Annotated in this window: 57 protein-coding genes, 1 tRNA gene and 1 other RNA gene (1 of these 59 running past the window's edge); 29 read left to right on the top strand and 30 right to left on the bottom strand. The window is 69.0% G+C overall.

Going from position 1 to position 54,251, the window contains the following annotated elements; all coding sequences use genetic code 11:
• Nucleotides 1-164, top strand: partial view of an AEC family transporter gene (locus tag P6F26_RS12905; RefSeq protein ID WP_278029108.1) — the 3' portion only. 769 nt of this gene lie to the left of the window's left edge; only the last 164 of its 933 coding nucleotides appear in the window; the start codon falls outside the window, past its left edge; it ends in the stop codon at nt 162-164.
• Nucleotides 165-168: 4 nt separating this feature from the next.
• Here the strand turns inward: P6F26_RS12905 and P6F26_RS12900 are convergent, their stop codons facing one another.
• The 8 genes from P6F26_RS12900 to P6F26_RS12865 form a co-directional block, all read right to left on the bottom strand.
• A complete protein-coding gene (locus P6F26_RS12900) occupies nt 169-1,257 on the bottom strand; it encodes a Hint domain-containing protein (protein ID WP_278029107.1) in 1,089 nt (362 codons plus the stop codon).
• A gap of 99 nt (nt 1,258-1,356) precedes the next feature.
• Nucleotides 1,357-2,373 (bottom strand): ABC transporter permease, encoded by a 1,017-nt coding sequence (locus P6F26_RS12895; protein WP_278029106.1) that lies wholly within the window; start codon nt 2,371-2,373, stop codon nt 1,357-1,359.
• Nucleotides 2,374-2,378: 5 nt separating this feature from the next.
• Nucleotides 2,379-4,064 carry an ABC transporter permease gene (locus P6F26_RS12890; RefSeq protein WP_278029105.1) on the bottom strand — a complete coding sequence of 562 codons (1,686 nt, stop codon included), beginning with the start codon at nt 4,062-4,064 and terminating at the stop codon, nt 2,379-2,381.
• 1 nt (nt 4,065) lies between these two features.
• Nucleotides 4,066-4,353 (bottom strand): DUF1330 domain-containing protein, encoded by a 288-nt coding sequence (locus P6F26_RS12885; protein ID WP_278029104.1) that lies wholly within the window; start codon nt 4,351-4,353, stop codon nt 4,066-4,068.
• A gap of 266 nt (nt 4,354-4,619) precedes the next feature.
• Nucleotides 4,620-5,732: an extracellular solute-binding protein gene (locus tag P6F26_RS12880; protein WP_278029103.1), complete on the bottom strand. Its 1,113-nt coding sequence runs from the start codon at nt 5,730-5,732 to the stop codon at nt 4,620-4,622.
• A 127-nt stretch (nt 5,733-5,859) separates the two neighbouring features.
• A complete protein-coding gene (locus P6F26_RS12875; protein ID WP_278029102.1) occupies nt 5,860-6,957 on the bottom strand; it encodes an ABC transporter ATP-binding protein in 1,098 nt (365 codons plus the stop codon).
• A gap of 484 nt (nt 6,958-7,441) precedes the next feature.
• Nucleotides 7,442-7,528, bottom strand: a tRNA-Leu gene (locus P6F26_RS12870).
• 169 nt (nt 7,529-7,697) lie between these two features.
• On the bottom strand, nt 7,698-9,002 hold the full coding sequence (locus P6F26_RS12865; RefSeq protein ID WP_278029101.1) for a peptidoglycan-binding domain-containing protein: 1,305 nt from the start codon (nt 9,000-9,002) through the stop codon (nt 7,698-7,700).
• 202 nt (nt 9,003-9,204) lie between these two features.
• Here P6F26_RS12865 and lipB point away from each other — a divergent pair, with 202 nt between their 5' ends.
• The 4 genes from lipB to P6F26_RS12845 all read left to right on the top strand — a co-directional run bounded on the left by lipB (nt 9,205) and on the right by P6F26_RS12845 (nt 13,682).
• Entirely contained in the window at nt 9,205-9,861 is a 657-nt protein-coding gene (gene lipB, locus P6F26_RS12860) for a lipoyl(octanoyl) transferase LipB (RefSeq protein WP_278029100.1), read from the top strand.
• Between the two features lie 218 nt (nt 9,862-10,079).
• Nucleotides 10,080-11,978: a cytochrome c oxidase subunit I gene (locus P6F26_RS12855; RefSeq protein ID WP_278029099.1), complete on the top strand. Its 1,899-nt coding sequence runs from the start codon at nt 10,080-10,082 to the stop codon at nt 11,976-11,978.
• 7 nt (nt 11,979-11,985) lie between these two features.
• Nucleotides 11,986-12,516: a DUF2244 domain-containing protein gene (locus tag P6F26_RS12850; protein WP_278029098.1), complete on the top strand. Its 531-nt coding sequence runs from the start codon at nt 11,986-11,988 to the stop codon at nt 12,514-12,516.
• 104 nt (nt 12,517-12,620) lie between these two features.
• Nucleotides 12,621-13,682: a DUF5671 domain-containing protein gene (locus P6F26_RS12845; protein WP_278029097.1), complete on the top strand. Its 1,062-nt coding sequence runs from the start codon at nt 12,621-12,623 to the stop codon at nt 13,680-13,682.
• Nucleotides 13,683-13,707: 25 nt separating this feature from the next.
• Here P6F26_RS12845 and P6F26_RS12840 read toward each other — a convergent pair whose 3' ends face one another.
• A complete protein-coding gene (locus P6F26_RS12840) occupies nt 13,708-14,166 on the bottom strand; it encodes a GatB/YqeY domain-containing protein (RefSeq protein ID WP_278029096.1) in 459 nt (152 codons plus the stop codon).
• A 194-nt stretch (nt 14,167-14,360) separates the two neighbouring features.
• On the opposite strand from P6F26_RS12840, the gene carA reads away from it, so the two are divergent.
• Nucleotides 14,361-15,521, top strand: a complete 1,161-nt coding sequence (gene carA, locus P6F26_RS12835; RefSeq protein WP_278029095.1) for a glutamine-hydrolyzing carbamoyl-phosphate synthase small subunit — start codon at nt 14,361-14,363, stop codon at nt 15,519-15,521.
• An 80-nt stretch (nt 15,522-15,601) separates the two neighbouring features.
• Entirely contained in the window at nt 15,602-17,626 is a 2,025-nt protein-coding gene (locus P6F26_RS12830; RefSeq protein ID WP_278029094.1) for a glycosyltransferase family 2 protein, read from the top strand.
• A gap of 3 nt (nt 17,627-17,629) precedes the next feature.
• On the opposite strand, the gene P6F26_RS12825 is transcribed toward P6F26_RS12830, so the two are convergent.
• Nucleotides 17,630-18,271, bottom strand: coding sequence for a GntR family transcriptional regulator (locus tag P6F26_RS12825; RefSeq protein ID WP_278029093.1), 642 nt, complete (start codon nt 18,269-18,271; stop codon nt 17,630-17,632).
• 123 nt (nt 18,272-18,394) lie between these two features.
• Here P6F26_RS12825 and P6F26_RS12820 point away from each other — a divergent pair, with 123 nt between their 5' ends.
• Nucleotides 18,395-19,042, top strand: coding sequence for a pyrimidine 5'-nucleotidase (locus P6F26_RS12820; protein ID WP_278029092.1), 648 nt, complete (start codon nt 18,395-18,397; stop codon nt 19,040-19,042).
• A gap of 61 nt (nt 19,043-19,103) precedes the next feature.
• Nucleotides 19,104-20,324, top strand: a complete 1,221-nt coding sequence (locus tag P6F26_RS12815; protein WP_278029091.1) for a UbiH/UbiF family hydroxylase — start codon at nt 19,104-19,106, stop codon at nt 20,322-20,324.
• A gap of 6 nt (nt 20,325-20,330) precedes the next feature.
• Here the strand turns inward: P6F26_RS12815 and P6F26_RS12810 are convergent, their stop codons facing one another.
• The 3 genes from P6F26_RS12810 to P6F26_RS12800 are packed head-to-tail and all read right to left on the bottom strand — an operon-like array spanning nt 20,331 to nt 22,084.
• Nucleotides 20,331-21,122 (bottom strand): hypothetical protein, encoded by a 792-nt coding sequence (locus P6F26_RS12810; RefSeq protein WP_278029090.1) that lies wholly within the window; start codon nt 21,120-21,122, stop codon nt 20,331-20,333.
• Nucleotides 21,123-21,170: 48 nt separating this feature from the next.
• Complete coding sequence (locus P6F26_RS12805) at nt 21,171-21,632, bottom strand: Lrp/AsnC family transcriptional regulator (RefSeq protein WP_278029089.1); 462 nt, start codon at nt 21,630-21,632, stop codon at nt 21,171-21,173.
• Nucleotides 21,629-22,084, bottom strand: coding sequence for an Lrp/AsnC family transcriptional regulator (locus P6F26_RS12800; RefSeq protein ID WP_278029088.1), 456 nt, complete (start codon nt 22,082-22,084; stop codon nt 21,629-21,631). Before P6F26_RS12800 ends, P6F26_RS12805 begins: the two co-directional genes overlap by 4 nt.
• Before the next feature lie 134 nt (nt 22,085-22,218).
• Between P6F26_RS12800 and ilvC the strand changes: the two genes are divergently transcribed.
• Nucleotides 22,219-23,241 carry a ketol-acid reductoisomerase gene (gene ilvC / locus P6F26_RS12795; RefSeq protein WP_278029087.1) on the top strand — a complete coding sequence of 341 codons (1,023 nt, stop codon included), beginning with the start codon at nt 22,219-22,221 and terminating at the stop codon, nt 23,239-23,241.
• Between the two features lie 69 nt (nt 23,242-23,310).
• On the opposite strand, the gene P6F26_RS12790 is transcribed toward ilvC, so the two are convergent.
• The 4 genes from P6F26_RS12790 to P6F26_RS12775 all read right to left on the bottom strand — a co-directional run bounded on the left by P6F26_RS12790 (nt 23,311) and on the right by P6F26_RS12775 (nt 25,916).
• Nucleotides 23,311-23,517 (bottom strand): hypothetical protein, encoded by a 207-nt coding sequence (locus P6F26_RS12790; RefSeq protein ID WP_278029086.1) that lies wholly within the window; start codon nt 23,515-23,517, stop codon nt 23,311-23,313.
• 100 nt (nt 23,518-23,617) lie between these two features.
• Nucleotides 23,618-24,082: a CAP domain-containing protein gene (locus tag P6F26_RS12785; RefSeq protein WP_278029085.1), complete on the bottom strand. Its 465-nt coding sequence runs from the start codon at nt 24,080-24,082 to the stop codon at nt 23,618-23,620.
• A gap of 519 nt (nt 24,083-24,601) precedes the next feature.
• Nucleotides 24,602-25,447 carry a histidinol-phosphatase gene (gene hisN, locus P6F26_RS12780; protein ID WP_278029084.1) on the bottom strand — a complete coding sequence of 282 codons (846 nt, stop codon included), beginning with the start codon at nt 25,445-25,447 and terminating at the stop codon, nt 24,602-24,604.
• 94 nt (nt 25,448-25,541) lie between these two features.
• A complete protein-coding gene (locus P6F26_RS12775) occupies nt 25,542-25,916 on the bottom strand; it encodes a helix-turn-helix domain-containing protein (RefSeq protein WP_278029083.1) in 375 nt (124 codons plus the stop codon).
• Between the two features lie 308 nt (nt 25,917-26,224).
• On the opposite strand from P6F26_RS12775, the gene P6F26_RS12770 reads away from it, so the two are divergent.
• The gene (locus P6F26_RS12770) at nt 26,225-27,187 is read left to right on the top strand and encodes an NADPH:quinone oxidoreductase family protein (RefSeq protein WP_278029082.1); all 963 of its coding nucleotides are present in this window, start codon (nt 26,225-26,227) and stop codon (nt 27,185-27,187) included.
• Between the two features lie 27 nt (nt 27,188-27,214).
• On the opposite strand, the gene P6F26_RS12765 is transcribed toward P6F26_RS12770, so the two are convergent.
• Entirely contained in the window at nt 27,215-28,069 is an 855-nt protein-coding gene (locus P6F26_RS12765) for a LysR family transcriptional regulator (protein ID WP_278029081.1), read from the bottom strand.
• Nucleotides 28,070-28,147: 78 nt separating this feature from the next.
• Between P6F26_RS12765 and P6F26_RS12760 the strand changes: the two genes are divergently transcribed.
• The 5 genes from P6F26_RS12760 (at nt 28,148) to P6F26_RS12740 (ending at nt 31,731) form a co-directional block, all read left to right on the top strand.
• Entirely contained in the window at nt 28,148-28,414 is a 267-nt protein-coding gene (locus tag P6F26_RS12760) for a DUF1127 domain-containing protein (RefSeq protein ID WP_278029080.1), read from the top strand.
• Nucleotides 28,415-28,615: 201 nt separating this feature from the next.
• A complete protein-coding gene (locus tag P6F26_RS12755) occupies nt 28,616-29,407 on the top strand; it encodes a Bax inhibitor-1/YccA family protein (RefSeq protein ID WP_278029079.1) in 792 nt (263 codons plus the stop codon).
• A 144-nt stretch (nt 29,408-29,551) separates the two neighbouring features.
• Complete coding sequence (gene chrA, locus P6F26_RS12750; protein WP_430736745.1) at nt 29,552-30,853, top strand: chromate efflux transporter; 1,302 nt, start codon at nt 29,552-29,554, stop codon at nt 30,851-30,853.
• 118 nt (nt 30,854-30,971) lie between these two features.
• Entirely contained in the window at nt 30,972-31,139 is a 168-nt protein-coding gene (rpmG, locus tag P6F26_RS12745) for a 50S ribosomal protein L33 (protein ID WP_008885060.1), read from the top strand.
• A gap of 85 nt (nt 31,140-31,224) precedes the next feature.
• Nucleotides 31,225-31,731 (top strand): GNAT family N-acetyltransferase, encoded by a 507-nt coding sequence (locus P6F26_RS12740; RefSeq protein ID WP_278029078.1) that lies wholly within the window; start codon nt 31,225-31,227, stop codon nt 31,729-31,731.
• A gap of 20 nt (nt 31,732-31,751) precedes the next feature.
• On the opposite strand, the gene P6F26_RS12735 is transcribed toward P6F26_RS12740, so the two are convergent.
• Both P6F26_RS12735 and P6F26_RS12730 read right to left on the bottom strand, forming a co-directional pair.
• Nucleotides 31,752-32,447 (bottom strand): metal-dependent hydrolase, encoded by a 696-nt coding sequence (locus P6F26_RS12735; RefSeq protein WP_278029077.1) that lies wholly within the window; start codon nt 32,445-32,447, stop codon nt 31,752-31,754.
• Between the two features lie 93 nt (nt 32,448-32,540).
• On the bottom strand, nt 32,541-32,798 hold the full coding sequence (locus tag P6F26_RS12730) for a hypothetical protein (protein WP_278029076.1): 258 nt from the start codon (nt 32,796-32,798) through the stop codon (nt 32,541-32,543).
• Nucleotides 32,799-32,871: 73 nt separating this feature from the next.
• Between P6F26_RS12730 and P6F26_RS12725 the strand changes: the two genes are divergently transcribed.
• From P6F26_RS12725 to rnpB, 6 genes are all read left to right on the top strand, one after another.
• The gene (locus tag P6F26_RS12725) at nt 32,872-33,552 is read left to right on the top strand and encodes a hypothetical protein (RefSeq protein ID WP_278029075.1); all 681 of its coding nucleotides are present in this window, start codon (nt 32,872-32,874) and stop codon (nt 33,550-33,552) included.
• A 50-nt stretch (nt 33,553-33,602) separates the two neighbouring features.
• Nucleotides 33,603-33,890 carry an Asp-tRNA(Asn)/Glu-tRNA(Gln) amidotransferase subunit GatC gene (gene gatC, locus P6F26_RS12720; protein ID WP_278029074.1) on the top strand — a complete coding sequence of 96 codons (288 nt, stop codon included), beginning with the start codon at nt 33,603-33,605 and terminating at the stop codon, nt 33,888-33,890.
• A gap of 60 nt (nt 33,891-33,950) precedes the next feature.
• The gene (gatA, locus tag P6F26_RS12715; RefSeq protein ID WP_278029073.1) at nt 33,951-35,435 is read left to right on the top strand and encodes an Asp-tRNA(Asn)/Glu-tRNA(Gln) amidotransferase subunit GatA; all 1,485 of its coding nucleotides are present in this window, start codon (nt 33,951-33,953) and stop codon (nt 35,433-35,435) included.
• A gap of 49 nt (nt 35,436-35,484) precedes the next feature.
• On the top strand, nt 35,485-36,129 hold the full coding sequence (locus P6F26_RS12710) for a hypothetical protein (protein WP_278029072.1): 645 nt from the start codon (nt 35,485-35,487) through the stop codon (nt 36,127-36,129).
• On the top strand, nt 36,126-36,782 hold the full coding sequence (locus tag P6F26_RS12705) for an N-acetylmuramoyl-L-alanine amidase (protein WP_278029071.1): 657 nt from the start codon (nt 36,126-36,128) through the stop codon (nt 36,780-36,782). The genes P6F26_RS12710 and P6F26_RS12705 overlap by 4 nt, the downstream gene beginning before the upstream one ends.
• Before the next feature lie 33 nt (nt 36,783-36,815).
• Nucleotides 36,816-37,188, top strand: an RNA gene (rnpB, locus tag P6F26_RS12700) — RNase P RNA component class A.
• A 355-nt stretch (nt 37,189-37,543) separates the two neighbouring features.
• Here rnpB and P6F26_RS12695 read toward each other — a convergent pair.
• On the bottom strand, nt 37,544-37,996 hold the full coding sequence (locus P6F26_RS12695) for a nucleoside deaminase (RefSeq protein ID WP_278029070.1): 453 nt from the start codon (nt 37,994-37,996) through the stop codon (nt 37,544-37,546).
• A 52-nt stretch (nt 37,997-38,048) separates the two neighbouring features.
• Between P6F26_RS12695 and P6F26_RS12690 the strand changes: the two genes are divergently transcribed.
• Nucleotides 38,049-38,906, top strand: coding sequence for a pseudouridine synthase (locus P6F26_RS12690; protein WP_278029069.1), 858 nt, complete (start codon nt 38,049-38,051; stop codon nt 38,904-38,906).
• Here the strand turns inward: P6F26_RS12690 and P6F26_RS12685 are convergent.
• The 3 genes from P6F26_RS12685 to ftsY are packed head-to-tail and all read right to left on the bottom strand — an operon-like array spanning nt 38,845 to nt 41,810.
• A complete protein-coding gene (locus P6F26_RS12685; protein WP_278029068.1) occupies nt 38,845-39,489 on the bottom strand; it encodes an inner membrane-spanning protein YciB in 645 nt (214 codons plus the stop codon). The two genes, P6F26_RS12690 and P6F26_RS12685, sit on opposite strands and share 62 nt — an antisense overlap.
• 11 nt (nt 39,490-39,500) lie before the next feature.
• The gene (locus P6F26_RS12680; protein WP_278029067.1) at nt 39,501-40,403 is read right to left on the bottom strand and encodes an EamA family transporter; all 903 of its coding nucleotides are present in this window, start codon (nt 40,401-40,403) and stop codon (nt 39,501-39,503) included.
• Between the two features lie 54 nt (nt 40,404-40,457).
• A complete protein-coding gene (ftsY, locus tag P6F26_RS12675; protein WP_278029066.1) occupies nt 40,458-41,810 on the bottom strand; it encodes a signal recognition particle-docking protein FtsY in 1,353 nt (450 codons plus the stop codon).
• 156 nt (nt 41,811-41,966) lie between these two features.
• Between ftsY and P6F26_RS12670 the strand changes: the two genes are divergently transcribed.
• Nucleotides 41,967-43,592 (top strand): alkane 1-monooxygenase, encoded by a 1,626-nt coding sequence (locus P6F26_RS12670; RefSeq protein WP_278029065.1) that lies wholly within the window; start codon nt 41,967-41,969, stop codon nt 43,590-43,592.
• Here P6F26_RS12670 and P6F26_RS12665 read toward each other — a convergent pair.
• The 6 genes from P6F26_RS12665 to P6F26_RS12640 form a co-directional block, all read right to left on the bottom strand.
• On the bottom strand, nt 43,555-44,391 hold the full coding sequence (locus P6F26_RS12665; protein ID WP_278029064.1) for an ATP-binding protein: 837 nt from the start codon (nt 44,389-44,391) through the stop codon (nt 43,555-43,557). The two genes, P6F26_RS12670 and P6F26_RS12665, sit on opposite strands and share 38 nt — an antisense overlap.
• A 7-nt stretch (nt 44,392-44,398) precedes the next feature.
• A complete protein-coding gene (gene tatC / locus P6F26_RS12660; RefSeq protein ID WP_278029063.1) occupies nt 44,399-45,268 on the bottom strand; it encodes a twin-arginine translocase subunit TatC in 870 nt (289 codons plus the stop codon).
• Nucleotides 45,265-45,792, bottom strand: coding sequence for a Sec-independent protein translocase protein TatB (gene tatB, locus P6F26_RS12655; protein WP_278029062.1), 528 nt, complete (start codon nt 45,790-45,792; stop codon nt 45,265-45,267). Before tatB ends, tatC begins: the two co-directional genes overlap by 4 nt.
• Nucleotides 45,793-45,848: 56 nt before the next feature.
• Entirely contained in the window at nt 45,849-46,100 is a 252-nt protein-coding gene (locus P6F26_RS12650; RefSeq protein ID WP_278029061.1) for a twin-arginine translocase TatA/TatE family subunit, read from the bottom strand.
• Nucleotides 46,101-46,315: 215 nt separating this feature from the next.
• Entirely contained in the window at nt 46,316-47,398 is a 1,083-nt protein-coding gene (locus tag P6F26_RS12645) for an ABC transporter ATP-binding protein (RefSeq protein ID WP_278029060.1), read from the bottom strand.
• A 79-nt stretch (nt 47,399-47,477) separates the two neighbouring features.
• Complete coding sequence (locus P6F26_RS12640) at nt 47,478-48,257, bottom strand: SDR family oxidoreductase (RefSeq protein WP_278029059.1); 780 nt, start codon at nt 48,255-48,257, stop codon at nt 47,478-47,480.
• Nucleotides 48,258-48,415: 158 nt separating this feature from the next.
• Between P6F26_RS12640 and P6F26_RS12635 the strand changes: the two genes are divergently transcribed.
• From P6F26_RS12635 to P6F26_RS12615, 5 genes are all read left to right on the top strand, one after another.
• Nucleotides 48,416-49,414 carry a Hint domain-containing protein gene (locus P6F26_RS12635; RefSeq protein WP_278029058.1) on the top strand — a complete coding sequence of 333 codons (999 nt, stop codon included), beginning with the start codon at nt 48,416-48,418 and terminating at the stop codon, nt 49,412-49,414.
• Between the two features lie 47 nt (nt 49,415-49,461).
• The gene (locus P6F26_RS12630) at nt 49,462-51,093 is read left to right on the top strand and encodes a peptide chain release factor 3 (protein WP_278029057.1); all 1,632 of its coding nucleotides are present in this window, start codon (nt 49,462-49,464) and stop codon (nt 51,091-51,093) included.
• Nucleotides 51,090-51,704 (top strand): hypothetical protein, encoded by a 615-nt coding sequence (locus tag P6F26_RS12625; RefSeq protein WP_278029056.1) that lies wholly within the window; start codon nt 51,090-51,092, stop codon nt 51,702-51,704. Before P6F26_RS12630 ends, P6F26_RS12625 begins: the two co-directional genes overlap by 4 nt.
• 36 nt (nt 51,705-51,740) lie before the next feature.
• On the top strand, nt 51,741-52,250 hold the full coding sequence (locus P6F26_RS12620; protein ID WP_278029055.1) for a hypothetical protein: 510 nt from the start codon (nt 51,741-51,743) through the stop codon (nt 52,248-52,250).
• A gap of 182 nt (nt 52,251-52,432) precedes the next feature.
• Nucleotides 52,433-54,193, top strand: a complete 1,761-nt coding sequence (locus P6F26_RS12615) for a DEAD/DEAH box helicase (RefSeq protein WP_278029054.1) — start codon at nt 52,433-52,435, stop codon at nt 54,191-54,193.
• Nucleotides 54,194-54,251: the final 58 nt, after the last annotated feature.

Below are 54,251 nucleotides of genomic sequence, written 5' to 3'. Positions count from 1 at the left end.
AGCTGCGCTCGGCGGTCGTGACCGCCGCCATGGCGCCCGGCATCAATTCCTACCTCTTCGCCAACATGTATGGCGTGGCGCGGCGCGTCGCGGCGACCTCCGTCCTCGTGGCGACGGCGCTTTCGGTGCTGACCGCGACGCTCTGGATCGCGCTTCTTCCCTGAGGGCTCAGCCCGCCAGAAGCGCCCGCGCTTCGCGCCGCCCGAGGGCGGGGTGCGCCAGGGGACCGGTCGCGCGCCCCTCCGCGATCCCGGGGAAAAGCGCGAGAAGCTCCGCGCGCGCGGCGGGCGGAACCAGCGCGAGACTGCGCGCCGTGGCGTGGAAGCTCTCGGCCTCCGCGCCCTCGGCGAAGACGATCCGGTGGCGATCGAACATCAGGTGCACATAGGTGACGAGACCACCCTCCACGATGCGCACCCGCGTGCCGTCGACGAAATGGGCCGCCGGGATCAGGACCGAATCCTCGCCGAAGTACAGCTCGGCCCGCCAGCCGGAATGGCGGAGCCGATGCTGCCGGGACAGACGCAACGCGGAGCGATTGCCGACGGTGCCGGGCGCGAACTCGACCGGCGCGAAGCGGCCCTCCGCGGCGACCGTCCGTTGCCCGATCCAGCGCAGTGGCTGCGCGCCGGCCTCGCGGGTCAGCACCATGTCGCCCGGCCGCAGCGTCTCGACCGGGACCTCGCCGCCGGGCACGGCGATGCGGGTTCCGGCCACGAAGCACATCGGCGCCGCGAAGGTGTCGGCGGCGTGCTCCGGGCCCTCCTGCGCCGCCGTGACGGTAAGGGGCACGCCGACCGGGGGGAAGCCGCCCGGACCGCCGACGAAGGCGAGGCCCTCGACCATCGCGTATTGCGGCGAGGAGTTGTGCAGGTTGAAGGCGACGGCGGTCCAGGTGTCGGTGCCGTCGGTGACGGTCAGGGAATACTCGGCCTCCACCCGCGTGCCCGCGCTGAAGGTCTCGCCCCCGAAGTCGGTGTCCTCGGCCAGCCGCTGGCTGCCGTCGTTGTCCGCGAATGTCGGATCGTTGTCGTCGATCGCGATGCCCTGCCACGCCCCGGCCCGAAGCGTGATGGTCGCGCCGACGAGATGGCTTCCGTCACCCTGCGAACGGCCGTCGAGGGTCTCGGCGCCCTGGGTTCTCTGGGAACTCGCGGCGCTCTGGCCGCTGCGGGCGGCGGATTTCGGAATGGCGCCCTGCCCCGCGCCATCGACGGTGATGGCGTCCTCGTGGAGGACGAAGATCCTGTAGGACATGGCGGCGTGGCCCCGGCTGGAACGCTGACGGGGCCACGCTTGGCATTGCTTTTGGGTAAATCCGGCGCCTTCGTGGGGCCTTTTGGTGCCAAAGGCCGGTCAGCCGGGTGACATCCCCCGCAACTTTTCGGACCGCCGGCGCAGCAGTTCGACCGCCGTGAGCAGCAGGATCGAGATCGACACGAGGATCGTCGCGGCCGCGAGGATGGTCGGGCTGATCTGCTCGCGCAGGCCCGTGAACATCTGCCACGGCAAGGTCTGCTGACCGGCCGAGCCCACGAACAGCACCACCACGACCTCGTCGAAGGAGGTGATGAAGGCGAACAGCCCGCCCGAGATCACGCCCGGCAGAATGAGCGGCATCTGGATGCGGAAGAACGTCGTGACGGGGTTCGCCCCCAGCGAGGCCGAGGCCCGCGTCAGCGACCGGTCGAAGCCCACCAGCGTCGCCGTCACCGTGATGATGACGAAGGGAATGCCCAGCGCGGCATGGCTGAGCACGACGCCCCAGTAGGTGCCCTGCAAGCCGATGCGGGAATAGAAGAAATACATCCCTGCCGCCGAGATGATCAGCGGCACGATCATCGGCGAGATCAGGATGGCCATGATCGCGCCCTTGAAGGGCACATGGCTCTGGCTGAGGCCGATGGCGGCCAGCGTCCCGAGCGAGACCGCCATGAGCGTGGCCACCGGGGCGATCATCAGCGAGTTCTTGAGCGGCGTCATCCACTCCGCGCCCTCGACGCCCCAGAGCTTGCCGACGATCATGCCGAGCACGGCGCCCACGAAGATCGGGATGAAGATGTTGCGCTCTTCCTTCACGAACCAGATCACCGCCGCGAAGGCCGCGCCCAGCGCCGCCCCCACCCCGAGGCCGAGCCACGGGTTGCCCTCCTGGCCGAAGAACTCCTGGTAGTGCTGGAGCGAGTAGCCCTCAGGATCGAGACGCAGCATCTCGGGCGTGAAGGTGAAGAAATCCTGGGCGTTGAAGCTCAGCGGGATGATGATCAGGATCGGCGCGATCAGGAAGAAGAAGATCAGGCCGCAGATCACGCGGAAGCTGTAATACCAGATCTTGTGACCTGTCGATGCGTACGGGGGAAGCTTGTGATCCATGTGCCTTACCCCAACTTCACGTTGTCGATGCCGACCATCCGGTCGTAGAGCCAGTAGAGAACCAGCACGAGCGCCAGAAGGATCGAGCCCAGAGCGGCCGCGAGGCCCCAGTTCAGGCTTTCCGAGATATGGAACGCGATGCGGTTCGAGATGAAAGTGCCGGTGCGGCCGCCCACGAGCTCGGGCGTGATGTAGTAGCCGATCGACAGGATGAACACGAGGATCGAACCCGCACCGATGCCCGGCACCGAGTTCGGGAAATAGACCCTCCAGAACGCCGTCCACTGCGTTGCGCCCAGCGACCTGGCCGCGCGGACATAGGCGGGCGGGATCGTCTTCATCACCGAGTAGAGCGGCAGGATCATGAACGGCAGCAGGATATGCGTCATCGCGATGATCGTGCCGGTCTGGTTGTTGATCAGCGCAAGCCTGTTGTCGTCGGCCACGAGGCCGATCCACACAAGCGTGTCGTTGATCACGCCCTGGTTCTGCAGCAGCACCTTCCACGCGCTCGTCCGCACGAGGAGCGACGTCCAGAACGGCAGCAGCACGAGGATCAGAAGCAGGTTCGACGTCCTCAGCGGCAGGTTCGACAGCAGGAAGGCGATCGGGTAGCCCAACAGGATGCAGCTGATGGTGATCGTCATCGACATGAAGATCGTGCGCTGGAACAGGAGCATGTAGATGCGCTGGTCCTCGGGCTGCGCCTCGATGCCCTCGGGCGTCAGCTGCAGGTCGATGGCGGACAGGAAATAGCCGGCCGTGTAGGGATCCGAGAAGGCCTCGATCGTGGCCCAGACCGGCATCTGGACCCAGCCCTCGTCCATGTCCTCGAAGACCGCGCGAAGATCGACCGTCTCGAAGGTGCCGACGGCGCCGGCGGCTTCGGTCAGCAGTCCGGCGCGCGGGCCATTGTAGCCCGACACGTCCGCCCCGCCCGCAAGGTCGCGGTAGAGCGCAAGGTAGACCGTGTTCCACGGCTCTTCGGCCAGCGGGCTGTCCTGGTCCTCGGTCTGGATCGTCCGTGCGAAGGAGCGGTAGGCGTCGGCGGTCTCGGGCAGCATGTCGGCGATGCCCGGCGCCAGCTCGAACCGCGGCTGGGGCAGATCGTCGTCATCCGCATCGACCCAGGCCTGCCCCTCGGCGATCCAGTCGGGATCGGCCATCAGCGCGGCCCAGGCTTCGGGGTCTTCCCAGGCTTCGTTGAGGTCGATGAACTGGTCCGCGTAGGTCTCGCCCACGTCGTCGATGCCGCGCCCGGAGCGGCGGAACATCGAGGAGATGCCGGTCGTCTCGTAGTTCAGGCGCGATCCGAGGCGCGTGTGGATGCGCTTTTCGGAGGCCTCCATCAGGTCGTAGGCGAAAGCGGCGTAGGTGTCGTCCGAGGGCAGGTCCTCGGCGTCCCAGTCCTGCAGCGCGATGACCGTGCGCGGCAGCGTCTCGCTGACGATCTGGTTCTCCACCGAGCGGAACAGCATGTCCACGATCGGCGCCACGAAGGTGATCACGATGAACAGAAGGAGTGGCGAGATCAGCGCCAACGCCCGCAGTTTCTGCGCCCGGAGCGCGCGGTTGAGGCTGGCCTTCAGTGGCCGGCCGTCCGCCGCGAGCATCGGGCCCGTGTGCTCCGCTTCCTCGCGGCGCGAGCGGGCGGCGTCCTGGCTCAGGTTCCCGGCTGTCGCGTCTGCCATGTCACACGCCCTCGACAATGATGATGGTGCTTTCGGCGCAGCGGCGGCGGATGTCGGCGACCTCCTGGTAGTCGGGATCGTCGTATGCCGCGAGCGCGGCCTCGTAGCTGGGGAATTCGATGACGACGTGCCGGTCGCCGGCCGTGCCTTCCTTGACCACGGAACGCCCGCCCCGGATCACGAAGCGCGCGCCGTGGGATTCAAGGATCGGCGTGTCGCGACGGACGTATTCGGGATAGCCCTCGGGATCCGTGACGGTGATCTGTCCGATGATGTAGCCCTTGGGCATCACACGCCCTCCGCAAGAGTGAATTGGACGCCGAGGGCGGAACGCGCCACCGCGGCGCAGCGCGCCGCGCGGACCGGTTCCCTGCAGGTTTCGGGACCTGTGACCCTTGCGTTCACGATCCGGTCGGCCTTCGGCATGAATTGGTCCCTTCGCCGTGTGTGCTGTGTGCCAGTCTCTGCGTCAGGCCGCCGGCACGGGCGGGCTCACGGACAGGCTGGATGTCCCCGGGGCGGACGCGCCGCCCCGGGAATGACCGTCAGGTCGGCTTACTGCGCGAGCCATGCCTGGAAACGTGCGTCCAGGTCGTCGCGGTAATCGGCCCACCATTCGTAGTTGAACAGGATGGTCCGCTCGGCGTTCGCCGGGTCGGTCGGCATGTGCGGCGCCATATCGATGCCGAGGTCGGCATGGGTCGAGACGAGCGGCGCGGAAGATGCGCGAGCCGGGCCGTAGGAGATGTACTGCGCCTGGTCGGCCAGACGCTGCGTGTCCGTGGCGAACATCAGGAAGTCCATGACGCGCGCCAGACGGTCCTCGGGCAGACCCTCGGGGATGATCCAGCCGTCAAGGTCGAAGACCTGTGCGTCCCAGAGCATCGCCACCGGCTGGTCCTGCTCTTCGATGAGCGAGAACAGGCGGCCGTTGTAGGTGGAGCCCATGACGACCTCGCCATCGGCGAGAAGCTGCGGCGTGTCGGCGCCGGCGGTCCACCAGATCGTGTCGTCCTTGATGGTGTCGAGCTTGGCGAAGGCCTGTTCGATGCCTTCCTCGGTCTCGAGCACGTCGTAGACGTCTTCCATCGCGACGCCGTCGCAGAGCAGCGCCCATTCCAGGTTGCCGATCGGGCGGCGCTCAAGCGAACGCTGGCCAGGGAAGGTCTCGGTGTCGAAGATCGCGCAGATGTTCTCCGGCGTCGCGCCGTCCCACTCGGCCACGTCCGTGCGGTAGCCGACGGTGGTCGAATAGACGATCTGCGGGATGAAGCAGTCCGACACGATGAGGTCGCCGAAGTCGTCCGACGCCGGGGTGCCGTCGGGCGCCGGGGCGAGGATCTCGTCGTGATCGACTTCCATCGCGAGGCCCTCGTCGCACAGACGGATGGCGTCGGAGGCCACCACGTCGACGAGATCCCAGGTGACGTTGCCCGCCTCGTTCATCGCACGCAGACGCGCGACGGCTTCGGCCGAGCTTTCGTCCCAGACGATGCTGACCTCGGGGTTCATCTCGATGTAGGGTTCGGCATAGGCGCGGATCTGGCTGGTCTGGTAGGCGCCGCCCCAGCTGACCATGGTCAGTTCGTCGACCATGTCCTGGGCGATCGCTGCCGGGGCCGCGAGGGCCGCGCCGGTGGTCAAAAGCATCAAGCTCTTGAGTTTCATGTTTTCTTGCTCCTTGTGGTTGGACGTCGGATTGTCACGTTCCGTTCTTCTTGTGAGTCGTTGTTATTGCTATTGGGCCTCCGCAGCGTCCGTCCGTGAAGCGCGCGGTCGTCCGGCCATTCGCTTGTCAGGCGTCGAGCGCCCGACAATCCTGAGGACGCCAGCCGATCTCGATCTGCTCGCCCGGCTTGAGGCGGCGCTGATCGGGGGCGTTGCGTGTCTTCATGATGAAATCGTCCCGTCCCGCGACCCGCAGGCGCGTCCGGTAGATGTCGCCCATGTAGATGAACTCGGCCACTTCGGCCTTGATCGTGTGGGCTTCGGGCGCAAGGCGCTCCTTGTTGTATTCGACGCGCTCGGGCCGGATCGACACAAGCGTCCGTTCGCCGACCTGGCCGACGTTGACGGGCAGCGCGTCGATGACCTCGCCGCCGTCGAGCGTGACCTCGGCGACGCCGTTCTCGATCTTGCTGATCGTGCCGTGCAGCGTGTTGTTCTCGCCGATGAACTGGGCGACGAAACTGTTCTGCGGCTCTTCGTAGAGCTTGTCGGGCGCGTCGAGTTGCTGGATGCGGCCGTCGTCGAACACGGCGACCCGGTCCGACATCGTCAACGCCTCGGTCTGGTCGTGGGTGACGTAGACCGTCGTGATCCCGAGACGGTGGGCGAGGTTCGTGATCTCGAACTGCATGTGCTCGCGCAGCTGCTTGTCGAGCGCGCCGAGCGGCTCGTCCATCAGGACCAGCTCGGGCTCGAACACCAGCGCGCGGGCCAAAGCGATCCGCTGCTGCTGGCCGCCCGAAAGCTGCGCGGGGCGCCGCCCGCCAAACTCGCCCATCTGCACCATGTCGAGGGCGCGCTTGACCTTGGCCTCGCGGTCCGACTTGCCCATTCCGCGCACCTCGAGCGGGAACGACAGGTTCTCGGCCACGGTCATGTGCGGAAAGAGCGCGTAGTTCTGGAACACCATGCCGATGCCGCGCTTGTGGGGCGGGATGTTGTTGATCGGCTTGCCGCCGAGAGTGATCTCGCCGTGGGTCGCGGTCTCGAACCCTGCGAGCATCATCAGGCAGGTCGTCTTGCCGGAACCCGACGGCCCCAGCATCGTTAGAAACTCGCCCCTGCCGATGGCCAGGTTGAGATCCTTCACGACGAGCGTTTCGCCATCGTAACTTTTCTGCACGCGGTCGAACGCGACGAACGCGCTGTCGGTATCTAGGGCCAAAAGCCACTCCCTGATGTAGCGCCGAATGTCGTCTTCAGCTTTCACCGTAGTAAAACAAGCATGGCCCGATGGTGCAACCTACAAGATCAAAGCGGTTTGAATAGGAGCGTCGGGCACGATGCCCGGAATTGCTTAAGCGTTTTTAATCAGTGCCTTGAAAGCACCTCACCCAAGGCCGCGACTTGAAGCATTTGGTCACGCGGGCCCTTGGATGGGCCATGGACGTGCAGTTGCCGACCGGCTCCGATGTCGCTTTCTGACCTTGCGGGACGGCATTCGGGACGGGCTGCGACTCTCCTTTTCGCGGCCATCGTGCCCCTTCAAGGCGCCCGCCCCTACGCGATCGGAGATACGGTCAGAGACCATGGCGCGCGCGTCGCGGCGCGATCGGAATTCGGAGGTTGCGGCATTGCCGGAGGACGACTTCATCGGGGCTTGCGCGCTTGGCGGCGCCGCCTTGGCGGGCTGCCTCTTGCCGATGAAATGGTGCGGTCGAGAAGACTCGAACTTCCACGGGTGTTACCCCACAGCGACCTCAACGCTGCGCGTCTACCAATTCCGCCACGACCGCACGTGTCTGGTAGTCGCGCGGTCTTTAGCCGAGGCGAAAGGGCTTGTGAAGGGGGGTCCGGGAAAAATCGGAGGGGCCGGCGAACGGCCCCCGCCCGACCCGCGCCCGGGCCCCGCGGGACGCGGCGGACCGCGCGGGTCCGCCCTTGTCCGGCCGCGTTCTCGCAGGGCTACTGGTTGACCTGGAAGGTCGGCAGCGCGGGCACCGGCTGTTGCGCCCGAACCGGCTGCGGTGCGCCCGCGGGCGCGCCCCCGCCAAGTTGCATCGTGGCCGCGCGCAGAAGCGCCGGGCGCTCGGGCTGGCCGGGCATGAAGGCGGGCTCCGAGCCGCGCTCGAGCGCCGTGATCGACGCGTCGTACCATTGCATCGCGAGATCGCGGCGCGTGTTGGTGCCGAAGCCCTCGCGCAGGTGATGGCCCAGAAGCTCCCCGTAGGCGGGCTCGCCCAGCGCGACGAGCATCAGGGCGGAGCCGACGGCCATGCGCATGTCGTCCTGCGCGTAGGCCACGGCGAGGCAGACCCTGCTCGTCGCCGCGAGGTCGCCCGGCGGCATCCCGGTTCCGGCGGCGAACTCGCGCATCTCGGCGGCCAGCGGCGCCTGCTCGATCAGCGAGACGCGGTCGATCTCGGCCGAGAGCATGGCCGAGAACGCGCCGCACTGCTCGGCGATCTGCGCGGGCGCGATGCCGGTGATGCGTCCCATCAGCTCCTCGCCCTGCGCCATCGCGTAGGTGCGCGCGACGCAGAACTGTTCGGACAGCGCCTGCGAGGGGTCGCGCATGGTGGCGAGCGTGACGTATCCGCCGTTCGACGAGGTTTGCAGCATCACCGAGTTGCACGCGTTGGCCAGCGACATCCGGGGCTGGCTGTTAGCGAAGAGGTTGGGCAGCTGCCCCGCCGCCGGGGCCGTCACGGCCGTCGAGGCCGGGGGCGCGGCCGGCTGTCCGGGGTTCACGATCACCGTGGTGGCGGGTGGCTGCTGTGCGGGCGAGGCGCTCTGGATCGGGCCGCGCTGCAAGCTGTCGCGGTAGGAATAGAGAAGCGACTGGCCGCGCAGTCCGGTCTGCTGCGCGCCGCCCTGCTGGGTCGCCCAGTAATAGGCGTCCATCAGGAAGTCGAACTGGTAGCTGGAGAATTCGCGGCCGTTGACGGGATAGCCCATGGAGGCCTGGTAGCGCTCGATCGCGGCGCGGGTTCCGGGGCCGATCTGTCCGTCCACCGTTCCGGCGCCGTAGCCGAAATAGTTGAGCGCGCTCTGCGTCTCGCGGCCCTGCTGGGTCGCGGGAATTCCGGGGCGCACGACGCGCGTCGTGGCCGTTCGGTTGCGCTGGTTCTGCTGGGTGACCGCGTGGCCGATGATGCCGCCGATGATCGCGCCGCCGATGAAATCGCCCGCGTCGGCCTCGGCCCGTTCGGCCGGCGTCAGCGCCAGTGCGGCGGCGAGGCTCGCAGATGTCAGGAATTTCCCGATCATGTCTTCCTCCAGGTACAAGAGAATCCAACACTTCCGTGCAGTCTAGCACGAAAGGCCGCCCGAACGGCGGCGAAACGGGCCGGACCGGTGGATTCCCCTACCCGCAACGGGCCTTCGCCACGGCGGGGGTGACATTCCGTGCGCCACGCCGCATATCCCGCGATGGCGGCGCGGATCGCGCCGCGCCTGCGGGGAGTGTCGCATGGTCGAATGGATCACCTCCGACGCGCCGGTCGGCTACGACCGCGCCGTCTCGCTCATGGAAGCGCGCGCCGAGGCCATCGCGCGCGGCGAGGCGTCCGAGGCCATCTGGCTCCTGGAGCATCCGCCCCTTTATACCGCGGGCACCTCGGCCAGGCCCGCCGACCTGCGCCAGCCGGACCGCTTTCCGGTTCACCAGACGCGACGCGGCGGCCAGTATACCTATCACGGTCCGGGCCAGCGCGTGGCTTATGTCATGCTCGACCTCAACACGCGCGGGCGCGACGTGCGCGCCTTCGTGGCGCGCCTCGAGGCGTGGGTCATCGCCGCGCTGGCCGAGTTCAACCTCCGCGGCGAGATCCGTCCCGGTCGCGTCGGCGTGTGGATCACCCGGCCCGACAAGCCCCCGCTGCCCGACGGCACCCCCCGCGAGGACAAGATCGCGGCCATCGGCGTCCGCCTCCGCCGCTGGGTCAGCTTCCACGGCATCTCGATAAACGTGGAGCCCGACCTGTCCCATTTCGACGGCATCGTGCCATGCGGCATCGAAGGGCATGGCGTCACCAGTCTCGTGGATCTCGGCCTGCCGGTGACGATGGACGACCTCGACGTGGCGCTGCGGCGGACGTTTCCGGCTGCTTTCGACGACCGGGACTGAGCCTTCGGGGTTATGCGACCCTGCGCCGCACAAGCCTGCAAGGCCCCAAAAACGCCTTTCCTGCCTTGATCCGCGGCGTTTTTCGCAGCCGGCGCGCGCCGCCCCCGGCCGCACGCCGCGTTGCCATGCCAATCAGCCCAGCCTAAAACGTTTCGCAGGAAAACGCAGGGCGAGGTCCGTCCGGATCCGCCTGCCACACGTCAGAACAGGAGACGACCATGGCGGACGCCACTCTGCCGGGGCATGAGCACGACAAGCCGGGGTTCTTCACCCGGTGGTTCATGTCCACGAACCACAAGGACATCGGTATCCTTTACCTCTTCACCGCGGGGATCGTGGGCCTGATTTCGGTCGCCTTCACGGTCTACATGCGGCTTGAGCTGATGGAGCCGGGTGTGCAGTTCATGTACATCCCGTTCGAAAGCGCGCCCGGCGCGCTCGACTCCCTGTTCGCCCGCGTGGGCGAGGCGCTCGCGGCGGCGGGCGGCGGCACCAACGCCTTCGCCGACCAGCTCTCGAGCCTTCAGGGAACGCTGATGTCCGCCGTGTCCGGCTCGGGCGACGAGGCGCGCCTCGTGGTCGAGGGCTCGCTCCGGGCCGAGGTGGTCCAGAGCCTCGACGCGATGGCCGCATCCGCCAATCCCTCCGAAGCCTCGGCGCTGCTGGGCCTGAAGGACCAGCTCGACGGGCAGCCCGACGGGCATCTGTGGAACGTGCTGATCACCGGCCACGGCGTCCTGATGATGTTCTTCGTCGTCATCCCCGCCCTCTTCGGCGGCTTCGGCAACTACTTCATGCCGCTGATGATCGGCGCACCCGACATGGCGTTCCCGCGCCTGAATAACCTCAGCTACTGGCTCTATGTGGCGGGCACGGTGCTGGCGTTCTGCGCGGTGACGGTCGATGGCGGCGCAGGCCCGGGCTGGACGTTCTACCCGCCGCTCAGCTGGCAGGACGCGCCGACGAGCCGCGCGGTCGACTTCGCCATCTTCGCCGTCCACGTCTCGGGCGCGTCGTCGATCGTGGGCTCGATCAACATCATCACGACGTTCCTGAACATGCGCGCGCCGGGCATGACCCTGCACAAGGTGCCGCTTTTCGCGTGGTCGATCTTCGTCACCGCGTGGCTGCTGCTCCTGTCGCTGCCGGTGCTGGCCGGCGCGATCACCATGCTGCTGACGGACCGCAACTTCGGCACGACCTTCTTCGACGTGGCGGGCGGCGGCGACCCGGTCCTGTTCCAGCACATCTTCTGGTTCTTCGGCCATCCCGAGGTCTACATCGTGATCCTTCCCGCCTTCGGCGTGATCAGCCACGTCGTCTCGACCTTCTCGAAGAAGCCGATCTTCGGCTACCTTCCGATGGTCTACGCGCTGGTTGCGATCGGCGGCCTCGGCTTCGTCGTCTGGGCGCACCACATGTACACCGTCGGCATGACCCTGACGCAGCAGGCCTACTTCATGGTGGCCACGATGGTGATCGCGGTGCCCACCGGCATCAAGATCTTCTCGTGGATCGCCACGATGTGGCAGGGCTCGATCAGCTTCAAGACGCCAATGATGTTCGCCATCGGCTTCATCTTCCTGTTCACGCTGGGCGGCGTGACCGGGATCATCCTGAGCCAGGCGGGCGTGGACCGGGCCTATCACGACACCTACTACGTCGTGGCCCACTTCCACTACGTGATGAGCCTCGGGGCCGTCTTCGGCATCTTCGCCGCCGTCTACTACTGGTTCGGCAAGATGTCGGGCCGCCAGTATCCCGAATGGGCGGGACAGCTGCACTTCTGGACGTTCTTCATCGGGGCCAACCTGACGTTCTTCCCGCAGCACTTCCTTGGCCGTCAGGGGATGCCGCGCCGCTACATCGACTATCCGGACGCCTTCGCGCTCTGGAACTACGTCTCGTCGATCGGCGCGTTCATCTCCTTCGCCTCGTTCCTGTTCTTCATCGGCGTGATCTTCTACGCCCTGTTCTACGGGCGCCGCATCGAGGAGCACGCCTACTGGGGCGAGCACGCCGACACGCTGGAATGGACGCTGCCCAACCCGCCGCCGGAGCACACCTTCGAAGAGCTTCCGACGCGCGAGATGTGGGACAGGCAGCCCGGGCACTGACGGGACGATGCCGATCCTTGCCGAAACTATGGAGGCCCCGGCATCGCCCGGGGCCTTCTCGTCAGGGGGGGAGCGAAAGGGCCCGCCGCGCCTGAAGCTTCGCCTGACGCCACACAAGTCGCTCACGCCCGAGGGGTTCGTGTGGTTCATCGGGGCGACGGCGGTGCTGATCTCGGTGCCGCTTCTGTCGATCCTCGGAACCGCCGTGTTCTGGGCCCTCCTGCCGTTCATCGTCGCTGCCGTCTGGGGCGTGTGGACCGCGCTCAAGCGGTCGTGGCGCGATCGTGAGCTCTACGAGGAAGTCACCCTTTGGGACGACCTTATCCGGGTCGAGCGCCACGAGCCGCGCCGCCGCACGCCCCTCGACTGGGAGGCCAACCCCTACTGGGTTCGCGTGGCCCTGCACTCCAGCGGCGGCCCGGTGCCGAACTACCTGACGCTGGCCGGGGGCGGGCGAGAGGTGGAACTGGGCGCTTTCCTGACGCCGCCAGAACGGGTCGAACTGAAGGACACGCTGGAACGCGCCCTGCGCGCCTGAGATTGCCGCACGGGCCCATCCTGCGCTAGACTGAGGCTGTCGCGCTTGGTCGCCGGGTCCGGGACCGGACCGCACCCGGCGGCAGTCACGGGAGGATGTCGGGGATGCCGGCACAAAGGGCCGTGGTCAGCTTCGTTCACGACGCGCTGAGCGCAGGGCACAGCCGGGACCAGATCGCCGGCGCGCTGGCCGAGGCCGGCTGGTCGCGCAGGGACATCGAGGCGGGGCTTGCCGCCTATGCCGAAACGGGTTTCGTGCCGCCGGTGCCGCGTCCGACCCACACCACGACGCCCCGGCACACCTTTCTCCATGCGATCCTGTTCATCGCCATGGCAATCACGGCGATCAACCTCGTGAACCTCCTTCACGCGCAGATCGACCTTGCGGTGGCCGATCCCGCCTTCGACGAATCGCGCGACTGGCTGGCCCCGAGGATCCGGTGGTCGGTGGCGGCGCTGGTGGTGGCGACGCCGGTCTATGTGCTGGTCTCGCGCCACATCATGCGCAGCGCCGCAACGGACGACGCCATCCTGAAGTCGCCGGTCCGGAAATGGCTGACCTACCTCGCGCTGCTCGTCTCGGCGCTCGTGTTCCTCGGCGACGCGATCTACACGGTCGACCGCTTCCTCGCGGGGGAGCTGTCGCTGCGGTTCGCGCTCAAGGCCGGCACCGTCGCGCTCGTGTCGGGGGCGGTCTTCGTGCACTACCTGAAGGACGTGGAGCGGACGCAGCCTGGCGGCGGCGCGCATCTGGCCATCACGGGCGGCGCGGTGGCGCTGGCGGTCGCGGGCGCGTTCCTCGCCATCGGGGGGCCGCAGTCGGCGCGGAGCGACCGCTTCGACCGCGCCCGCTACGAGGATCTCGACGCGATCGCCAGCGCGCTGGAATGCGCCTTCGCCGGCGAGATCGGCGAGCGCGCGCTTCCCGGTCGGTTGACGCTTCCGGCCATCGCCGGGCATTGCATCGGCGCACGTCTGGGCGAGGCGACGCTCTCGGACGACGAGACCGGCGCGCCGTATCTCTACCGGCGGACCGGCGAGACGGAATTCCTGGTCTGCGCCGAGTTCCGGGACGCGGAGGAGCTGGCCGCGAGCCTGCCCGCGATCCACCCCGGTTTCGATCCGGCGACGGGCTGCATCGCGGGCCGCGTCGCGCCCGCGCCCTAGATCGACGAGGCTGTCGCGTCCAGCCTCAGCCCAGCCGGGCCTTCACCGCCGGTCCGACCGCGCCGAAATCCATCTGGCCCGCGAATTTCGTCTTCAGCACGCCCATGACGCGGCCCATGTCGCGCAGGCCCGTGGCGCCCGTCTCGGCGATCGCCCCGTCGATGGCGGCCGCGACTTCCTCGTCGCTCAGCTGGCGCGGCAGGTAATCCTCGATCACCGAGATTTCAGCGCGTTCTTTCTCGGCCAGCTCCAGCCGCCCGCCTTCTTCGTAGGCGCGCGCGCTTTCCTGACGCTGCTTGACCATCTTGCCAAGGATCGCGAGCACCTCGGCGTCGCCGACCCCGCCACCCTCGCCCTTCGAGCGCGCGGCGATGTCCTGATCCTTCACTGCGGCGCTGATCAGGCGCAGCGTCGAGAGCTTCGTTGCGTCCTTCTCGCGCATGGCCTCCTTCAGGCCCGCACCGATCCGGTCTCTCAGTCCCATTCCCATGGCGCATGTTCCCCGACTGCTGCCGTCCCAGACAGCGCTAGATAAGGCAGCGCGCGCCCGTCCACAACGCCCCGGAGAAGCGTGGCGTGCGCGGGGCCGCTTGACCGTGCCCCGCGCGCTCCGTAAACCGCGCCGGGATCGCGGCCCGCCGCCGCGCACCGCCCGCCGCCGCGAACCGGGAGACCTCCATGCCATCGACCCCCACCGCCTGCCTCGCCCTCGCCGACGGGACGCTCTTTTACGGCAGGGGCTTCGGCGCCACGGGAACGCGCGTCGCCGAGCTGTGCTTCAACACCGCGATGACCGGTTACCAGGAGATCATGACGGACCCCTCCTATGCCGGGCAGATCGTGACCTTCACCTTTCCGCATATCGGCAATGTCGGCGTCACCCCCGAGGACGACGAGACGGCCGAGCCCGTGGCGGAAGGCATGGTCGTGAAGTGGGACCCGACCGAACCGTCGAACTGGCGCGCCACGGGCGACCTCGTGAGCTGGCTGGAGCGGACGGGCCGCGTGGGCATCGGCGGCGTCGACACGCGCAGGCTGACCCGCGCGATCCGCCAGCAGGGCGCCCCGCACGTGGCGCTGGCGCATGATCCCGAGGGACGTTTCGACATCGAGGCGCTCATTGCGGCCGCGCGCGGCTTCGAGGGGCTTGTGGGCCTCGACCTCGCCAAGAACGTGACCTGCGCGCAGTCCTACCGCTGGGACGAGATGCGGTGGGCCTGGCCCGATGGCTTCTCGCGGCGCGACCCCGCGATCCCGGCGCCCAAGGTGGTGGCGATCGACTACGGCGCCAAGCGCAACATCCTGCGCTGCCTCGCCTCGGCGGGCTGCGACGTGACCGTCATGCCCGCAACCGCCACCGCCGAGGAGATGCTGGCGCAATCCCCCGACGGCGTGTTCCTGTCGAACGGACCCGGCGACCCGGCGGCCACGGGCGCCTATGCCGTCCCGGCGATCCGCGGCATCCTCGATGCGGGACTTCCCGTCTTCGGGATCTGCCTCGGCCACCAGATGCTGGCGCTCGCGCTCGGCGCGAAGACCATCAAGATGAACCACGGCCATCACGGCGCGAACCATCCCGTCAAGGACCTCGAGACGGGCAAGGTCGAGATCACGTCGATGAACCACGGCTTCACCGTCGACAGCCAGACCCTGCCCGATGGCGTGCACGAGACGCATGTAAGCCTCTTCGACGGCTCGAACTGCGGCATCAGGCTGGAGGATCGCCCGGTCTTCTCGGTGCAGTATCACCCCGAGGCGAGCCCCGGCCCGCAGGACAGCTTCTACCTCTTCGAACGCTTCGCAGGGGCCATGAAGGCCCGCGTCAGCGACCGCGGCTGAAGGCCCGACCGCCCCGCGGTTAACGGACCGTTAATGTCTTTCGCCCAGTTTGCCTGAACTTCGTTCTGGTTGCGGCGGACATGGACAGCGAAAACTCCCACGGCCCGACCGGAACGACGATCCTCTCCATTCCCGCAGGCGAGCGGGCCGCCCAAGCCCTGCCCATCGCCCGACCCGCGGGCCGCACGGCCAGGACGCTCCATGTCATGGTCAGGCGCGACGCCACGGAGGGCGAGGACGCCGGCGCGGCCGATCTCCGGCTGGCACAGACGCTCGTGGCGCGCGGATGGGCCGACGCGGCCGAGGTCAGGGCGGCCCGCGCCACCGCGACAAGCCTCGGCCTGCCGCTTGGCCGCGTCCTGGTCGCGCGCGGAAAGCTCGGCGAGGAAGAGCTTCTGTCGGCCCTCTGCGAGGTGTATCGCACGGGCCGCGCGGATGTTGCGGGCCAGCCGCCCGAACCGCGCATGGCCCAGTGTCTGCCACGCGACGTCGCCCTGGCCGCCGAGGCGGTCCCGTGGCGCGACGCGGGCGGCGCGCTGATCGTCGCCACGGCCCGCCCCGACCTCATGGACGAGGTCGCCGCGGCCCTTCCCCCAGGCCGCCGCGCCGTCGCGGCGCTCGCCAGCCGCGACGACATCGCGGCCGCGCAGACCGCGCTCTGGGGCGCATCGCTTGCCCGGGAGGCCGAGACGCGCGTGCCCGAGCATGTCTCGTGCCGGACGTGGAAGGCGCGCCGCCTGCTGCGCGCGGCGCTGTTCGTGGCGATCGCCGTGGCGCTGATCGAAATGGTCTTTCCCGAACCTGTTGCGATCGCGGCCTTCGGGATCGCGGGCCTCGCCTTCGTGGCCAACATCGCCCTCAAGGCCGCGGCTTTCGTCGCCATGCTGCGCAGCCCGGCGAAGCACGCCCCACCCACTCCCGGCCCCGACATCGCGCCCCATCTCCTGCGTCCGCCGATGGTCAGCATCCTCGTGCCGCTCTACCGCGAGGCCGAGATCGCGCACCGGCTGGTGGCGAACCTGTCGCGGCTTCGCTACGCGCCCGAACGGCTCGACGTGCTTCTCCTGATCGAGGAGGACGACCACGTCACCGCCGAGGCGATCCGCGCCGCGCCACTGCCGCCGTGGATGCGGGCGATCATCGTCCCCGAGGGCCATCCCCGGACGAAGCCGCGCGCGCTGAACTACGCGCTCGCCTTCGCGCGCGGCGACATCGTCGGGATCTACGATGCCGAGGACCGCCCCGACCCCAACCAGATCGCCCATGTCGTCCGCCGCTTCGACGAGGTCGGCCAGAACGTCGCCTGCCTGCAGGGGCGGCTCGACTACTACAACGCCGGCCACAACCTCATGTCGCGTCTGTTCACCATCGAATACGCGTCGTGGTTCCGGGTCATCCTTCCGGGCGTGGAGCGTCTGGGGCTGGTCGTGCCGCTGGGCGGCACCACGCTGTTCCTGCGCCGCGACGCCCTGGAGAAGGTGGGCGGCTGGGACGCGCACAACGTGACCGAGGATGCCGAGCTGGGCCTGCGCCTCGCACGCGCGGGGTACCGGACCGAGCTTGTGGACACGACCACCTTCGAGGAGGCGAACGCGGCGGTCATGCCGTGGGTCCGGCAACGTTCGCGCTGGCTGAAGGGCTATCTCATCACATGGGCCACGGCCATGCGCGAGCCCCGCGCGCTGTGGCGCGACCTCGGGGCGTGGCGCTTCTTCGGGCTTCAGGCGCAAATGCTGGCGGCCGTCCTCGGCTTCTTCCTCGCGCCGCTTCTCTGGAGCCTCGTCCTTCTGCCCTTCGGCGTCCCGCATCCGCTCGACGGCGTGCTTTCGCCGTCGCAGGGCCTCTGGATCGGCGCCTTCATGATGCTGTCCTTCGTGCTGTCGGTCGCCGTCTCGGTCCATGCCTGCGCCGCGCCGCACCTGCGCCACCTGAGGATGCGCGCGCCGCTGGTGGAGTTCTACTACACGCTCGGAACGCTCGCGGCGTGGATCGGGGCGCTGGAGCTGATGGCCAAGCCTTTTTTCTGGGCCAAGACGCGGCACGGCGTCTACGGCGGGGGCGACGTGACCGAGGATGCGTCCGCCACGCGCGGCGGGCGTGCCTGAACCTCAGCCGGCCTGCGCCTCTTCCTTCAGCCGCACCACGAAGGCGATCGAAAGATGCTCTTTCAGGGCCGCCGCCGCGCGCGCGCCGTCGCGCTCGGCGATGGCGTCCACGATGGCCGCGTGCTCGGCCAGCGCCTTCTCGCCCCGCCCCGCCGCCGCGAGCGAGGTCCGCGCCATCAGCGCCATCGAGCGATAGACGAGGTCGAGCTGCTGGACGAGGAACCGGTTGTGGCTGGCGAGGTGGATCTGGTGATGGAACCGCCTGTTGGCCCGCGCCAGCGCCTCGGGATCTCCCAGGAGCGCCCTGTCGGCGTCGACCATGTCGCGCAGGACCTTGATTTCCTCCTCGGCGGCGTGCTGCGCGGCGAGACGCGCGGCCAGCCCCTCCAGCTCCTGCCGCACGGCATAAAGCTCGGCCATCTGCGCATGATCCAGCGACGACACGATCAGCGAGCGGCCGTCGCGGGTCAGAAGGCTTTGGGTTTCCAGCCGCTGCAGCGCCTCGCGGATCGGCGTGCGGCTGACCCCGAAGCGCTCGGCAAGCTCGCTTTCCACAAGGCGGTCGCCGGGACGGTAGATGCCCTGGTCGATGGCGTCGAGGATCAGGTCGTAGGCGTCACGGTTCGGCGGAGCCTTGAGCTTCATCTTTTGTGCTCCCTTGCATACCGCAAGGCTATGGAGCGCGTAGCGCCTTGTCCAGACTGCACAAAGCCGCCTGCGCGCCATGCGCACTGGACAATGCGGGCCGCCTTGCCCTAGGCCGTGGCCATGTCTTCGGAACACTTCGCTCATGTCGAGACCTGGGTCTTCGACCTCGACAACACCCTGTACCCGCCCGAAACCGCGCTGTTCGACCAGATCAACGCGCTGATGACGGCCTATGTCATGCGCGTGACCGGCGTGGACCGGGCCCAAGCGGACGACCTGCGGCACCGCTACTGGCGCGAGCATGGCACGACGCTGGCGGGGCTGATGCTGCACCACGGGATCGAGCCCGAGGCCTATCTCGAGGAGGTGCACGAGATCGACTTTTCCGTGCTCGTGCCCGACGCGGCGCTCGGGGACGCCATTTCCGCCCTGCCCGGCCGGCGCATCGTCTACACCAACGGAAGCGCGCCCTACGCCGCGCGCGTGCTTCGGGCGCGCGGCCTCGCGGGGTTGTTCGACGCCGTCTACGGAGTCGAGAACGCGGGCTACCGGCCGAAGCCCCTGCGCGCGGCCTTCGAGACCGTCTTCGCCGCCGACGGGCTGGATCCCACCCGCGCCGCGATGTTCGAGGACGATCCGCGCAACCTCGCCGCGCCGCACGAGATGGGGATGCGCACCGTGCACGTCGCGCCGGTCGCCGAGCCCGCGGGTCACATCCACCACCACACCGACGACCTCGCCGGGTTTCTCGGACGTCTCAGGTCATGACGCCGCGACAGGACAGAGTGCCGCGTCGAAGCGCACCGGGCCGCGCCCTATCCTTCGCTCCATGACGGACGTTCAGGACATCGACATCTTCGTCTCGGGCGGCGGCGTCGCCGGGCTGACGGCGGCCATCGCCTTCGCGGGGGCGGGGTTCCGCACGCTCTGCGCCGATCCCGCCCCGCCGGTGACCGACCGCGAGGCCGAGGGCGCGGACCTGCGCAGCACGGCGTTCCTGCAGCCGTCGCAGGCCTTTCTCGAGCGTATCGGCATCTGGGACAGGCTTGCGCCGCATGCGATGCCGCTTCAGGTCATGCGCATCGTCGATGCCGGCGGCGAGATCCCCGAACCGCGCGTGGCGCACGACTTCGACGCCGCCGACATCTCCGACAAGCCCTTCGGCTGGAACCTTCCCAACTGGCTGCTCCGGCGCGAGATGGTGGCCCATCTCGCCACCCTTCCGATGGCCGATTTCCGTCCCGGAACCGCAACCGCAACCGTTTTGACGCGCGCCGAAGAAGCGCGCGTGACGCTGACGGACGGCACGCGCCTGCGCGCGAAACTGGTGGTGGGGGCGGACGGACGCGGCTCGCCGGTGCGCGAGGCGGCCGGGATCGGCGTCCGCACTCTGCGCTATGGGCAGAAGGCCCTTGCTTTCGCCGTCACCCACCCGATCCCGCACGAGAACGTCTCGACCGAGGTGCACCGCTCGGGCGGGCCCTTCACGCTCGTGCCTCTGCCAGACCTGACCGGCGAGGACGGCGTCGCACGCCCGTGCTCGGCCATCGTCTGGATGGAACGCGGCCCGGAAGTCAAACGGCTGATGTCGCTCGGCATTGCCGAATTCGAGGCCGAGATGACCGAACGCTCGGCGCATCTTTTCGGGCCGCTGAAGCTCGCGTCGCGGCGCACCGTCTGGCCGATCATCAGCCAGGTCGCGGACCGGATGGAGGCCGAGCGCACCGCGCTGATCGCCGAGGCCGCCCACGTCCTGCCGCCCATCGGCGCGCAGGGCCTGAACATGAGCCTCGCCGACCTGCGCACCCTGCTCGAGCTTGCCGTGGCGCATCGTGACGATCCGGGCGCCCGCCCGCTTCTGCAGCGCTACGCCCGCTCGCGCCACGCCGAGGTGGTGGCCCGCGTCACCGGGATCGACGCGCTCAACCGCGCCTCGATGGCCGAGGCGCCGGGCCTGCGCGACATGCGGATGCGCGCGCTCGACGCCATCTACAGGGTCGCGCCGGTTCGACGGGTACTGATGCAGACAGGACTGGGCGCGCGCGGCTGACGCGCCTCAGGCGCTGCGGATCAGAAGGTCCGCGGTGCGCATGGCGGCGTCCACCTCGTCGGGGGGCGTGTCGTCGGCCATCGCGTAGTTCATCATCCGCTCGACCATCATCGACGTGACGAAGGCCTCGCACAGGGCGGCGGCCGCGCCCGCCTGCCAGTTGCCGGGGAAGAGCGTGTCGCGGCGACCGGGCCTGCCCCAGATGCGCGCAAGCGCGGCGGGCAGATCGGGGTCGCTGAGGGCATGGCGCAGCAGGGGCTGCAGCGGCCAGCCGCCGCTTGCCAGAAGATGAAGCGTCTCCAGGACGTTCTCGGGCCAGTCGGGGTCCTGCATCGCGCGGTCGAGCAACAGGCCCGCGAAGCGCGTCAGAAGCGCCCGCTCGGCCGGCGAGCACCCGGCGGCGCGGCCCGGCGCGAACAGCGCAAGCGCCCGCGGGATCGCACCGTCGTGCGAAACCGCGCCCGAGGCGACGGCCTCCAGGACGCGGGGAAGGAGGAACCGGAACACCGCCCGGTCGGTCCGCGACACGACCTCGGCGCCGCCACGGCCATCGCCCGCGACGCGCGTGGCGCGCGCGCACCACTGCACGATGTCCTCATGACCCCAGGCCCGCGCGCCGCGCCCGAACAGCGCGCGCGCCATCCCGGCATCGGCGCACAGCGCGCAGCTGCAGCCCGGCACATGCCTCGGCGCGGGTCGCTCGAACAGGCGGTAGCCCTCGTCCACCAGGCGATGGAACCCGTCGCCCGGGCCCACGCGGGCGCTCCCCTGCCGTTGAATGTCACGCTCGTCTCTCATGGACGGCAGTATCGTCAGATCACTGGGGCAGCGTTATGGCGGAAAAGCTCACCCTATGGGGCCGGGCCGCCTTTCTTCGGACAAAAGTACGTTCGCTTCGACACTTCCAACACCCGGCAAGGTCATAATCCGGCGCCTCAGAACACGCTCGAAGTCGGCGATGTCGCGCGCCACCACGCGCAGCCGGTAATCGTAGAGCCCCAGAACATGCTCGACCGTCTGCACCTCGGGGATGGCCGAGACCGCGCGCTCGAAATCCTCGAGGCTCACGCGGCCCTTGAGGCCCAGCTTCACGCCCAGAAAGACCGTCACTCCGAATCCGAGGCTCTCGAGGTCGAGATCCAGCCACCGCGCCCCGAGAACGCCCGCCTCGCTCAGGCGGCGCACGCGGCGCCACGCGGCCGACTGGCTCAGGCCGACGCGGCGGCCAAGCTCGCTGGCCTTCTGCGTCGCGTCCTCGGCAAGGGCCCGCAGGATGGCGCGGTCGGCGGCGTCCAGATCGAGGGTCATATCGGCAGCGTCTCGTGGTTCTTGATCGAGGCTACATGCATCAGCGCCTCGATGTCGGCGATATGCGGCAGGGTCAGGATGCGGTCGCGGTAGACCTCCTGGTAATGCGCCATCCCTCGGGCGATCACGGCAAGGCGCGTGTCCACACGGCCGAGGAAGGTCTGGATTTCCGTCACCTCGGGCACCTCACGCGCGGCGGCGATGAATTCGTCGAAGGCGCGGGGGTCGGTCTTGTCGAGGGTGATCCGCAGCGAGACCTGCACGGAATACCCCAGCGCGGCCCAGGCGATCTCCATGCGCTGGCCCTTCAGCACGCCCTGTGCCTGAAGCCTCTCCAGCCGGGCGTAGCAGGTCGCCAGCGGCAGGCGGACGGCCTCGGCCAGTTCGGCCATCGGCTGTCCGGGGTCCGCCTGAAGGCGGCGCAGCAGCCGCCGGTCGCGATCGTCGAGCATGAAAAAACCGCCATTTCAATTCTGGTCGCATGATTTTTTATATTGAATGGGAAAATTCTGCAATCCTCGTGCAGCATCGGCGGCAGGCTTCCGCCATGGTCCCCGCAGGAAACACCCCACGAGGAGAGAGAGACATGCGCGTCTACTATGACCGCGATTGCGACGTGAACCTGATCAAGGACAAGAAGGTGGCGATCCTGGGCTACGGCAGCCAGGGCCATGCCCACGCGCTGAACCTGCGCGATTCGGGCGCGAAGAATGTGGTCGTGGCGCTCCGCGAGGGCTCCCCCTCGGCGGCCAAGGCCGAGGGCGAGGGCCTCAAGGTTATGGGCATCGCCGAAGCGGCCGCTTGGTGCGACCTGATGATGTTCACCATGCCCGACGAGCTGCAGGCCGAGACCTACCGCAAGTACGTGCACGACAACCTGCGCGAGGGCGCCGCGATCGCCTTCGCCCACGGCCTGAACGTGCATTTCGGCCTGATCGAACCCAAGGCCGGCGTCGACGTCATCATGATGGCGCCCAAGGGCCCCGGCCACACGGTGCGCGGCGAATACGTCAAGGGCGGCGGCGTGCCCTGCCTCGTCGCGGTCGACAACGACGCGACCGGCAAGGCGCTGGAAATCGGCCTGTCCTACTGCTCTGCCATCGGCGGCGGGCGCTCGGGCATCATCGAGACCAACTTCAAGGAAGAGTGCGAGACCGACCTCTTCGGCGAGCAGGCGGTCCTGTGCGGCGGCCTCGTGGAACTGATCCGCATGGGCTTCGAGACGCTGGTCGAGGCCGGCTACGCCCCCGAGATGGCCTATTTCGAGTGCCTGCACGAGGTGAAGCTGATCGTGGACCTGATCTACGAAGGCGGCATCGCGAACATGAACTACTCGATCTCGAACACGGCCGAATACGGCGAATACGTCTCGGGGCCGCGCATCCTGCCCTACGACGAGACCAAGGCGCGCATGAAGGCGGTTCTCGACGACATCCAGCAAGGCCGCTTCGTGCGCGACTGGATGGCGGAGTGTTCGGTCGGGCAACCGTCGTTCAAGGCGATCCGCCGCAACAACGACGCCCACCAGATCGAGGCTGTCGGCGAGAAGCTTCGCGGGATGATGCCCTGGATCACGGCCGGCCGGATGGTCGACAAGGCGAAGAACTGAGGCCACGCCTCGGGACGAAAGGAAGGGGCGGCGCGTTTTGCGCCGCCCCTTTTGTTCTCACGAAAGGCCTCAGCCGCCTCGGCCCTGCGGCGTGACGCCCTCCCGCCGCGGCGCGGTGGCAGGGTTCGGGCCCGGGCCGTCGCTCGCCAGTGAGGATTTGGCCGCGGCGGGATCCGCCAGCTTTCTTTCCGTGCGCCGCTTGCTGACCGTCGCCCAGGCCAGGAAGGCCAGCATCGTGATCAGAAAGAGCGCGGCGATGAAGATCCATGTATCCATGGGTTCGTCCTTTCTCCTTCAGGGTTTGGAGACGTTGGCGGACGAACGCCCCGCCCCATGCGGGGTTCCGGGACATGCTGACGCGGGGCCGTGCGATCCCTCAGCAGGGACGCGCGAGCACCAGAACCCAGACCGAGCCCGCGCGCGCGAAGCCGTATTGGCTGACTTGCGCGTTCAGGATGTTTGCCCGGTGGCCGGGGCTGCCCATCCAGGTCGCGACGACGCTGCGGATGTCGGGCTGCCCGCGCGCGATGTTCTCGGCGGTGAGGCAGGCCCGGTAGCCCGCGCCTTCGACGCGCGAGCGCGGCGTGGCGCCCGAGGGGCCGTCATGGCTGAAATTGCCCGTGCGGCTCAGATACTCCGCATGGGCTTCGGCCGCGGCCTGCAGGGCCGGGCTGTATCCCAGCGGCCGGATCAGACCGTTCTGCGCGCGCTGGAAGGACAGCTGCGCCCCTGCCGAGGCGATATCAACCGTCTCGCCGGCCGAGACCCGCTCGGTGCCGGGCGCGGGCGTGCAAGCGGCAAGCGCAAGCGCGAGGACGACAAGTAGCGAAACACGGCGCATTCGGGGTCTCCCGGCCTCGATCCATCAGATGGCACGACCATGCGCCACCAGCGGCCCGCCGGCAAGGCCCGGGCCGGGCGCAAGCAAGCCCTGGCCGCTCGAGGAGCGGTTGCGTTGGATGGATCTGGGGATAAAAATCGTAATCGAAATTTATGGCCTTCATTTCGCCAATAATTGACCAGTTGAGTTCGATTATTGCTGTTTAAAAGATCGGCAATCGCTTGCTGACCCGACGCGAAAAGGCGGCAGCACTTCGCGTGAACGCCAGGGGATCCGTGAACCTCGAGGCTCATTCCGCGGGACCGGCACGAGACCCGCACAATCGAAATGGCGCAGCTCGGATTGGAAAGTCTGCCTCCATTTCCGATGCTTACACGTTCTTCCTGAACAAATTCCAACGATGCACGCCCGTAGCGCCACATTGGCAGGGGATTTGAAGTCCGGGCGACAATGGATTGTTTCAAAATACTTTTTTCGATGCCGCACCCTGCGGCGAAGTGCTGGCAGCCACGCGCGCTCCTAAGGCGCAGCCCTCCGCAGGAGCGCAAGCGCCTCGGCGTGGATTTCGGGGCCGGACGCCGCCAGCACCCTGCCGCCGCGATGCGCCGGGCCGCCCCGCCAGTCCGTGACCACGCCGCCTGCGGCCTCGATCACCGCGATCGGCGCGCAAATGTCGTAGGCATGGAGCCCGGCCTCGATGACGAGGTCCACCTGCCCCGCGGCAAGCAGGGCGTAGGCGTAACAGTCCATTCCGTAGCGCGTCAGCCGGACGGCGTCGCGCACCGCCTCGAACCCGGCCCGATCCGCGGGCGTGCCCACTTCGGGGAATGTCGTGAAAAGCTTGGCCTCTTTCAGCGAGGCCGCGGGGTCCACCCCAAGCGTCCGCCCCCCGCGCGGTCCCGTCAGCCGGGAACGGCCCAGCCCGCCCTCGAAGCGCTCGCCGATGTAGGGCTGGTCGATGATACCGTAAAGCGGCCCCTCCGCGTCGCAAAGCGCGATGAGCACGCCCCATGTCGGCGTGCCCGAGATGAAGCCGCGCGTTCCGTCGATCGGGTCGAGCACCCAGGTCAGTCCGCTGGTGCCGGGGCGATCGCCCTCCTCCTCACCCAGAACGGCGTCCTGCGGACGGCGCTCGGCGAGGATCGCGCGCATGGCCGCCTCCGAGGCGCGATCGGCTTCGGTCACGGGATCGAAGCGGGTCGCGGAGACGTCGCCCTTGTGTGCCGCCACGAGGCCGGATTGCCGGAAATACCTGAGCGTTTCGCGACGCGCCGCCTCGGCCAGCGCATGCGCCGTGGCCACGATGGCGGGGATCTCGCTGTCGGGCAGTCGGAAGGGCGACCCGGGCGGGGGTGAGGATGGCATCGGAGGGAACCTCGATCCTGCGAGAGCCGCCGGTCTGGTGGCGGTTCTCGCCGAGGTCGCACGACCCCCGCCCGGGGTCAAGCGGAGGCCGGCCTCAGGCGGCGGCCTCCGACAGGACGCGCGCCAGCTCGAACAGGCGGCGGCGCTGGTTCTCGGGGATGGCGTAGTAGGAGCGGATCAGGTCCAGCGCCTCCTTGTCGGCAAGGATGTCGCCGGGAAGCGCCGCCTCCGCCGACGCGCCGCTCTCGGCGCTGTCCATGCCCTCGAAGAAGTAGCTGACCGGCACCGAAAGCGCCTCGGAGATGTCCCACAGGCGCGATGCGCTGACGCGGTTCATGCCGGTTTCGTATTTCTGGATCTGCTGGAACTTGATCCCGACCTTCTCGGCCAGTTGCTGTTGCGTCATGCCGACCATCCAGCGACGGTGACGGACCCTCTTGCCGACATGGACGTCCACGGGGTGCTTCACGAGCCCCTCCTCCTGTTATAGCCAACACTATAAGCCGCCTTGGCCCCTCGGCGGCACCCGCGCGAAACCATGTGGCGAGTGACGCTCAACCCCAGCGACAAGCGTCACATAGCGTGAGGCGAGGGGCGATCAATCAAAAGTGGTAAACATACCGGCCAAAGGCGGACGGTCTCATTCAAGGCGTGTGAAATAAGCATCATACTCGCCTATCGCGTGTAACGCAACGTTCGTGGCATGGCCCATGGTCGCAGCCTTGCGGCGCGGCTAGTCTTGCCGCGACGGATGGGAAAACCGAGAGGACCCACATCATGAAAGCTCTGCGCATCAACGGGTTCGGATCCGAGCCTCACCTGGAGGACATCGCGGTGCCCGCACCCGGCGCGGGCCAGGTCCTGATCCGGATCGCCGCGTGCGGCCTGAATTTCGCCGACCTTCTCATGATCAAGGGAACCTACCAGGACACGCCGGAGCCGCCCTTCACGCCGGGGCTGGAGGTCGCGGGCATTGTCGAAGCGCTTGGCGAGGGCGTGAGCGCGCCGGCCATCGGCACCCGCGTCGCGGTCTTCGCGGGCCGCGACGGGCTGGCCGAGTTCGGCGTCTTCGAGGCCGCGCGCTGCGTGGCCATCCCCGATGCGATGCCCTTCGACGAGGCGGCGGCCTTCCTCGTCGCCTACGGCACGAGCCACCTCGCGCTGACCCGCCGCGCGCGCCTGCGCGCGGGCGAGCGGCTGCTGGTGCTCGGCGCTGCGGGCGGCGTCGGCCTGACGGCGGTGGAGCTTGGCGCGGCGATGGGGGCGGAGGTGATCGCGGTCGCGCGCGGCGCCGACAAGCTCGAGGCCGCGAAGGCGGCGGGGGCGCATCATCTCCTCGACGCGCGCGAGGCCGATCTTCGGGACGAGGTGAAGGCGCTCGGCGGGGCCGATGTCGTCTATGACGCTGTCGGCGGCGAGCTGTTCGCGCAGGCCCTGCGCGCGACGAACCCCGAGGGCCGCATCCTCCTCATCGGGTTCGCGAGCGGGGACGTGCCGCAGATCCCGGCCAATCACCTGCTCGTCAAGAATGTCGACGTGATCGGCTTCTTCTGGGGCGGCTACATGCGCTTCGGCGCGACGGCGCTGACCGAAAGTCTCGGGGCGCTGACGGAGATGTATCTGGCCGGCCGCCTCCGGCAGCATGTCGGCGCGACACGGCCGCTGGCGCAGGCCGCCGAGGCGCTCGACATGCTGCGGAAGCGGTCCGTTCCCGGCAAGATCGTGGTCACGATGGACTGAGCGTCCGGCGCGCCGTCGGCCCGGCCGTCACATGCTGCGGAAGGCCTGCCGGATCGCGTCGGTCAGTGCGTCGACGGGCGCCCCGCGCGCGAGCTGCGCCCGGTAGAGGTTGATCTTGACCCTCGGCAGGTTCGGCAGGCCGCCGTTGTGGTCGATGCGCTCGACATAGGGGGGTTCGGTCCCCTCGATGCAGGCATGAACCGCGAGATCGGCGGCGACGGAGGCCTCGACGGTGCGGATCGAGTCGCTTTCCACCGCCATCTCCCAAGAGATCGCGGCACGGTCCAGCGCGTCCTGAACGCCGCGCCGGAAGATGCAGGCGTGCTCGAAGGCGAGGCGCAGGGGCCGCTGCTTCCAGACCTGGCCGTTGGTCGCACCGACCCAGACCAGCGCCTGCTCGATCAGGGTCTCGCCGCCCGGCCCGGCGTCATCCTCGGTCGTAAGGATCACGTCGATCTCGCCGCGCGCGAACAGTTCCTTCAGACGCGACGTGTAGGACGACACAAGCTGCACGCGCATCCGGGGAAAGTCCGTGTTGAAGCGCTGCAGCACCTGCGGGATGCCGGGGTAGACGATGTCGTGCGGAACGCCGAGGGTGATCTGCCCGGTGTAGTCGGGGGCGGTCAGCCGACCCAGGACCTCGTCGTTGAGGTCGAGCATCCGGCGCGCGTAGCCCAGCATCTGCTCGCCAGCGCCCGTCAGCGACAGCTTGCGCGCCGAGCGGTCGAACAGGGCCACGTCCAGCATCTCCTCCAGCCGCTTCAACTGCATGGAGACGGCGGATTGCGTGAGGTTCAGAAAACCCGACGCCTTGGTCACGCCGCCCGCGTCCACCACCGCGACGAAGGCGCGGATCGCGGTCAGATCGAGATTTCTCGGCATATCACGTCCCGTGATTGATTACATCAAAACCATTCACTTTCAAGATGGACAAGTCGGGCGCATATATCAAGCATCAAGATGATCCTCCCTGTTGCGTTCAAGTATGTGAAAGGTAACGCCATGGCCGATATCCTCGCCTCCCGCGGTATGGCTTCGTCCCGCACCGCCACCGCCCACCCCTCGCTCGCCGCCCGCATCGGCGCCGCCGTCGCCGTCTGGCGCCAGCGCCGCACCCTTGCCGAGCTGCCCGACCACCTGCGCCAGGACCTCGGCCTGACCGAGACCCAGATCCAGCAGGAGCTCCGGCGCCCGGTCTGGGTCGTGCCGCAGTACTGGCGGTTCTGACGCGCCCGGCCCCTGCGCCCGCCGCAAGGGCCGGTCCTCCGCGCAGAAAGTCCCATAGGAAAAAACTATCGCGCCGGCGCCCTGCGTCCGGCGCGTCTTTCTTGAAAAAGCCGTCATCCCGGCCAATATTGGCTGTCGAGGCGGACGGTCGCACCAGATGTGCCGACGTCCGATCCGACCAGTTTCTTTTGGAGGGAACAAATGGCTGAAAATCAGACGATGCGGGCCCGGTCGCAGATGGGTGCCGGCGCCGTCCCGGCCGAAATCGACCAGGGTCTCCGCGCCCACATGAACAAGGTCTATGCCACCATGTCCGGTGGCATGCTGATCACGGCAGGCGCGGCCTGGGCGATCGCCAACCTCGCGGTGACGAGCGATCCGACCGGCGCGGCCGTCGCGCTGCGCGAAGGCCAGTACCTCACGGGCCTTGGCGAGGCGATCTACACCACGCCCCTGCGCTGGGTCGTGATGTTCGCTCCGCTCGCCTTCATCCTGTTCGGCTGGGGCGCACTCATGCGGCGCGGCTCGGCTCAGGCCGTGAGCCTCGGCTTCTTCACCTTCGCGGCCGTCATGGGCCTGTCGCTCAGCTCGATCTTCCTCGTGTTCACCTCGGTGTCGATCGTGCAGACGTTCCTCGTGACCGCCATTGCCTTCGCGGCCCTCAGTCTCTGGGGCTACACCACGAAGCGCGACCTCAGCGGCATGGGCACGTTCCTCATCATGGGCGTGATCGGCCTTCTGGTGGCTATGGTCATCAACATCTTCCTGCAATCGCCTGCAGTGATGTTCGCCATCTCGTCGCTGGGCGTCCTGATCTTCGCTGGCCTCACGGCCTTCTACACGCAGGAGATCAAGTCGACCTACGTCGCCCACGCGGTCCACGGCGATCAGGAATGGCTGGACAAGGCGGCCATCGATGGCGCGCTCAGTCTCTACATCGCCTTCCTGAACATGTTCCAGTTCCTGCTCATGTTCATGGGCCAGCAGGAATAACGTCTCCTCGAGACGCGAAATCGAAGGGCCGGAGCCAAGCGCTCCGGCCCTTCTTCGTACCGCCCCGCCCTGTCATGGAAACTTCACTGGCGCCCGCCCTAGGCCGCGCCATGGTGCAGCCCGACGACCGGAGGTGACAGGGCGATGATGCAGAGCGACGCTGCCGCGCCGCGGCCGGGCGAGGCGCCTGGCACGGCCGAGCTTGTCCGCGTCTTCGGGCGCATCGGCCTTCTGTCCTTCGGCGGGCCCGCGGCGCAGATCGCGCTGATGCACCGCGAGCTGGTCGAGGTCCGGCCCTGGCTGACCGAGACGCAGTATCTTCAGGCGCTGTCCTTCTGCATGCTGCTGCCCGGCCCCGAGGCGATGCAGCTTGCCACCTATGCCGGCTGGCGCGTCGCGGGCGTTCGCGGCGGGCTGATCGGCGGGCTTCTGTTCGTCGTTCCGGGCGCGATCGTGATCCTCGCGCTCGCAGCGCTCTATGCGGCCCATGGCGACGTGCCGGCGGCCGAGGCGCTGTTCCTGGGGATCAAGGCGGCGGTCATCGTGATCGTGGCGCAGGCGCTCCTGCGCGTCAGCCGCAGGGCCCTGACCCGGCCGCTGGCCTGGGGGCTTGCGGCAGGCGCCTTCGCGGCGCTCTTCGTGTTCGGCCTGCCCTTCCCGATCGTGGTGCTGGGCGCGGCGGCCATCGGCGCGGTTGGCGCGACGGGGAAGGCCGCGGCCGCCCCACCCCCCCGCGTGCCCCATTCCGCCACGGCGCGCACCGTGGCGGTGTGGTTGGCGATCTGGCTCATTCCGCTTGCAGCCCTGTGGATCGCGGCCCCCGGCGGGCTGCTTGCCGAGGTGGGCCTGTTCTTCGCGAAGCTCGCCGTCGTGACCTTCGGCGGCGCCTACGCGGTTCTGGCCTGGATGGTGCAGGAGGTCGTGCAGGATCACGGCTGGCTCACCACCGCGCAGATGATGGACGCGCTGGGACTGGCCGAGACGACGCCCGGGCCGCTCATTCTCGTGACGGAATTCGTGGGCTTCATCGCCGGGGCGGAGGCCGGCGGCATGGGGATGGGCCTTGCCGCCGCGCTGGTCACGCTCTGGGCCACCTTCGCGCCCTGTTTCCTGTGGATCTTCGCAGGCGCCCCTTACGTCGAATGGATCGCGGGCCGCCCGCGCCTTCAGGGCGCGCTCGACGCGATCACGGCGGCTGTGGTGGGCGTCATCGCCAACCTCTCGCTTTGGTTCGCGCTTCACGTCGTCTTCGGGGAGGTGACGCGCATCGGTTCGGGCGCAATCGGTCTGTGGGTGCCCAGCGCCGCAAGTCTCGATGCCGGGGCGGTCGTCCTGACGCTTGTCGCCGCCGCGCTGGTGTTCTGGCGGCGCATGGACCTTCTGGCTGTCCTGCCGCTCATGGCGCTGGCGGGGCTTGCGTGGCGGTATGCGCCGGGCCTCGTCTGAATGCGCGTTTTGACGGTTGACTCGGGCCCGCGCTCGGGTAGAAGGCGCAGTCTCAAGGAATTGAAGCGCGCGACGCATCGCGTTCCCGCGCGCCCCGAACATCGCAGGAGCCCGGACCATGGCAAAACCGACCACCATCAAGATCCGCCTGAACTCGTCCGCGGGGACCGGTCATTTCTATGTGACCAAGAAGAACGCACGCACGATGACCGAGAAGATGACCGTACGAAAGTACGATCCCGTCGCGCGCAAGCACGTGGAATACAAGGAAGGCAAGATCAAGTAATCGCCCTCCACTTTCCAACTGCCGAGGCCGCGCAAGAGATTGCGCGGCCTTTTTCGTTTCACGGATATGCCCGAGAGGCACGACCATGCTGTCCCAGATCACGATCCGCCCCACCACGTCGCGCGACCTGCCGAAGGTCGACGCGCTGCTGCGCGAAAGCTATCCCGCGCTCCTGAAGCACGACTACCCGCCTTCGGTGCTGGTCACGGCCCTGCCGCTGATAAGCCGCGCGAACCCCTCGCTGCTGCGCTCGGGGCTCTATTACATGGCCGAGGATGCCGAGGGCGAGGCGATCGCCGTGGGCGGCTGGAGCCATTCGGGACCGCAGGGAGGCGTCGGGCCCCGCGACCTTGCCCATGTGCGGCACGTCGCGACCCATCCCGCAGCCCTTCGCCGCGGCCTCGCGGCCCACATCCTCGAACGCTGCTTCCGCGAGGCGCGGGCGCAGGGCATCACCTGGATGATGGCGCAATCGACGCGGACGGCGGTGCCGTTCTACCGGGCGATGGGCTTCGAGGAACGCGCCGAGGTCGAGGTCATGCTGCGCCCCGGCATCGGCTTTCCGGCGGTGGAGATGGCGCGCGGGCTTTGACGGGCCCGCGCCCCTCGGGCTCAGAGCTCCAGCGTCTCGCCCGGATCGGGGTCGAGCACGCGGACGCCCGGCAGGGCCTCCTTCAGCGCGTCGGCGGACTGCTCCAGCAGCGGGAAGGTCCGGTAATGCACCGGGATCACGGTCTCGAAGCGGAAAAGCTTCGAGGCCGCGTAGGCCGCCCGCGCCATGTCCATGGTGAAGTGCCCGCCCGCGCAGAGGATGCCGATCTCGGGGGCGTGCAGGTCCTGCAGGACGCCCATGTCGGCCATCACGTCCGTGTCGCCCGAGACGTAGACCGTGCGCCCCTCGCCCGAGATCATGTAGCCCGCCTCGGCGCCGGTGTAGACGGGACCGTTGCGGCCCGCGATCGACGAGGAGTGGCTCGCGTTCACCATGGTCACGGCCACGTCGCCGATCCGCACCGTGCCGCCCTTGTTGAAGCCCACGGTCTCCACACCCTGCTCCGTGCTGCCCCACCAGGACATGAGGTCGTAGATGCCGTAGACCGGCACGCCAAGCTCGCGCGCGAGATCCGGCACGCCGCCGATGTGGTCGGAATGTCCGTGGGTGACCAGGATCGCCGTCGCGCCCTCAAGCATCGCGTCGCGGCCTTCGGTTGGGAACATCGGGTTCCCCTCGATCCAGGGATCGATCAGCAGGACCTGCCCCGCGATTTCAAGCCTGATGCCGGCGTGGCCGAGCCATGTGTATTTCATCGCCGCTCTCCCTGCGCTGTCGCGTCAGGGAAAGCTTATGCCAGCGAGGGCGCGCCACGCAAAGGGCGTTGCGCCGAGGCCGACGGATCGGCCCTATTCGGCAGGCACCGAGAAGGGCGACCGCTTCGCCGTGGATGCCTTGACGTCGTCCTCGTCGCTGTCGATGTGACGCGAAAGCATCCGCGAGAACAGGACGGCGAAGGTTCCCGCGAAGAAGACGCCGAAGACGATATCCCATGGCTGGCTCAGGCCGCGCAGGGTCAGCTGGGGCAGGATCACGAGGCAGGAGGCCACGAAACCGAGAAGGCCGGGGAAGATGACGGAAAGCCAGATCTTGATGGTTCGTTCCATGTCGCTTCCTTGGTTACTGGTTGATTTACACATTCGGGCGAAAGTTCGCGCTCAAACGGGACAGCAATAAGGCATGGACAGGACGATTTTCGAACCGCTCGACGCCTACTGCGAGCGACTCGGCCCCGGCCTCTGGGCCGAGCCGGTCAATGCCCTCACCAACCTCGCCTTCGTGATCGCGGCCGCGATCGCCCTTGGCCGGCTGGGCCGCCCCGCCCCGCCGCTCGGCTTCGCGCTGGTGGCGGTCCTTGCGCTGATCGGCGCCGCCTCGGGCCTGTTCCACACCTTCGCCAACGTGGCGACGGCGCTGCTCGACAGCGCGGCGATCGCGATCTTCGTACTGGTCTACCTCTTTGCCGTGAACCGCCATGTCCTCGGCCTGTCGCGCGGCGCGGCGTGGCTGGGGCTGGGACTGTTCTTTCCCTACGCGGCCCTCGCCGGGACCGCCTTCGCGCAGGTGCCGGCCTTCTCGATCTCCGCGCCCTACTGGCCGGTCGCCCTTCTGATCGCGCTCTATGGCCTCGCGCTGCGCCGGGTCCGGCCAGAGTTCGCGCGCGGCCTCCTGATCGGCGCGGGCCTCCTGTGCGTCTCGCTTGCCGCGCGCTCGGCCGACCTGCGGCTATGCGGGGCGCTGCCGGTGGGCACGCATTTCCTGTGGCACGTCCTCAACGCCATGATGCTCTTCTGGATGATCGAGATCTACCGCCGCGCCATCGGGGCCGAGCGGCTTGCAGCGGCACCGCCGCGCGGCTAAACCGCCTCGGGACCAGACAGAGTGCCTCGAGCGACGGAGTGCAGCGCCCCATGTCCATCGACATCACGACGGCCGCGAAGGTCGCCAAGCTTGCCCGGATCAGGGTCGAAGAGGACGAGCTTGCCGGCCTTGCGCATGATTTCAACGCGATCCTCGGCTTCATCGAGCAGCTGGGCGAACTCGACGTCGAGAACGTCGAGCCGATGACCAGCGTCACGCCCATGCGGCTGAAGCGGCGCGAGGACGTCGTGACCGACGGCAACCAGCAGAAGAAGATCCTGTCTAACGCGCCGGACGCGCGCGAAGGCTTCTTCGCGGTGCCGAAGGTCGTCGAATAGCCAGGGCCCTGCAAAGGCCCGCCCCGGCCGCGCCGGGACCACGCTCCGAGAGGAACGAGAATGTCCGAACTGACGAAAATGACCATCGCCGAGGCGCGCGACGCGCTTGTCCGGGGCGAGGTGACGAGCGTCGAGCTGACCGAGGCCTGCCTCGGCGCGATCGAGGGCGCGGGGGCTCTCGGCGCCTTCGTGCACAAGACGCCGGACCTCGCGCTCGACCGCGCCCGCGCCGCAGACGCGCGCCGCAAGGAGGGCGACGCGCCCGCCATGTGCGGCATCCCCGTCGGCATCAAGGACCTGTTCTGCACCGAGGGCGTGCCCTCGCAGGCGGCGTCAAGGATCCTCAGCGGGTTCCGCCCCGAATACGAATCGACCGTCTCCGCGCAGCTGCGCGACGCGGGCGCGGTGATGCTGGGCAAGCTGAACATGGACGAGTTCGCGATGGGATCGTCGAACGAGACCAGCGTCTACGGGCCCGCCGTGAACCCGTGGCGCGCGCAGGGCTCGGACGCGGCGCTGACGCCCGGCGGCTCGTCCGGCGGATCGGCCTCGGCGGTGGCGGCGGATCTCTGCCTCGCCGCGACCGGCACGGACACCGGCGGCTCCATCCGCCAGCCCGCCGCCTTCACGGGCACGGTGGGCCTCAAACCCACCTATGGCCGTTGCTCGCGCTGGGGCATCGTCGCCTTCGCCTCGTCGCTCGACCAGGCGGGCCCGATGACGAAGACGGTGCGGGACGCCGCGATCATGGGGCAGGCCATGATGGGCCACGACCCGAAGGATTCGACCTCGGCAGACCTGCCGGTGCCCGACTTCGAGGCGCTGCTGACCGGCGACATCCGCGGCAAGGTCATCGGCATTCCGAAGGAATACCGGATGGAGGGGATGCCCGCCGAGATCGAGAAGCTCTGGTCGGACGGCGCCGCGATGCTGAAGGACGCGGGCGCCGAACTGCGCGACATCACGCTGCCGCACACGAAATACGCCCTGCCCGCCTATTACGTCATCGCGCCGGCCGAGGCCTCGTCGAACCTCGCGCGCTACGACGGCGTGCGCTTCGGCTACCGCGCCAAGCTCGAACAGGGCGACGGCGTGACCGAGATGTACGAGAAGACCCGCGCCGAGGGCTTCGGCGCCGAGGTCAAGCGGCGCGTCATGATCGGCACCTACGTCCTTTCGGCGGGCTTCTACGACGCCTACTACAACCGCGCGCGCAAGGTCAGGGCGCTGATCAAGCGCGACTTCGACGAGGTCTTCGCCTCCGGCATCGACGCGATCCTGACGCCCGCCACGCCCTCGGCGGCCTTCGAGCTGGGCAAGACGCACGACGATCCCGTGGAAATGTATCTCAACGACGTCTTCACCGTGACCGTGAACCTCGCGGGTCTGCCCGGCATTGCCGTGCCCACGGGCGTGGACGGGCGCGGCCTGCCCCTTGGCCTCCAGCTCATCGGGCGACCATGGGAAGAGGGCGATCTGCTGAACGCCGCCTATGCGCTCGAGCGGTCGGCGGGCTTTGTGGCGAAGCCCGCGAAATGGTGGTAGAAGCCTCGGACCGGAAGACCGGCAGGCGAAACCCACCCGGAGTCGCGCGATGAAACGGACGCACAAGGCGCGCATGGCCTCCTGCGCCGCGCTGGTCCTGGCACTGGCCGCCTGCGGCCCCGGCCCTGTGCCGAACGACGTCGGACAGGGCGTCGGCTTCAGCGATTACGCCGCCTACCAGGCCCGCCGCGAGGCGTTGCGCAGTCCGCCGCCGCAGACCGTGGCGCCGCCCGCGGACGCGTCCTTCGCGGCCGCGCCCGCCGGCGCCCGCTCGACCGACATCGCGGGGATGGCCTCCGCCGCCATCGCCGAGGCCGAGGGCGGCCCGCCCGTCGCCGCATCGGCCGACGACTTCACCGCCCCGCCCCTTCCCGAAGGCATGTCGGTCCTCGGCGCCAATGTCGTGGCCTTCGCCCTCTCGACCTCGCACCCCGTGGGCCAACGGGTCTGGGCGCGCTTCCCGCTCAGGCTGGGCCGGCCCGAGGTGCGCTGCAGCGATTTCCGCACGACCGACCTCGCGCAGGACTGGTTCCTCGAAAACGAAGGGCCCGAGCGCGACCGGGCAGGCCTCGATCCCGATGGCGACGGCTTCGCATGCAACTGGGATCCAGAACGCTACCGGGCCGAGGCCCGCGCCGCGCGGATGCCGCAAGCCGCGCGCCCGCCCATGGACCCGCAGGCCACGGACGGGTGAGCCGCTCGCCCAATCACGGGGACCGGCGCGGCGGACTGCGCCCCGAACTCGTGGTGATCCACTACACCGCAATGCCCGACGCCGCCTCGGCGATGCGTGCGCTCTGCGACCCTGCCCGCGAGGTCTCGGCGCACTGGCTCATCGCGCGTGACGGAACCGTCACTGCGCTCGTCGACGAAGAGCGCCGGGCGTGGCACGCCGGCGAGGGCGCCTGGGCCGGACGCGGCGACGTCAATTCCCGCTCCGTCGGCATCGAGCTGGACAATGACGGCGCCTCGCCCTTCGCGGCACCGCTGATGGATGCGCTGGAGACGCTTCTGGAGGGGATCCTGTCGCGCTGGTCGATCCCGTGCGAGGGCGTGATCGGCCATTCAGACATGGCCCCGGGGCGCAAGCGCGACCCAGGCCCCCGCTTCGACTGGCGCCGCCTCGCCCGTAGCGGCCTCGCGGTCTGGCCCGCGGCCTTGCCGGACGCGCCCGACAACGCGCCCGTCGATGCCGACGTCTTCCGCAGACAGGCGCAGTCCTTCGGCTATCCGCCGATGGACGATGCGCTTCTGCTCCGGACGTTCAGGCTGCGCTTCCGCCCGGGCGCCCGCGGCCCCCTCGACGCCATTGATTGCGCCCTCGCCGCAGGCCTCGTGCGCGATTGACGCCACCCCGCGCCGCGCCTATCTGGGCATTGCGCGGAGGGCCGGATGGCCGCGGGCCGAAAGGTCCGAGGAAAGTCCGGACTCCATGAAGCAACGGTGCCGGGTAACGCCCGGGCGGAGCGATCCGACGGAAAGCGCCACAGAAAACAGACCGCCCCGCCGCGCCCCAGGGCGCAGGGGTCAGGGTGAAACGGTGGGGTAAGAGCCCACCGCGCCCCCGGCGACGGGGGTGGCACGGCAAGCCCCACCGGGAGCAATGCCGAATAGGGACCGCGCGACGGGGCGCTTCACCCCAGCGGTCCGGGTTGGCAGCTCGAGGCGCCCCGGCGACGGGACGTCCAGAGGAATGGTCATCCAGAGGGGACGACCCCTTGGACAGAATCCGGCTTACAGGCCCTCCGCGCGTATATTTCATGATGACGAACGCCTTCGGCGTATTCCTCGCTCCGCCAGCCCGCCTCCGGCGCGCAGGCGGTATCGCCTCCGGCGGGAGTTTTCCGGCAAGGATGAAGTGCCGGGCATCCACCCCCCGCCCCGGCCGTATCCAGCATCGGACCGCAACCGGAACAGGAGGCTTCACCCTTGGCGCCGGTTCGCTCTCCAGCTACCGGCGTGGCAGAACCTTGTCACATCTCGGTTAAGCAATCCCTAAGCCTCTTCATCCTTGCTGAAAACTCCGGGGGAGCGCCCGAAGGCGCAGGGGGCAGCGCCCCCTCGCGACCGGTCGAGAGGTTCCCGGCACGGGGACCCGAGACCGGTCGCTACGCCCGGCGCTGCGCGAAGAATTCGCGCAGGAGCGCTGCCGCCTCATCCTCGCCGATGCCGCCGTAGACTTCGGGGCGCCAGTGCGACTGCGGATGGTCGAAGATGCGCGGTCCTTGCGCCACACCGCCCGATTTCGGGTCCGCGGCCCCGTAATACAGCCGCGAGAGCCGCGCCGCCGCGATCATGCCCGCGCAGGCGGGGCAGGGTTCGAGCGTGACCCACAGGTCGCAACCGCCCAGGCGCTCCGAGCCCAGCACCGAACAGGCCGCGCGGATGGCGAGCATCTCGGCATGCGCGGTGGGGTCGGAGCGTTCTCGCATCCGGTTTCCCGCACGTGCGATGACATGTCCGTCCCTCACGACGGCGGCGCCCACCGGCACTTCGCCGCGCGCCGCGGCCGCCCGCGCTTCGTCGAGCGCCACATCCATGAAGCCGCGAAATCCGCCCATGCGCCCCTCTTGCCGCTTTTCCCGGCGCTGTCAAACCGCTAGGGCGGTGGGCATGACGGATGGAGAACGCATCGCCAAGATCCTGAGCCGCGCGGGCATCGCCTCGCGCCGCGAGGCCGAGCGCATGATCGAGGCCGGCCGCGTCGCCGTGAACGGCAAGGTCATCGAAAGCCCCGCCCTGAACGTGACCGCGGCCGACCGGGTGAGCGTCGACGGCAAGCCGCTGGGCGCACCGGACCGGGCGCGGCTGTGGCTCTATCACAAGCCCGCGGGCCTCGTGACGACCAATTCCGACGAGAAGGGGCGCCGGACGGTTTTCGACGCCCTGCCCCCCGACATGCCGCGGGTGATGAGCATCGGGCGGCTCGACCTGACGTCCGAGGGATTGCTGCTGCTGACCAATGACGGCGAGATCAAGCGCCGGCTGGAGCTTCCCAGCACGGGCTGGCTCAGGAAGTACCGCGTGCGCGTCAAGGGCAATCCCGAGGACGCCGATCTGGAACCGCTGAGGCGGGGCATGGTCATCGAGGGCGCGCGCTACCAGCCCATGCAGGCTCATGTCGACCGCCAGCAGGGCGCGAACGCCTGGCTGACGATCGGGCTTCGCGAAGGCAAGAACCGCGAGATCCGACGCGCGGTCGCCGAGATCGGTTTCGAGGTGAACCGGCTGATCAGGATTTCCTACGGCCCCTTCAGGCTGGGCGTCCTGAAGCCCGGCGAGGTCGAGGAGATCAGGCCGCGGGTGATGGCGGAACAGTTGGGAATGCCCGAACTCGTCGAGGGCCACGCAGAGGCGAAGCCGAGGGAAAAGGCGTCGCGGCGTCCCCCCGGCAAGCCCCGCGCTGCCCCTAGCCGTCCCGCTCCGTCCGGTCCTTCCCGGCCGCGCCCGGGTCCGAAGCGTCGGGGGTGATGGCGTAGCGTTCGATCAGGCGCGCCTGCGACATGAAGACGAGGAACAGGAACGCGGGAAGGCCGAAGGTTTCGAACGTGACCCAGAATTCGGTCGATTGCGTGCGCCAGACGACCTCGTTGGAGAGCGCCATGAGCGCGAAGGCGGCCGCGATGCGCCGGGTGAGGGTCATCCAGCCCTCCTCCTGCATCGGCAGCAGCTCTCCCATCAGGACCTTCAGCCAGGATTGCCCGCGCAGAAGGCCGATCCCGAGCGCGCCGGCGAAGAAGCCGTAGACGAGCGTCGTCTTCATCTTGAAGAAGCGTTCGTCGTTGAGCCAGACGGTCAGCCCGCCGAAAACGACGACCATGACCGCCGTGAAGACCTGGATGCGGCTGATCCGGCCGGTCAGCTTCCACAGGATCCCGATGGAGGCCAGCAAGAGCGGCACGAAGGCCGCCGTCACGAGGATGAAGCCGTCGTAGGCCGTGCCGCCCAGCGTGACCGAGGCGTCCTGGAACCGCATGTAGGCCACGAAGAACAGGACCGGGGGACCGAGCTCCAGCGCGTTCTTCAGCCATGGGTTGATCGGTGTATCGCGCATCGGCACCCTCTCTATCCGCCCACCTCAACTATCACCGCACCGAGGGCGATCAACCCCATGAGGGCCGCGCGGGCGGGTCCGATGCTTTCCTTGAGGAAGAACCAGCCGATCGCGGCGGCGAACACGGTCGAGGTCTCGCGCAGGACCGCGGCCTCGCCCACCTGGTCGAGCCGCGTGGCCAGCATGATCGAGCCGAAACTCGCGAAGGCGACGAGCCCTCCGAAGATGCCGCGAAGCGCGAGCGGCCCCAGCGGCGGCTTCTCGGGCAACCGGCGCCAGAAGGCGGCGGCGAGGAACGGATAGAGCAGCCCGTCGATGAAGAAGAACCAGGCGAGGAAGGTGAATGGGTCGGCCGTCGCGCGGATGCCGTAGGCGTCGTAGGTCGTGTAGAGCGCGACGAACAGGCCGGTGAGGACCGCGAACCAGAGCGCCGGCACCAAGGTCTCCCGCGCCAGCGTGATGCGCGCCATGTTGTAGAGCGCAAGGCCGTAGAGGCCGGCGAGAAGGACGACGACGCCAAGCCATTGCACGCCCGAGAAGGTCTCGCCGAACAGGAGCCACGCCCCGATCACGGCAAAGAGCGGCCCGGTGCCCCGCATGATCGGGTAGACCACGGTGAACGCCCCGCGGCGGTAGGCGGACAGGGTCGCCCACTTGTAGAGGGCGTGGATCACGAAGGCGCCGGCGAAGATGGGCCACATGTGACGCTCGGGCCATGGCACGACGAAGAGGGCGAGGGGGGCGGCCATCAGGCCGTAGGCGGCGTCTATGGCGCCGCGCGCCAGAAGCGGGTCGTGGCGGCCCTTCTGCAACGCGCCGAACACCGCATGCAGCACCGCCGCCAGAAGCGCGAGCAGGAGGGCGAGACGCGGGGCGGCCTCGGTGCCCTCGACGGAGAGGATCCAGTCGCTCACGCGTGGCCCCGCCAGCCAGATGTTCGAAATTTGCTCACAGGATGTGGATCGACGTCAGTTATCGCCAATCCCGACAAGGGCAGTGGCGAAATCCTGCGGGTCAAAAGGTTGCAGATCATCAATCTGCTCACCCACGCCAATGGCGTGGATCGGCAGTCCGAAGCGGTCCGCCAGCGCGACGAGGACGCCGCCCTTGGCCGTGCCGTCGAGCTTCGTCATCACCAGGCCCGAGACATCGGCCAGCGCCTGGAACGTCTTGACCTGGCTCAGCGCGTTCTGCCCGGTTGTCGCGTCGAGCACCAGAAGCGTGTTGTGCGGCGCGTCGGGGTCCTTCTTGCGGATCACGCGGACGATCTTGGCCAGTTCCTCCATCAGGTCGGCGCGGTTCTGAAGCCGTCCGGCGGTGTCGATCATCAGAAGGTCGGCGCCATCGGCCTCGGCCTTCGTCATGGCGTCGAAGGCGAGCGCGGCCGGGTCCGAGCCCTCGGCCGCGGTCAGGACGGGCACGCCCGCGCGGTCGCCCCAGATCTGCAGCTGTTCGACCGCCGCCGCGCGGAAGGTGTCGCCGGCCGCGATCACGACGGACTTGCCGGCGGACTTGAACTGCGCCGCGAGCTTGCCGATCGTCGTCGTCTTGCCCGACCCGTTCACGCCCACGACGAGCACGACCTGCGGTTTCTTCGGATAAAGCGGGAGGGGACGCGCGACGGGCTCCATCACGCGGGCGATCTCGGCTGCGAGCAGCGCCTTGATGTCGGCCGCGCTCATCATCCGGCCATAGCGGCCCTCGGCGATGTTGGCGGTCACGCGCACGGCGGTCTCGACACCCATGTCGGCCGAGATCAGGAGCTCCTCGAGCTGTTCGAGCATGTCGTCGTCGAGCGCGCGGCGCGGGGCGGCCGGCGCGCCCCGGCCCATGAGGCGGCCGAAGAGGCCCGGACGCGCGGCCTGCCCACCCCGCGCGGCGTCCGCCGCCTCGCGGGGCGGGCGCAGGTCCTCGGGGACGAGGTCCGCCGCGGGAACGGGCGGCGCGTCGGATCCGCGCTCGAGGACTTCGCGCTCGGTCGGCGGCGTGCGCACCTGTTCGGGTTCGGGCGATGGTTCGGCCGGGGGAACGGCTTCAGGTTCCGGCTCGGGCTCGGGCTCGCGCGCCACTTCGGGCTCGGGCTCAGGCGCCACTTCGGGCTCGGGTTCGGGCTCGGGCTCGCGCGCCGCTTCGGGCTCGGGTTCAGGCTCCCACGCCGCTTCACGGCTATCGCGATCCGCCGGACGCGGGTCCTCGGCGGCTTGGTCCTCGCCCATCTCGCCGTCTCCGGCCGCGCCCTCCTCGATGATCGCGTCGAGGCCCTCGTCGAGCTTCGACGAGGACTTGAACATGCGATCCTTGAGCTTGCGGAAAAAGGACATTGGCGGCGGACCTCTCGTCGATGGCTGGCCCTGACGTAATACGACCCGCTCGGCGATGGAAGTGCGTTGGCGAGGCCGGGCGCACGACCGATCTGCCACGCTTTCGCCAGAATGCTGATGCAGCTATGCTGTTTCACCGGAGGTAAGCTGCCAAGGATGCCCGTCATCGCCCGCTACGCCATCGTCACGCTCGTCCCGCTGGCTTTCCTGTTCCTCGGGGCGACGGTGCTGGGCGAATTCGCCATCGCCGCGCTGGTCTGGCTGACGCTCGTGGCCGCGCTGCTCGACGGCCTGCTTGCACCGCCGGCGCGGGGCGCGGGGGTGCAGGCGCGATGGTCGGGGCGCTTGTCGGTCGCCCTCGGCGTGGGGCACCTCGCGCTCCTGCCGGTGGTCCTGATCGCGCTGGCGGAGCCGGGTCTCGATGTCTGGCACAAGGTCGCGCTGTTCTTCGCCACCGCCTCGTTCATCGGGCAGGTCAGCCACCCCAACGCGCACGAGTTGATCCATCGCCGCGCGCGGGGGATGCGGCTTCTGGGCGGCGCCGTCTACACGTCGGTCGGCTTCGGCCATCATGTCTCGGCGCACCGCCTCGTGCACCACCGCCACGTCGGCACCTACGACGACCCCAACACGCCGCTGCCGGGCGAGGGCTTCTGGGCCTACCTGCCGCGCGCGTGGTCCGAGTCCTTCAAGGCAGGCCTGAGCGCCGAGGAGGACCGGCTGGAGACAAGGGGCCGCGGCCCGCGCAACCTGCGAAACCCCTACTTCATCTGGGTCGGCGGCGAGGCCGTGGCCCTGGTGCTCGCGGCCGTGATCGCGGGCCCCGTGGGGCTTCTGGCCTACCTGGGGCTCATCGTGCTGGCGGGCGCGCAGATCCTGCTGTCGGACTACGTCCAGCACTACGGGCTGCAGCGGCTGGAACTGCCCTCGGGCCGGATCGAGCCCGTCGGCGCGCACCACAGCTGGAACGCGCCGCGCGGCTTCTCGAGCTACCTGATGATGAACGCCCCGGCGCATTCCGAGCATCACCTGCACCCCGACCGGACCTACGACGCGCTCGATCCGGTAACGGACGCGCCCACCCTGCCCCTTTCGCTGCCGATCATGGCGATGCTGGCCACGATCCCGCCTGTCTGGCGACGGATGATGGACCGCCGCGCGCTTCGGGTCATGGAGGCGTCCGAGGCGCGGATCGCGGCGGCGGCCGGTGCCTCGGACGATCCAGCGACGCCCGAGGAAACGGCCGCGGCGAACCCGCCGCCCCAGCCCGCCGCGCCCCACATCCAGCGGATCGAGACCGCGCATGGCGGCCGCACCGACCTGAGCCCCCTGCCCCCCGTCGCGGAGGAGGACAACGCCCTGATTGCCCGCATCCAGGGCATGGTCCATTCCGAACCGCCACGGGAACTTGCAGACCTTGCGGCAGCACTTGCGGCAAAGCCCGGCAGCGACCAAGCGGCGGACCACGCCCCCGGCTTTCGGGACGAGTTCCCAGACGAGACGCCCACGCCAGAAGCCTGGGACGGCGCGGTGGCCGACATCGAGGCGGCGGCGACCTCCGTGGACGCGGAGACCGCCGTGACGGCGGAAACTGACTTGGAGGCTCAGGCTTGCGAGCGGGGGGAGGCTGTCATCGCCACCGCCGGCGACGTTGCGCAGGACGCTCCGCCCGACACGGGTCGCGACCGCACGCCTGCCGCCTCGACGGGGTCGGGCGACACCAGCCTCAAGCTCCGCCGTCCGGTCAGATCCGGACGCCGTGCCGCCCTGCGAGATCAGTGAAGAACTGCCAGGCCACGCGGCCTGAGCGCGCGCCGCGCGTGGCTTGCCATTCGACCGCCTCGGCGCGCAGCGCGTCGTCGGCGATCTCGACGCCGTAGGCATCGCAATAGCCGCGGATCATCGCGAGGTATTCGTCCTGTCCGCAGGGGTGGAAGCCCAGCCACAGCCCGAACCGGTCCGACAGCGACACCTTCTCCTCGGTCGCCTCCGAGGGGTTGATCGCCGAGGCGCGCTCGTTCTCGATCATGTCGCGCGGCATCAGGTGACGGCGGTTCGACGTGGCGTAGAAGACGACGTTCTCGGGCCGGCCCTCGACGCCGCCATCGAGAACGGCTTTCAGGGACTTGTAGTGCTGGTCGTCGTGCGAGAACGAGAGATCGTCGCAGAACAGGACGACCCGCACCGGCGCGTCGCGCAGGAGCGCCAGAAGCCGCCCGATCGAAGGCAGGTCCTCGCGCTGCATTTCCACGAGGGCGAGCGGCGTCTCGGCAGCCACCGCGGCGTGCACCGCCTTCACGAGGGACGACTTGCCCATCCCGCGCGCGCCCCAGAGAAGCGCATTGTTGGCGGGAAGGCCGGCGGCGAATTGCCGGGTGTTCTGAAGCAGCGTGTCGCGCGAGCGATCGATACCGAGCAGCAGGTCGAGCGCCACGCGACTGACCTTCGGGACGGGATCGAGGCGGTCGGGCTCGGCGTGCCAGACGAAGGCCTCGGCCGCGGTCCAGTCGGGCGCTTCGGCCGGGGGCGGACGCAAACGCTCCAGCGCCTCGGCAATGCGGGTCAGCGTGTCGTCGGTCATGGCCGGCTCAGAATTCCTCGTCTTCGTCGAGGATCCCTTCCTCGCGCAGGCGCCGGTTGCGCTGCCGCTCGACCAGACGGACGAGCTGGATCGAGATCTCGTAGAGGCCGTAGACCACGACGAACAGGATCACCTGCGTGATGACATCGGGCGGCGTGACGAGTGCTGCAAGCACGAGGATGCCGACGACGGCATATTTGCGAACGTTGCCGAGCCCCTCCGCCGACACCAGCCCCGCCTTGCCCAGAAGCGTCAGAAGGACCGGAAGCTGGAAGCACAGGCCGAAGGCGAAGATGAACTTGAGCGCAAGGTCGAGCGACTCGCGCACCGACCCCAGGAAGACGGTCTGCAACTCGGCGTCGGCGGCCGCTTCGGGATTGCTGAAGGTGCCGTCCCCCGCGACGAGGTTGGCCAGCGCCGGGATAGCATCGGAAAAGCCGATGAAGAAGTTCATCGCCAGCGGCGTCACGACGTAATGCGCGAAGGACGCACCCAGCAGGAACAGCAGCGGCGAGGCGACGAGGAACGGCAGGATCGCCGATTTCTCCGAACGGTAGAGGCCCGGCGCGACGAAGCGCCAGAGCTGGTGGGCGATCACCGGGAACGAGACGGCGAAGCCCATCACGATCGAGATGCGGATCAGGACGAAGAACTTTTCCTGCGGCGCGGTGAAGATCAGGCGCGCATCCTCGCCGCGTGCGCGAAGCACGTCGGCGAGCGGCTGCGAGATGAAGTTCAGGACCGGTTCGGCGAGTGTGAACATGATCACCATGGCCACCACGAAGGCCAGCACCGAGCGGATGAGGCGGGTGCGAAGCTCGGCCAGATGCTCGATCAGCGGGGCCGAGGAATCCTCGATGTTGTCTTCGGCGCTCATGAGCCTTCGGTTCCGGTCCGCGGGCGCGCCGGAGCCTGCTCCTGCGTGGCGGGTTCAGGCTGCGGGGTCGCTCCGGCGGGGGTCGCCGCTGCCGCCGCGGCGGGCGATGCGGGCGCGCCGTTTTCGTCGGCGGTGCCGTCCTCGCGGGCGGCACGCAGCGTATCGGTCTTCTCGCGGGCGGCCTTGGCCTCGGCGTTGCGCTTTTCGGCCGCTGCGCGGGTGTGGCTGCCTTCGGGGAACTTCGTCGGATCGATGTCGCCGAAGGCATCCTTCAGGGCGTCCCGGCCCGCCTTGGCCGGGTTCTTCGTGTAACGCGCGGCGTTGCGCAGATCGCGGTTCAGTTCGGTCATGCCGCTTTCGTCCGCGGCCTCGTCCATCGCGCGCTGGAAGTCGCGCGCCATCGCACGGATGCGTCCGGTGAACTGGCCGGCGCGGCGAAACATGATCGGCAGGTCCTTCGGGCCCACGACGATCAGCGCCACGATCCCGATGACGAGCAGTTCCATCCAGCCGATGTCAGGCATCGCCGCGAACCTTCAATGACACGACCCGGTGAACGGTCGGGTTGATCGCAATGGGCTCAGGCCTTGTCGCGTTCGCGCGCGGCGTCCGGCGTCACGTCACGGGCCTCGGCACCGTCCCCGGAGCGCGCCGCCGAGGTCGAGGCCGATGCGTTCTCGATCTCGTCGGTCGAATCCTTCACGCCGCGCTTGAACGCCGTGATGCCCTTGCCGACCTCACCCATCAGGCTTGCGATCTTGCCGCGCCCGAACAGGACGAGGACCACGACCGCGATGAGCAGAAGGCCCGCCGGTCCGATATTGTTGAGCATGTTCGTCTCCCTTCGCGGCAGGATGCCCCGCGCATCCCGAGCCGCATTCAACAGCCTGTCTCCCCCATAGGTATGGTCTTGCCACGGGAGTTCAAAGCCCAAAAAATCCGGTCGGCACGGTTTACCGGGTCTGCGCACCCGCCCGCAAGACCGCAGACGCGCGCACCCCCGGGTCCGGCCTCTGCGCAGACGCGGCGGCTTGCAGGGCGGCGCGTTCAGTCCCGGTGCGGGAAGACGAAGCAGCGGTCGCGCCGCACGCTCAGCCACAGCGGCGTCCCCGCCTTCGGCAGGAACACCCCGGGCACCGTCGCCTTCAGCTTGCGCCCGTCGAAATCCATGCGGAATTCCACGAGGCTCTCGTGCCCCATGAACCGCGCGCGCAGCACGACGCCCCGCGCGGGCGTTCCGTCCTGCGGCGTGGGATTGGGCCCGCGCCCGCCGCGGTCGAAGTCGATCTTCACGTGCTGGGGGCGGAAGACGATGTCCACCACGCTGTCGTCGGGATAGCCGGGCGCAAGGAACGCACCGAAGGCCGTGGTGGTGAGAGCGCCGTTGACCTTGCCCGTCACCACGTTGATATCGCTGAAGAACGCGGCGGCCGCCCGGTCGCAGGGGGCGTTGTAGACGTTGTAGGGCGCGCCGACCTGCACGATCCGCCCGCCACGCATCAGCGCGATCTGGTCGGCCATGCGCATCGCCTCCTCCGGCTCGTGCGTGACCAGAACGACGGCGGTTCCGTCCTCCTTCAGAAGCTGGAGCGTCTCGTCGCGGATGCCGTCGCGCAGCCGGTTGTCCAGCCCCGAGAAGGGTTCGTCCATCAGCATGATCCGCGGCCTCGGCGCCATCGCGCGGGCCAGCGCCACACGCTGCTGCTCGCCGCCCGACAGCATGTGGGGCGACTTGTCCGCGTAGCCGTGCAGATCCACCCGGTCGAGCAACTCGCCGACGCGCGCCCGGACTTCGGCGCGGCTTCCCTGAAGGCCGAAAGCGACGTTCTGTCCCACGCTGAGATGGGGAAAGAGCGCGAAGTCCTGGAAGATGAGGCCGATGCCGCGGCGCTCGGGCGGCAGGTGCGTCGCCTCGTCCGAGAGGACGGCGCCGTCGGCGAGGACACGTCCAGCGACCTGGCGCTCGATCCCCGCGATCGTCCTCAGGACGGTGGACTTGCCGCAGCCCGACGGCCCCAGAAGGCACAGGATTTCGCCCGCGCCCACCCGGAACGACACGTCACGCACGACATCGCGGCCGTCGAACTGGCAGCGGATGCGGTCGACTTCGAGACGGGGACCGGTGGACATGGATGCGAAAGACCGAGCGTTTGGATCGGGTTTCGCAGGTAACAGGCCCGCCCCGGTGTGGCAAGGCGAGCCGGGCGCGTCAGATCGTGATGTAGTTCACGCCGCCGTCGAGCAGGATGTTCTGTCCGACCATGAAGCCGACATGCTCCGAGCAGAGGAAGGCGCAGGTCGCGCCGAATTCCTCGACCGTGCCGTAGCGGCGCGAGGGGATCGTCGCCTGCTTGGCGGCGCGCGCCTCCTCGACCGAGACGTTCTTCTGCCGGGCCGCGCTGGCGTCGAGCGCGTCGGCGCGATCGGTGGCGTGGGTCCCGGGCAGCAGGTTGTTGACGATGACGCCATGCGGCGCGACCTGCCGCGAGGTTCCCGCGACGTAGCCCGTCAGGCCGGTGCGCGCCGAGTTCGAAAGGCCCAGCGCGGGCATCGGCGCCTTCACGGATTGCGAGGTGATGTTCACCACCCGGCCCCAGCCGCGGTCGATCATGGCAGGCATCAGCGCGGTCATCAGCGCGATCGGCGTCAGCATGTTGGCGTCGAGCGCCTTGATGAAGTCCTCGCGGTCCCAGTCGGACCACAGGCCGGGCGGCGGGCCGCCCGCGTTGGTCACGAGGATGTCGATCTCGCCGGCCGCGGCCAGCACCTTCTCGCGCCCTTCCTCGGTGGTGATGTCCGCGGCGACGGTCGTCACCTCGACGCCATGCGCCTCGCGGATCGCGGCTGCCGTGGCCTCGAGCGCCTCGGCGCCGCGCGCGTTCAGCACGAGGTGCACGCCCTCGGCAGCCAGCGCCTCGGCGCAGCCCCGGCCCAGTCCCTTCGAAGAGGCGCAGACAAGCGCGCGCCGACCCTTGATCCCGAGATCCATGTGACCCTCACTCTCCCCGTGTTTCGTGGTGTCGGGGCCTGATAGCAGGCCCTCGCACCCGCGGCCAGCCTTGACCGCCCCCCATCCGGTGCCTACGGCTGTGCCCGGTCCGGCAGTATCCGCCCGCCGGCAAAGGCCACGACACACCCGCCCGAGGCATGACCCAGCACCCCGCCCTCTTCCGTTTCGACACCTTCCCGGCGGCCGCACTTCGCGCCGTCTCTGGCGCGAACGAGGGCGATGCCATCGGCACCGGCGACGCGGCGGTTCCGGGCGACGTCTATCGCCTCGCTCGGGGGGCCGCGGCCGCCCGGCTGGCCATCGCGGACGATCCCGCCGCGGGCCCCTGCGTGGCCGACGGATCGCGGGTCGGCCTGCCCGGCACGCCCATCGTCATCGAGGGCTGCGCCATGTTCATGGGGCCCGACGGACGGCCGGTGGAGGTCCTGCTTCTCGACCTCGGCGGGCGCGAGGACGCCGCCGCGCGCCTCGTCCTGCCGCTGGCCAGGCTTCGCGAGGACGCCGATTACGAGCTGCTGGCGTGCGACGCCGACGGCGGCCCGGACCGCCTCGCGGACGTGGCGAGCGTCAGTTTCATCGCTGGCACGAGGCTCAGCATGGCGGACGGGCGGCAGGTCCCGGTCGAGGAACTGAAGGCCGGCGACACGCTTCTGACGCGGCTGCACGGGCCGCGGGCGATCCGCTGGATCGGGCGCCAGACCTACCGCGCGACGGGGGCGGCCGCGCCCGTGCGCATCGCCGCCGGAACGCTCAACGCCGCGCGCGACCTCCGCCTTTCGCCGCAGCACCGCCTGTTCATCTGGCAGCGCGAGGACGCCACAGGCGCGGGCCGCGCGGAGGTTCTGGTCAGGGCGGGGCTCCTGGTGAACGGCACCACCGTCACGCGCGAGGAAGGCGGGCACGTGGACAGCTACCAGCTTCTGTTCGAAGGCCACGAGGTCGTCTTCGCCGAGGGCATCGCCGTGGAGGGGATGCTGGTGACGGGGCCCGCCCTGGGCCGCCTGCCCGAGGGTATCGACCCCGCGGCGCTCCGCGAGGACCAGCGCGGCGCCGCCGAACTCGAGATCGACGCGGAGCGCCTTGGCCCGGACGCCGCCGAGCGTCTGTCGCGCGCCAGCCGGGGCGAGCCCGGCTGAAGCGTTGCACGTTGCGGCGTCCCCTGCACGCCGCTATATGCCCGCCCATGCCCGACACCGCCCACGCGCCCCAGACCAACCGCCCCGCCCTGCCGCCCGAGATCGCGCGGCGGCGGACCTTCGCGATCATCTCGCACCCCGACGCGGGCAAGACGACGCTGACCGAGAAGTTCCTGCTTTACGGCGGCGCCATCCAGATGGCGGGACAGGTCCGCGCCAAGGGCGAGGCGCGGCGCACGCGCTCGGACTTCATGAAGATGGAGCAGGACCGGGGCATCTCGGTCTCGGCCTCGGCGATGTCCTTCGACTTCGCGCGGCCTGACCGCACCTACCGCTTCAACCTCGTGGACACGCCCGGCCACTCGGACTTCTCGGAAGACACCTATCGCACGCTCACGGCGGTGGACGCCGCGATCATGGTGATCGACGGAGCCAAGGGCGTCGAAAGCCAGACACGAAAGCTTTTCGAGGTCTGCCGCCTGCGCGACCTGCCGATCCTGACCTTCTGCAACAAGATGGACCGCGAGAGCCGGGACACCTTCGAGATCATCGACGAGATCCAGGAAAACCTCGCCATCGACGTGACGCCGGCCTCCTGGCCGATCGGCATGGGCCGCGACTTTCTCGGCTGCTACGACCTGATCCACGACCGGCTGGAGCTGATGGACCGCGCCGACCGCAACAAGGTCGCGGAATCGGTGAAGATGCAGGGCCTCGACGATCCGAAACTGGCCGAGCGCATTCCCGCATCGCAGCTCGAACAGCTCCGCGAGGAGGTCGAGATGGCGCGCGAGCTTCTTCCGCCGATGGACCCCAAGGCTTTCCTCGAGGGCACGCTGACGCCGATCTGGTTCGGCTCTGCGATCAATTCCTTCGGGGTGAAGGAGCTGATGGACGGCATCGCCGAATACGGCCCCGAGCCGCAGGTGCAGGCCGCGACCCCGCGCGAGGTCGCCCCCGAGGAGGACAAGGTCTCGGGCTTCGTGTTCAAGGTGCAGGCCAACATGGACCCCAAGCACCGCGACCGCGTGGCCTTCGTGCGCCTCGCCTCGGGGCATTTCCAGCGCGGCATGAAGCTCACGCATGTGCGTTCGAAGAAGCCGATGGCGATCTCGAACCCGGTCATGTTCCTCGCCTCCGACCGCGAACTGGCCGAGGAAGCATGGGCCGGCGACATCATCGGCATCCCGAACCACGGGCAGCTGCGCATCGGCGACGCGCTGACCGAGGGCGAGGCCCTGCGCTTCACCGGCATCCCCTCCTTCGCGCCCGAGCTTTTGCAGACCTGCCGCGCGGGCGATCCGATGAAAGCCAAGCACCTCGACAAGGCGCTGATGCAGTTCGCCGAGGAAGGCGCCGCCAAGGTGTTCAAGCCGATGATCGGCTCGGGCTTCGTGGTGGGCGTCGTCGGCGCGCTCCAGTTCGAGGTGCTGGCGAGCCGGATCGAGATGGAATACGGCCTGCCCGTCCGCTTCGAGCCGTCGCAGTTCACCTCGGCCCGCTGGGTCTCGGGTGCGAAGGACAAGGTCGAGGCCTTCATGGCCGCCAACAAGCAGCACATGGCCGCCGACAACGACGGCGACCCGGTCTACCTCACCCGGATGCAGTGGGACATCGACCGCGTGGTGCGGGACTATCCCGACGTGACCCTGAGCGCGACCAAGGAACTGATGGTGTGAGCCTTCAGAACCGGGTCCTTCCGACCGGCGAGATCGTCGCGGACCCCGCACGCGGCACACTGATGGGAAATCGCGGCATCCTTCACGACGCGGACCGGCGACTGGGCACCCCGCGGTGGCGGCACAAGGCGTGGATCTGCTGCGTCCTGTCGTTCAAGGAGCGCAAGCGCAGGCCGATGTCGCCGGGCCGCTATACCGAGCTGTTCTTCCTCGACGAGGCCGTCGCGCTGGCGGCAGGACACCGTCCATGCGCCGAGTGCCGGCGGGCCGGGTTCGAGGCCTTCCGGACGGCGTGGCGCGGGGCAACGGGACAAGCGGCGCGCGCGGCCGACATCGACGCGGCGCTGCATCCCGCGCGCGTCACCCGGCGCCGCGCGCAGGTGCGCCACGAAGCCGAAGCCGCGGCGCTTCCCGACGGCGCCTTCGTGCTGATGCCCGACGGTCCCTGCCTCGTCGCGGGCGATTGCCTCCTGCCCCACGCCCCGAACGGCTACGGCCCGGCGCGGGCACGCCCTACGGGCCGCGTGACCGTGCTGACGCCCGCCCCCGTTGTCGCCGCGCTCGCCGCGGGATACCGCCCGGAGCTGCACCCCTCCGCGGCGGCGCGTTAACCACCCCTTTACCATCGCGCGGTGAAGATCCGCGCCATGCAGGCCCGCCTGATCCCCGCCATCGCGGCCCTCCTTGTGCTTGCCGCGTGCACGCCGCTTGCGCCCGGCGGTGCGGGGCACGGTCCGGCGACGGCGATCTCGGGCGCGTATTCGGCGCAGCGGATCGTGGCCGCCCGGGGTCACGACGTCATGGTGGGGCAGGTCCTCGTCCTGCGCCGGGGCGACCGGATCGCCCTCACCGCCGAACTCGGGCAGCTTCGCCACAGCGGGCAGGCGCGGCTCAGGATGCGCGGCGCATGGCGCGGCGGCGCGGAGGTGCCTTTCCGCCCCGCCCGCGGGTCCGAGCCTTTCTGCATCGGGCGCGACGACTGCCAGGGCTATCGCACGGGCACCTTCGTGTTCACCCGCGCGACCTTCGACGCCGCGCTGCACGACGGGCTGGAGGCGACGCTTGTCGGCCCGGACGCCGTCGTGACGGTCCGCTACCCGCCCGCGATGTTCGCCGAGGCGATAGGGAACGCGCGCCGCGCCGGCCTCTGGCCCTGAGGGGCCATTCCCCGCGCCGTCCGACGTCGAGCGGCGTCCGGTTTGACCGCCCGGAAATTTTCCTATATGTGCCGGGCATGGCTGCGGTACGCGCAGTTCGCGACGCGGAGCGCGCAGGCCCATTGCGCTCCATCCCTCTCTGCCGTGCGGGGCGACACGCTCCCCGGCCAAAATGGACGCACATGACGAGCTTTTCCGACCTCAACCTTAATCCCAAGGTTCTCAAGGCCGTTGCCGAAGCAGGCTACGAGACTCCAACTCCGATCCAGGAAGGGGCCATCCCCCCCGCGCTCGAAGGGCGCGACGTCCTCGGGATCGCCCAGACCGGCACCGGCAAGACGGCAAGCTTCACGCTGCCGATGATCACGGCGCTGGCCCGCGGCCGCGCCCGCGCGCGGATGCCGCGCTCGCTGGTCCTATGCCCGACGCGCGAGCTTGCCGCGCAGGTGGCCGAGAACTTCGACACCTACGCCAAGTACGTGAAACTGACGAAGGCGCTTCTGATCGGCGGCGTCAGCTTCAAGGAGCAGGACCAGCTCATCGACAAGGGCGTCGACGTGCTGATCGCGACGCCCGGCCGACTGCTCGACCATTTCGAGCGCGGCAAGCTGATCCTCACGGACGTCAAGGTCATGGTCGTGGACGAGGCCGACAGGATGCTCGACATGGGGTTCATCCCCGACATCGAGCGCATTTTCGGGCTGGTGCCGTTCACGCGCCAGACGCTGTTCTTCTCGGCCACCATGGCGCCCGAGATCGAGCGGATCACGAACACCTTCCTGTCGAACCCCGCGCGGGTCGAGGTCGCCCGGCAGGCCAGCGCCTCGCTGACGATCGAGCAGCGCCTGGTCGAGTTCACGCCGACGCGCCGCGACACTTCGGCCGCGAACAAGCGCGAGATGCTGCGCGCGATCATCGAAGCCGAAGGCGCCGCCTGCACCAACGCCATCATCTTCTGCAACCGCAAGGTCGACGTGGACATCGTCGCCAAGTCGCTGAAGAAGCACGGCCTCAACGCCGAGCCGATCCACGGCGACCTGGACCAGTCGCACCGGACGCGGACGCTCGACGGGTTCCGCGACGGCTCGATCCGGTTTCTCGTGGCCTCCGACGTGGCCGCGCGCGGTCTCGACATTCCCAATGTCAGCCACGTCATCAACTACGACGTCCCCAGCCATGCCGAGGATTACGTCCACCGCATCGGGCGCACCGGGCGCGCGGGCCGCAAGGGCGTCGCGGTCACGATCTCGGTGCCGTCGGACGCAAAGTATCTCGGCGCCATCGAAAGCCTGATCGAGACGACGATCCCGCGGGTCGAGGCCCCATGGACGCCGGACGCGAAGCCCGGCGGCGGACGCGGCGCGAAGGACGAGGACACCGAGCGCGAGGCGCCGACGCGGCGGCGGCGCGGCCGCGGCGCGGCCCGCGAGGAGACAGCTCCCGCCGAGACGGCGCCAGCCCCCGCAAAGCCCGAGGCGCAGCCCGTGGCCGAAGCGCCCGCACGGACAGAACCTCGCGCGCCCGTCGATACCGCGGAGACGCGGGACACCGACGAGAGCGGGGATCGCAGGCACCGCCGCGAGCGCGGCGGCAAGGGCCGGGGCACGCCCGGCCGCGATCGCAACGGCGTCATCGGCATGGGCGACCACCTGCCCGGCTTCATCGCGATGAGCTTCGACGAACGCCGGGGCGGTCCCGCGCGGGATGTCACCGAGACGCCCGAGGACGAGGCGGAGGCATCCGACGCCGATCCGGCGCCACAGGGTGACGCGCCGCAGGGTGACGCGCCGAAGGGTGACGCGCCTCAGGCGGAGGCCGCGAAGCCCGCGCCCAAGCGGCGTCGCAGCCGAAGCAGGAAGTCTGCCGGGGACGCGGCGGCTGAAGACGCGGACACCGCGCCTGCGCAGGACGCGGGCGGGCCGGGCGAAGAAGACGCCGCCTGACGACGCGCGCGGGCGCCGCCCGCGCTTTTCCCAACGGACCGGACCGGCGCGCGGTATC

Origin of the sequence: Roseicyclus salinarum (assembly GCF_029624655.1) — a bacterium.
Lineage (GTDB): Bacteria > Pseudomonadota > Alphaproteobacteria > Rhodobacterales > Rhodobacteraceae > Roseibacterium > Roseibacterium salinarum.
This window is presented reverse-complemented; position numbering and strand designations above follow the sequence as displayed.

Excerpts from the sequence above, each read along its gene's own strand:
- P6F26_RS12765 (WP_278029081.1), bottom strand. The coding sequence starts at position 28,069 with ATGCCGAGAAATCTCGATCTGACCGCGATCCGCGCCTTCGTCGCGGTG.
- P6F26_RS12645 (WP_278029060.1), bottom strand. The coding sequence starts at position 47,398 with ATGTCCACCGGTCCCCGTCTCGAAGTCGACCGCATCCGCTGCCAGTTC.
- P6F26_RS12825 (WP_278029093.1), bottom strand. The coding sequence starts at position 18,271 with ATGAAGCTCAAGGCTCCGCCGAACCGTGACGCCTACGACCTGATCCTC.
- P6F26_RS12640 (WP_278029059.1), bottom strand. The coding sequence starts at position 48,257 with ATGGATCTCGGGATCAAGGGTCGGCGCGCGCTTGTCTGCGCCTCTTCG.
- P6F26_RS12650 (WP_278029061.1), bottom strand. The coding sequence starts at position 46,100 with ATGCTCAACAATATCGGACCGGCGGGCCTTCTGCTCATCGCGGTCGTG.
- P6F26_RS12730 (WP_278029076.1), bottom strand. The coding sequence starts at position 32,798 with ATGGAACGAACCATCAAGATCTGGCTTTCCGTCATCTTCCCCGGCCTT.
- P6F26_RS12615 (WP_278029054.1), top strand. The coding sequence starts at position 52,433 with ATGACGAGCTTTTCCGACCTCAACCTTAATCCCAAGGTTCTCAAGGCC.
- P6F26_RS12845 (WP_278029097.1), top strand. The coding sequence starts at position 12,621 with ATGCCGGCACAAAGGGCCGTGGTCAGCTTCGTTCACGACGCGCTGAGC.
- P6F26_RS12815 (WP_278029091.1), top strand. The coding sequence starts at position 19,104 with ATGACGGACGTTCAGGACATCGACATCTTCGTCTCGGGCGGCGGCGTC.
- P6F26_RS12725 (WP_278029075.1), top strand. The coding sequence starts at position 32,872 with ATGGACAGGACGATTTTCGAACCGCTCGACGCCTACTGCGAGCGACTC.
- P6F26_RS12635 (WP_278029058.1), top strand. The coding sequence starts at position 48,416 with ATGACCCAGCACCCCGCCCTCTTCCGTTTCGACACCTTCCCGGCGGCC.
- P6F26_RS12665 (WP_278029064.1), bottom strand. The coding sequence starts at position 44,391 with ATGACCGACGACACGCTGACCCGCATTGCCGAGGCGCTGGAGCGTTTG.
- P6F26_RS12820 (WP_278029092.1), top strand. The coding sequence starts at position 18,395 with ATGTCTTCGGAACACTTCGCTCATGTCGAGACCTGGGTCTTCGACCTC.
- tatB (WP_278029062.1), bottom strand. The coding sequence starts at position 45,792 with ATGCCTGACATCGGCTGGATGGAACTGCTCGTCATCGGGATCGTGGCG.
- P6F26_RS12900 (WP_278029107.1), bottom strand. The coding sequence starts at position 1,257 with ATGTCCTACAGGATCTTCGTCCTCCACGAGGACGCCATCACCGTCGAT.
- ilvC (WP_278029087.1), top strand. The coding sequence starts at position 22,219 with ATGCGCGTCTACTATGACCGCGATTGCGACGTGAACCTGATCAAGGAC.
- P6F26_RS12885 (WP_278029104.1), bottom strand. The coding sequence starts at position 4,353 with ATGCCCAAGGGCTACATCATCGGACAGATCACCGTCACGGATCCCGAG.
- P6F26_RS12620 (WP_278029055.1), top strand. The coding sequence starts at position 51,741 with ATGCAGGCCCGCCTGATCCCCGCCATCGCGGCCCTCCTTGTGCTTGCC.
- P6F26_RS12760 (WP_278029080.1), top strand. The coding sequence starts at position 28,148 with ATGATCCTCCCTGTTGCGTTCAAGTATGTGAAAGGTAACGCCATGGCC.
- P6F26_RS12810 (WP_278029090.1), bottom strand. The coding sequence starts at position 21,122 with ATGAGAGACGAGCGTGACATTCAACGGCAGGGGAGCGCCCGCGTGGGC.
- P6F26_RS12670 (WP_278029065.1), top strand. The coding sequence starts at position 41,967 with ATGCCCGTCATCGCCCGCTACGCCATCGTCACGCTCGTCCCGCTGGCT.
- P6F26_RS12735 (WP_278029077.1), bottom strand. The coding sequence starts at position 32,447 with ATGAAATACACATGGCTCGGCCACGCCGGCATCAGGCTTGAAATCGCG.
- P6F26_RS12805 (WP_278029089.1), bottom strand. The coding sequence starts at position 21,632 with ATGACCCTCGATCTGGACGCCGCCGACCGCGCCATCCTGCGGGCCCTT.
- P6F26_RS12865 (WP_278029101.1), bottom strand. The coding sequence starts at position 9,002 with ATGATCGGGAAATTCCTGACATCTGCGAGCCTCGCCGCCGCACTGGCG.
- P6F26_RS12890 (WP_278029105.1), bottom strand. The coding sequence starts at position 4,064 with ATGGCAGACGCGACAGCCGGGAACCTGAGCCAGGACGCCGCCCGCTCG.
- P6F26_RS12755 (WP_278029079.1), top strand. The coding sequence starts at position 28,616 with ATGGCTGAAAATCAGACGATGCGGGCCCGGTCGCAGATGGGTGCCGGC.
- P6F26_RS12840 (WP_278029096.1), bottom strand. The coding sequence starts at position 14,166 with ATGGGACTGAGAGACCGGATCGGTGCGGGCCTGAAGGAGGCCATGCGC.
- ftsY (WP_278029066.1), bottom strand. The coding sequence starts at position 41,810 with ATGTCCTTTTTCCGCAAGCTCAAGGATCGCATGTTCAAGTCCTCGTCG.
- rpmG (WP_008885060.1), top strand. The coding sequence starts at position 30,972 with ATGGCAAAACCGACCACCATCAAGATCCGCCTGAACTCGTCCGCGGGG.
- P6F26_RS12880 (WP_278029103.1), bottom strand. The coding sequence starts at position 5,732 with ATGAAACTCAAGAGCTTGATGCTTTTGACCACCGGCGCGGCCCTCGCG.
- P6F26_RS12850 (WP_278029098.1), top strand. The coding sequence starts at position 11,986 with ATGCCGATCCTTGCCGAAACTATGGAGGCCCCGGCATCGCCCGGGGCC.
- hisN (WP_278029084.1), bottom strand. The coding sequence starts at position 25,447 with ATGCCATCCTCACCCCCGCCCGGGTCGCCCTTCCGACTGCCCGACAGC.
- P6F26_RS12785 (WP_278029085.1), bottom strand. The coding sequence starts at position 24,082 with ATGCGCCGTGTTTCGCTACTTGTCGTCCTCGCGCTTGCGCTTGCCGCT.
- P6F26_RS12690 (WP_278029069.1), top strand. The coding sequence starts at position 38,049 with ATGACGGATGGAGAACGCATCGCCAAGATCCTGAGCCGCGCGGGCATC.
- P6F26_RS12800 (WP_278029088.1), bottom strand. The coding sequence starts at position 22,084 with ATGCTCGACGATCGCGACCGGCGGCTGCTGCGCCGCCTTCAGGCGGAC.
- P6F26_RS12740 (WP_278029078.1), top strand. The coding sequence starts at position 31,225 with ATGCTGTCCCAGATCACGATCCGCCCCACCACGTCGCGCGACCTGCCG.
- P6F26_RS12685 (WP_278029068.1), bottom strand. The coding sequence starts at position 39,489 with ATGCGCGATACACCGATCAACCCATGGCTGAAGAACGCGCTGGAGCTC.
- P6F26_RS12790 (WP_278029086.1), bottom strand. The coding sequence starts at position 23,517 with ATGGATACATGGATCTTCATCGCCGCGCTCTTTCTGATCACGATGCTG.
- P6F26_RS12770 (WP_278029082.1), top strand. The coding sequence starts at position 26,225 with ATGAAAGCTCTGCGCATCAACGGGTTCGGATCCGAGCCTCACCTGGAG.
- gatC (WP_278029074.1), top strand. The coding sequence starts at position 33,603 with ATGTCCATCGACATCACGACGGCCGCGAAGGTCGCCAAGCTTGCCCGG.
- P6F26_RS12830 (WP_278029094.1), top strand. The coding sequence starts at position 15,602 with ATGGACAGCGAAAACTCCCACGGCCCGACCGGAACGACGATCCTCTCC.
- P6F26_RS12895 (WP_278029106.1), bottom strand. The coding sequence starts at position 2,373 with ATGGATCACAAGCTTCCCCCGTACGCATCGACAGGTCACAAGATCTGG.
- P6F26_RS12630 (WP_278029057.1), top strand. The coding sequence starts at position 49,462 with ATGCCCGACACCGCCCACGCGCCCCAGACCAACCGCCCCGCCCTGCCG.
- P6F26_RS12695 (WP_278029070.1), bottom strand. The coding sequence starts at position 37,996 with ATGGGCGGATTTCGCGGCTTCATGGATGTGGCGCTCGACGAAGCGCGG.
- gatA (WP_278029073.1), top strand. The coding sequence starts at position 33,951 with ATGTCCGAACTGACGAAAATGACCATCGCCGAGGCGCGCGACGCGCTT.
- tatC (WP_278029063.1), bottom strand. The coding sequence starts at position 45,268 with ATGAGCGCCGAAGACAACATCGAGGATTCCTCGGCCCCGCTGATCGAG.
- carA (WP_278029095.1), top strand. The coding sequence starts at position 14,361 with ATGCCATCGACCCCCACCGCCTGCCTCGCCCTCGCCGACGGGACGCTC.
- lipB (WP_278029100.1), top strand. The coding sequence starts at position 9,205 with ATGGTCGAATGGATCACCTCCGACGCGCCGGTCGGCTACGACCGCGCC.
- P6F26_RS12855 (WP_278029099.1), top strand. The coding sequence starts at position 10,080 with ATGGCGGACGCCACTCTGCCGGGGCATGAGCACGACAAGCCGGGGTTC.
- P6F26_RS12710 (WP_278029072.1), top strand. The coding sequence starts at position 35,485 with ATGAAACGGACGCACAAGGCGCGCATGGCCTCCTGCGCCGCGCTGGTC.
- chrA (WP_430736745.1), top strand. The coding sequence starts at position 29,552 with ATGATGCAGAGCGACGCTGCCGCGCCGCGGCCGGGCGAGGCGCCTGGC.